Source organism: Viscerimonas tarda (assembly GCF_054601255.1).
Genome location: NZ_BAAHWV010000014.1, coordinates 1 through 57671 on the forward strand (window position 1 = coordinate 1; position 57671 = coordinate 57671).

Here is a 57671-nt window from a genome sequence, read left to right on the forward strand (position 1 = left end):
CATTCCGGTAAATACATAATGCAACCTATTTAGGTAGCACAAAACTACAACAAAAAAGTGGAATATCCAAATGTTTATGCCACTTTTTTGCTAAAACTACCTAAATTTTTGCGGAGTTAGGGTTTAAAAGAAGGTGCAGATGCCGCTCTACGTAAAAATTATACAAACGAGTATTTAAAATATATTGTAGAAAGGCAAATAGAGCAATTTTCCAAATTATGCAATAAATTTATTCTCAAAAAACCGTATAGAGTTGGCGTAACATTTTGTGGCAGAGACACAAGATCTTTTGTTAAAGAAACAGCTGGTATTCTCGCATTGGAATTTTCAAAAGATAAAGTATTTTTTGATGAATTTCATCAGGACAAATTAACAAAATTAAGTGCTAATGAAGTCCTTGATAAAATATACACTCAAGAATGTGAATATGTGATTTTATTTATGTCAAAGAATTATCAGCGAAATCATTGGACAGGGAAAGTGGAATGGAAAGCGATTAAAAATAAATTAATTCCAAATCGTAAAAATGCTATTATTCCTGTATTATATGACGAAGAAGCAAAAGTAGATGGTATTGATTTAAGAAAAGATATAACAATAAAGATACCTCAAACAAGCCCTAAAACACACTTGAAACCACAGGATGTTGCTGATAAAATTATAGCGATTATTAAAACAAATGATCTCCATATTTTTAATGGGTGAACATACGAAAAATTAATAACAGAATATGGCAACCTATATAACCGATACAGTTAAAGATACAATCAAAAAAAATGGAATATTATACAAGTATGAATAATCAAGACGAACAACATAGCGTTTTATCCGAAAATATTCGAGAAATAGCCAAAGAGCTTCAGACAATATACTCACAAGCGGAAATTTATTATGCTTCTGCCGTTGATGACGTTATCCGTCACCAAAGCAAAGACACAAAGGAAATCGAACATCTGTTGAATTACATGTTAGACTTTGCTGATAACGAGAAAATTTTAATGTTGTACAGGACGTTGTGTCGGTATTACTTTGACATCAATCCGCAAGCGACTGCCGAATATATCCAATCCTACAAAGAACTATACGATACAGACGAAAAATTGTTCGAGAATGGATACTTTCGAGATAATCCGATAAAATTATAGCATCGGTGGGGAAAATGTGGGGAAAATTCACCCATTTAAAAAGCCTAACTGATTGATTATCAGTTAGGCCTTTCTTCTCTCCGTACCCAGAGCCGAAATTGTACGCTGCAAAAACACGCAATTCTATAAAATTCATACAACTTTATATCATATTAATTATCAATATATTAAATTGATTTGAAAACTTTTATATTTCATCCGATTTCAACACCTTTCCAAATTTGCGGACAAAATGCGGACAAAATATTTTTGAGAAATCAATTAAAAGACATACCTTTGTAACAGTTAAATTTAAAGAGTATGTCAAAATTCAGTCACAATATCTCGTCATTGACCGACCAAAATGGAGAATCTCAAATAATGATTCGCATTTATGTGTCGCGCGAACAGCGTTTCCGCATTAAATCCGGTATCCGGATAGACAGTAAGCGGTGGGGTAAGAAAAACGAAATCAATATTCCATTAACCGATTCGCCGGAGAGGGAAGAACTCTTGGAAAAACGAGCCAAATTAAAGGCTCTGGCCGAATATCTGGAAGATGCTATTCTGAACATGACTAACCGCGAATTGATTACCAAAGAATGGGTAGAAAAACGTGTCGATTTATTCCACAAGCCTGTCCGTAAAAAGAAAGAGAAAGAAACCGCTCCGCCTGAAACATTTTTTACCCTGTTCAACGAATACTTGAATACGCATAAGCTATCGGAAGTCCGCCGAAAGAACTTCCGAGTGTTATACCGCACACTTCAACGGTATGAATTGTACAAACGGATTACAGGCAGTAGAAAATTTGAACTGACATTCGATTACCTTACGCCTGATACTCTTTCCGATATAGAGGACTTTATATCAAACGAACCTGCCATGTTCGAGAAATACCCCGAAATATATGAAACTATCCCATATGCCACACGGCAAAGCGTTAAGACGCCCAAGCGGAAGCCAAAGGCCGGAACGGAACCGGGTAAGCGGACAACAGGCGAACCGGGCGAACGCGGATTAAATACAATTTGCGATTTAATGACAAAATTCCGCACGATGGTCATTTGGGCTTTCGACAGCGGTCATGCGAAAACGAATCCGTTTAAGCGTTATTCGGTCGGCGAATGTGTTTATGGCACACCGTTTTATATTACCAACGACGAACGCAATAGGCTGTATGAGGCTGATTTATCGCACAATAAACAGTTGGAAACCCAACGCGATATTTTTGTTTTCCAGTGTTTAATCGGTTGCAGGGTCAGCGATTTGTATAAAATGACTTACCGGAGCATCATTGACGGAGCTATTGAATATATTCCGCGTAAAACGAAGGAAGACAGGGCGATAACCGTTCGCGTTCCATTGAGTAAAACGGCAAAGGAAATTATTGACCGTTATTGTGACTATGAGCGGGATGTGTTGTTTCCACTAATTGTGGAACAGAAATATAATCAGTACATTAAGCAGGCGATGAAGGAAGCCGGCATTAACCGAATGGTTACTATTATTGACCAGAAGACGCGGCTTGAGGTTCAGAAACCAATCTGGGAAGTCGCATCTTCGCACATGGCACGCCGGACATTTATCGGAAATATCTATAAAAAAGTAAAAGATCCCAATCTGGTCGGCGCATTGAGCGGACATAAGGAAGGAAGTAAAGCTTTTGCCCGATACCGGACGATTGATGACGACATGAAAAGGGAATTAATCGGTATGTTGGAATAATTGCGTACTTTTGTGCTAAATTTCAGAAAAATATGATTTCAGACGAACAGGTAAGAGAATTGCTCAATGACATCGAGAATGCTCGTGTAGAACGGACTATATCAACAGATGATACGGACAAGTTTGCAAAAGCGGTATGTGCCTTTGCAAACGATTTACCCAACACGAGAGAGCCCGGATATTTGATGATTGGGGCATTCGACGACGGAAGGCTCAACGGCTTAAAAGTTACCGACAGATTATTGCGAAATCTTGCAGGATTACGTGCCGACGGAAACATTCAACCTAAACCGGCCTTAATGGTTTGGAAAGCCTCTTTTCCCGATGGGGATATTGCTGTTGTAGAGGTACAACCAAGTAAAATCACGCCGGTTAAATACAAGGGGGTTACATACGTCCGTATTGGTGCGCGAAAAGCGGAAGCCAACGAGGAAGAAGAACGAATCCTCCGCGAGAAGAGCGAAGTAAAATCTCCGACATTTGATACAACACCCTGTTTGCACAGTACGATTGATGATTTGGACTTGGATTTGTTCAAAAAGGAATATTTGCCTAAATTTGTGAATGTTGAAGTATTAGCAGGTGAAAAACGGGATATTAAACAACAATTGGCATCATTAAAACTTTTTGATACGACACAGGATTGCCCGACTGTTGCCGGTATCTTACTGATAGGCAAAGACCCTGCTCACATTCTTTTTGGAGCATATATCCAATATGTAGAGTTTGCAGGGAAGAAAATAACATCCAAAATATTGAATGAAAGGCAGTTTTCAGGGAATCTTATCACTTTGTTGAAAGAAATAGATTATTTCATCAAATACACTATCCAGAAACAGCGTCCGGTATTCGTCACCGTTTTACGGGAAGAAATGAAAATTAATTATCCGTATGAGGCAATAAGAGAGTTGGCGATGAACCTCATCATGCACCGTAATTATCAGACGAATGCCCCTGCAAAATTCTATGAATATTCCGACCGTATTGAAATGGACAATCCGGGTGGTCTATATGGCAAAGTACAGCCTGAAAATTTTCCAAATGTAAATGATTACCGTAATCCGGTCATTGCGGAAGCAATGAAAGTATTTGGATATGTAAATCGGTTCAATCGGGGAGTAAACATGGTACAGGATATTCTTGAAGAAAACAAGAATGGTCGAGCCATCTTCGATTTTAAAGATATATCTACCTTTAAGGTTACAGTAATGAATGCGGATTTGGAAGCAGTAAAAGTAATGGAGGATGGTGCAGAAGTGGTGCAGAAAAATGGTGCAGAAGTGGTGCAGAAAAATGGTGCAGAAAAAACAATAATACAAGAGCAAAATATATTAGCTCTTATTAGAAATGAAAATACAATTTCAAGAAAGAGTATAGCTAAACAATTAGGGATAGGAACTACCACTGTTTACCGGCATATTGAATCTCTTAAAGAAAAGGGTATTCTTGAACGTATTGGCGGTGATAGAGGTGGTTACTGGAAGATAAATCAATAACTTATGGATTTCAACAAGATTTCGGAATACACTATTCTGCATATAGTTACTGCACTTGCCATACTAATTACAGCATCTGTTGTTCGCTATGCTTGTGTCAGAAGTGGAAGCGATACAGGTACAGCCAATCTTGTTTTTGCAATTGTTTTAGGCATTGAGATTGTTGTATATCTGATTCTTATGAAAGCTATTATTTATCAGGTTGAAAAATTCTCTATTTGGCGAAAAGATAAAAAGACAGAGAGCAATGAAAATACAAAAAATATTACAACACAAGAAGGAAGTGTTCACGACCGAATTGTAAGAGAACGGTTTGAAGAATCAATTACCCTATTTCAGGAATACACTCAAAAAACTTTCGGGAAGTACATTACAGCCGATGAAATAAAAAAACTGAATGACTATGTGGAACTGTTCGCCCAAGAACAGTCTTTTGAAAATATTGTTTCAGTACAAGTTCCGCCACGCCAAATAAGTAATAACGACCTGTATCATTTTGGATGGAATCTGTGGAATCATTTTAAAAATCACCTGCAAGACCAACGGCAGGAATGTCTTGTCGCATGGTTAAAAATTGTGTTCTCAAACCTTAGCGATGTCGAATTATCAATTGTCAAAGGGAAACTAACAATTTACGATACAAAAGGGAAAATTTCCATACAAAAAAGTATTCCCGACTATCTCCGGTTCTTGAAAGAGTAAGCTTATTTTTCCCTTAATATACTACCTCACTTTGGAACAAAGTGAGTTTTTTGTGTTCTTACCCTTGAATTTTGGAGATGACATAGAGATTTTGTCATTCCTACTCTATCCTGCAATTTCATACAATTATTTGAAATAAAATCAATTAACAATTCATCTTTTCAGAGATAAGAAAGAGATAACCTGCCATCTTTTGCATTTTTTCATCTCCGGCAAATCTCTTTTTTCCTTTGCCCATAATCGCACATAGAGAGTGCGGTAAAGATTTTGTCGAATTAAAATTTCAAATTTTATGAATGTAAAAGATTTTATGGTACTTGGCGGAAACCTGTCCGTTTCCATCAAACTGGACGAACTCCGGCAATGGCATGACGAACTGGTCGCATCACCCGGAGCGAAGAATCCAAACGAGAAACCTCCGGTTCAAGAGGAGTTATTGACCCGTAAAGAGGTGTTGAAAATCTTAGGGATTGACGCCTCTACATTATGGCGTTGGGCTAAATCCGGATATTTGGTTCCTTTCAATTTCGGAGGACAGAAAAGGTATAAGGCTTCCGATATTCGTAACCTTGCCGAAGGGAAGCGGAAAGTTTAACGATGAGAAATTATTATGTGGATGGGGTAAGCAATCGCTCATATATTCAGCGGAGCAAGGGTATGTTTTCGTAATACGAAAACCCTTGCTTTCACTGACGTGAAAGGGAAAATTGCTCCCGATGGTCGGCAATTTTATGGAAGAAGCAAGTAAAGATAAGCCTAAAGGCGGTCGCCCGAAAAAGGGTATTTCGCAACGGAAATCGCGAATGGTCAGTGTTCGCTTTTCCGAACCGGAATACTACGCCGTTAAGCGAAGGGCGTCCCTCGCCGGGCTGACCGTTAGCGCTTATTCACATGCCGCGATTCTGGACAGCAAAATCGTCGAACCGGTGAAAAAAGAAGAGATGGACTTACTTCGGAAGCTGTCAGGTGAGGCTAATAACCTGAATCAGTTGGCGCGTCAAGCGAATAGTTTTCAAATGCCGTATCTGGAAAATGATATTAGAAATATACTGAATTTATTCACTGAAATAATTGAAAAATTGTCGAATGATTGGAAAAATCATAAAAGGAAAAAGCCTTAAAGGCTGCATTTCATACGTGTTGAATAAAGAAAATGCAAAACTATTGGATAGCGAAGGCGTACTTTTAACGAATGCCCATTCGATTATCAACAGTTTTTATATGCAAAGTTTGATGAATCCGAATCTTGCCAAAAGTGTCGGGCATATACCGCTCGCCTATTCCAAAGATGACGCTATAAAACTGACAGATGCATTTATGCTCAAACTGGCCAAAGAGTATATGCAGGCTATGGGCATCGAGAATACGCAATATATCATTGTCCGCCATTCCGACCGCGAACACCCCCATTGCCATATCGTTTTCAACAGGGTGAATAATGAAGGTAAAACCATTTCCGACAAAAACGACCATTTTAGAAATGAAAAGGTTACAAAAACATTGAAAGAAAAATACGGTCTGACTTTCGGTGAAGGTAAAGAAAAAGTAAAAAACTCATCGACTGAGAGAACCGGATAAGAGCAAGTATGAGATTCACAAAGCCATTCAAACCGCTTTGAAATCAGCTAAAAATTGGAATCAGTTAAAGGATTTGCTGATGAAAGAGAAAATCCAAGCGAAATTCAAGTACAAAGGTCAATCGGACGAGATTCAAGGAATTTCTTTTGCCAAAGGCGAATATTCGTTCAAAGGTTCGGAGATTGACAGGCAATTCAGTTACTCGAAGATTGATTACCAATTACGGCATAACGGTCATGAACAAGGAATGGCAATCAACCAGCCTAAGCCGGATTACCCGCATAATCAATCGTCTGTTTTAGAAAATGTAGGTTCTGTTTTGGGTGGCTTGTTTGATATTCATCCGTCAGGTTCAGATTATGACCCTGACCAAGCGGAATATCTGCAACAGCAAAAATCGAAAAAGAAGAAAAAACGTAAAGGATTAAAAATGTAAAGATATGGAAAATATTCAATATGAGGGACTTTTAGGCATCATGTCCGAAGTAAATAAAAAAGTTGATGTCATTCAAGCGAACAGTAAAGCGAAAGAAAATCAGTCTGTCAGAAAATTTGTATCCAAAGAGGAGATAGAGGCTATCGCAGTGAAATACGCAAATGCAATATGTAAATACACAGATGCTAAACATAAAGAGCAAGCAGAACATCAGGAGAGATTATTATCAGCTATCCATGAGGTAGAGAGACAAATAAACGCATTGCCTACGCCGGAGAAGGTTTCGTTAGAACCTATTATAAAATTGTTTCCACAACCCAAGAAAGTTACTGTTTGTGGCTTTGAATTTTTACGAAGTTCGGTGATAATCTTTGTGTTAGCATTGGTTTGTTTCTTTTCAATGGTACTGAACATCAAACAGATGGATGATTTCCGGGGATTAAAAACACAGCTATATAAACAGACTGAGTATATTCTGCATTTGGAGAAGACAGAAAAAGAAAAAGGCAAAAAATCAAAATAGATTACTTTAAATAATATTGAAAATGTACTACCTTTGTACCCGAATTAAAACAATAAAAATGTACGGATAAAACATAACATATTGATTAAAAATATTTGAGCTTTTAGCTCTTATTCTCTCTAATACGAAATTCTACCAATAATTTCCTCGAGAATAAGGTTGCGAAGGTTCACGCTCACTGGGCGTGGACTGTTCGTGCTTATTTGAGGAAAGGGTTTTGGTAGAGCCTGTATTAGAAAATAAGCAATCAACGAACAGTTTCACGCTTTTTTTGTATGGTTGCATATTCGAGAGTAAATTTCATAAACAACTTATAATAAAATATTTATGCAACACAACAACGAAATCAAACGGTGCAATGGAGCAAAAACCATTTCAAAAAACCGCGTCAGTTCCCGAAAAACGACAGGAGTAGGGGAAATCTTTTTCAGAAAGGAGGAATTATTATGAATGCGCCAATGATTCCGGGATTTTGTCCCTATTACGTTCTGACACAGGACAGATGTTACCTGTCGGAAACCACGCCCGCGTCAGGTACAAGAGATTACAAATGCAAGTCGAGCAGCAATTTCAAAACTTGTGGAAACTTCGAGGCGAAAATGAGAGGTACAAATTATACTAACAAATAAAAGAAAGGAAAATTATTATGACAAATAAGCAATCTTGGAACGTGATATTAAATAAAATAACAGAAGATCCGGACTACATGTACGACGAGAAAATAATAGACGAAACCATTCAAAACGCTCTCTATCTGGCGAAAAATTTTGCCAAAGGTATTGGTTTGAGCTTGTTGGCTACCATTGTCTTAGGAGCTATAAACGGGTGGCTGGTTTTAATTGGCTTGGCTGCTATAGGGTTCTGCACCTATCAGGTAGTCAATAACCTTAGCAACCTTAAGCACGCTAAGACGGCACGCAAGTTGATTGACAAGAAACGACAGGGAACCAATTATACTAACAAATAAAAGAAAGGAGAAAAAAATGAACGTATTAGTAATCATTATTATCGTAGTAGTAGGAGTAGTTATCTATAAACGTAACACTCCGGAGGTAAAAAAGAAACGAGCAGCAGAAAAGGCTTATTATGGTGCAAAATCTCGCAGATGTATTCAGTTTGCGAGTTTAGATTTAGAGCGAGTTTCCGCAGGTTGTAAAATTGCTTTCAAAGAATATACAACATTTCGTCATAATGGTGAATCCGTATCAAATTACTTTGATAGAGTGAGTTTTAATTCCCTGTCTCAGGAAGTAAAGTTATGGTATTATTGGTAAAAATCAAGATATTATGTTTCAAAAAAAAATATCAGTTCTGCTTCTGAAGTATGTTTCACGGATTAAAAACAATGAAATATCTGCTCAAATAAATGAAATCGTTAGCGAGTTGTCCAAAGGTTCTGTTTCGTACGCAAAGGTTTCAACTCTTGCGGCATCGGTTCTTGATAACCCGGCCAGTGGTATCCTGCCCAATGATGTAAAAAAGATACTCAAACTGCTGACAACGTTTGCTGCGTTGCCAACAGCAGCACAACTTGCAAAATTTGCAGCAATGTTTGTCTTAAAACCCATAATTTGTGGTGTTTTAGGATTTATTGTGGGACTGATAATCGCGATTGTTTCGTATGAATCACTTGGAATTGTATCATTGTTGATACTCATTGCAATAATGTCCGCAGGAATTTACTTTGGTAGAGAATGGCGGTGGAGTATAAGTATAAATCAAAAATAAAAGAAAGGAGACAAAATTATGTCTGAAAGTAAAACAAACGGTAAACTTGTCCTGAACAACGGACATTGTGTTTACGAAGGCGAAATCCTCGATGGCAAAGCCACAGGTAAAGGATTTTTAAGATGGGACGACGGCGAAAATTGGGAAGGAACTTTCATTAACGGCGTACCTAACGGACAGTGCAAACGTTTCTGGGACGATGGGATGTATGTTGAAGGCGTATTTGAAAACGCCCAACCCGTAGGCGATGTCAAACTGTATCAACCCAATGTGGGATTATTTGAAGGACCTCTTAATGGTAGGGGCAAATGCAAAATGACATACCCCGACGGCTCATATTATATCGGGGAATGTGTTGACAAGCAGCCCGACGGATGGGGGAAAAAAGTACAGCCCGGATTGTCCGAAAGAGAGGGCGAGTGGCGAGGCGGAGAGCCGCACGGTTATTCCATTAATAAAGTGAGCGACGCATTTGCCGCTCAGGTTGGCGAACAAACCGGCTGGACAGGCGAGGGCGTTATAACCCAAGGCGTACAGCGACAATGGTGGATTAAACACACTAATGGGAAACCGGAAGTGATACGCGCCCGCGATAATTTTGATATTCCGCAGGAAGATTTGCCGTTAAGCATTAATGCGCGGCTCTTTTTGGGATTTATTGAAATGTATATAGAAAATGATGAAGGTAAACTGGGGGTGGACTTTGCCACCATATTATATCCTGAGTCAAATAAATTTGGTTATCTTCTCACGCAACCCATAGAAAAGAAAGCCGAAGCGTATTACAACTGGTTAGTTGAAAAAAGGAACGTTGCAAAATCTGAAAAAGAATATACCGCATTGGCAAAGAAATTCAGCGATATAAGCGAGTATAAAGATTCCTTCGCACTTACCAACAAATGTAAACTTGCAAGTACTTACGCACGTAACCATCAATATGCGGATAAAAGCATCATACACATTGCTCGCACCTTTCACATGGCAAGCCGTTCCGGTAAGGAGAAAATTATGTCAGACAATAAACTGATGGACAAACTCGTTGCGGGATACAATGAGAGGTGTAAAGAGATGGAATCATTAGATTCTAAAATCAAAGAATCAAAGTCCGAAATTGACGACCTTGCAAAAAAAATAAAGGACTGGCAGAATAGTTATGATAATTATCTTCGGATTTTGAAGGGTGCCCCTTATGGAAGTTTGCAATACGAAATGGCTGATATTGCAATAAAGAAGTTATTGCCTGAAATCACAAATATGCAATACCGCCATGATGACCTTGTAAAAGAACACAATAATCTTGTAAAAGAACACGATTCGTTGAAAGATAAATTTGGTAATATTTCCTCTCTATCAGTGGAAGCAAAAGGCGATACTTACTATCGTTGGTTGGTTGAAGATTTTGATGCTGCAAAATCTGAAGAAGAATATACCGCTTTGGCAAAGAAATTCAGCGACATAAGCGAGTATAAAGATTGCGCGGCGCTTGCCGACAAATGTAAACAACGTGTAATTAAATAAAAAGAAAGGAGAAAAAAATGTCAGAAAATAAACAGGCGCAAAAAGTCGCAGAGGCAAAATTGGATTCTGCGAAAGTCAAAGTGAATGAAGAAACAGCAGAGGCAGACAAAACCTCTAAACAGGCATTTACCAATAACTTTATCACGCAAATTGAAGCATTGGGCGATTTAACAGACAGCGACAGCACAATGAACATAGTCAGTTGGTTTTTAACGCTCCTGTTTTTAACAATCGAACTTGCGCCAATTCTCACAAAGTTGATAACCAAACGCGGCTCTTATGACGAAATTCTTGACAGAACGGAATATGAATTGATGGTTGAGCAAAAAGAAATTATATCCCGCAAAAACTCGGAAATTAACGCATTGTTAATTCAGGCAGAAGAAGCCGCAAAATTGAACGCAGAAGTCAGAATGAAAGCCGATAAAGATAAATTAGATGTGGAATTACAGGGCAACAAAGCAATACTTGATGATATTGCTAAAAAACAACAGGAATTGGCAAAAATGGCGATAGCTAAATGGTATGAAGAAGAAAAGATAAAATTGATATAAAATACAAAAACGAAATGAAAAATAGGAGATAAATTATCAACTACCCCAAGGGCAACTTCCCAATTTTTTCGTTTTCGTTATTTTTCAATAAATTAATCTTAGCAACCCTTTATTTATCTGAACACAAATATATATTCCAAGAATAAAATGTCAAGGCTAAAATGAATTTTACCGGACATCTTCCTTTCTCGTACCTCGAAAGAGTATCTCCGGTAAAAGCCTTGCCTAATTTATTCTTTTCATAAGAGGATGTTTATCAGGTAAAAAAGGGAAAATATACGCATGGAATCCCAAAGATTCCGCAAGGTGATTATCATTAGGCCGCTAATTTTAGCTTATTTAAAATCTGATAATTTTTTAGACAGCATAGGAATTTTTTCAACCCTTTTCAATTTTGCGGACAAAATGCGGACAAAAACGCAAAATTCTTAAAAATCAAAAACGCTTTAATTGTTTATTATCAACAAATTAAAGCGTTTTATCAGGTACCCAGAGCCGGGATCGAACCGGCATGGAAGTGAATCCACTGGTGTTTGAGACCAGCGCGTCTACCAATTCCGCCATCTGGGCATTTTTTACGACTGCAAAAGTACATATTATTTTCTTATATCAAAGGATGCTTTTAATTTTTTTGAAAAAAGACCATTATATTTTTTTTAAATGAAGAAAATATCTTACTTTGCATGGAATAGTTATACGTAAATCGCTATACTTATCTATATGGATAATAAAAACAGCTACTGTGTTATTATGGGTGGCGGTATCGGAAGCCGTTTCTGGCCTTTTAGCCGCGAAGCTAAGCCTAAACAGTTCCTCGATTTTTTCGGGACAGGGCACTCTTTGCTTCGGTTGACTTTCGACCGGTTTAAGAAAATTCTTCCGGCGGAGAATATATTTATTGTTACTAATGAGGCCTACGATGAGCTGATTAGAAAGGATTTGCCGGAGTTAGACCCCAGCCAGATTCTTTTTGAGCCGATACGCCGGAATACGGCTCCGTGCATTGCTTATGCCACATACCACATCAACGCCATAAATCCGAATGCCAATATTGTTGTGGCGCCTTCCGACCATTTGATTCTGAAGGAGGATGAGTTTGTTTCGGTGATACAGAATGCGCTCGAGTTTGTCGAACGCAATCCGATGCTTTTGACTTTGGGGATTAAACCCAGTCGCCCCGAAACCGGATATGGATACATTCAGGTGAGCGAAGAAACCGTGAATGATGTACCTAAAGTGAAGGTCTTTACCGAGAAACCGAATTTTGAGCTGGCAAAAGTTTTTTGCGAAAGCGGCGAATTTTTGTGGAATTCGGGATTGTTTATATGGAATATTAAAACCATTATGCAAGCCTTGCACGATTATCTGCCCGATATTACGAACTTGTTCGACCAGGGAAGCGAGTTGTTTAATACGCCTGCAGAAAAAGAATTTATCAACGAACGATTCCTTTCGTGCCCCAATATTTCGATTGACTACGGAGTGATGGAAAAAGCGCCCAATTCGTGCGTGATGGCTGCCGATTTTGGCTGGTCCGACCTCGGAACATGGGGCTCGCTGCACGAAGTCTCCGAAAAAGACAAGAACGCCAATGCCGGACTGATTTGCGACAGCATATTCATCGACAGTTCGGATAACATTGTGGCCGCTCCAAGTGGCAAGCTGGCCGTCATACAAGGTCTCAACGGATACATTGTGGCCGAATCGGACAACGTGCTGCTCATCTGCAAAAAAGAAGACGAACAGCGGATAAAATCTTTTGTGGCTGATGCCAAACTTAAATACGGACAGGAATATATTTGAATGCTATAAAATTAAGCGGCTATATGAAAAATTTTATTCTTACGGGCTTTTTGTTCTTGCTGCTGGCGCCTCTAACGGTATTTTCCCAATCGTTGAACGAAGCCAAAGAATTGTATAAAACAGGGGAATTTGAGAAAGCTCTACCGGTATTTGAAAAGGAATATGTGGCAAAGCCAACCGATCCGTCCATCAACCAATGGTACGGCGTATGCCTCTACGAAACAAATACCAATCTGAAAAAAGCCGAAGAATGCATTGCTTTTGCCGCCAGCAAGAGCATTCCAGACGCATTTTTGTATTTGGGCAAAATATATACCGAAACTTACCGCTTCGATAAGGCCGAAATTGAGTTTGAAAAATACGCCAAACTCAAAAAACGGGACAAAGCAGCTTCGGCGCAAGTGGAAAAAGAAAAAGGCGTTCTGGCTTTCATGAAAAGGGCTGCTCTCCACACCGAGGATATACAGATTATCGACAGCATTGTTGTTGACAAAAGCGCCTTTCTGTCGGCCTACAAACTTAGTCCGAGCAGCGGTTATCTCGATTATTACGCTACTTTTTTCAACGAAGGCGCCTCCGAATCTACTGTCTATTCCAACGAGAAATCAACTAAAATTTATTATGCAAAACCGGCAGTAGAGGATAAGATTGAATTGTTTTCGATGGAGAAGTTGCTGAACGATTTTGGAAACGAGAAAAAGTTGTCGGATAATAATTTCGGATTGTCGGGAAATTTGAACTATCCCTTTGTTTTAACGGACGGGGTAACAGTCTATTTTTCGGCAGAAGACAAAAACGGGCTGGGAGGCTACGACATGTACGTTACGCGCTACAACATGAACAACGATACCTACCTCACGCCCGAACGCCTGAACATGCCTTTCAATTCGCTTTTCAACGATTATATGATGGCCATGGATGAAGAAAAAGGCGTAGGCTGGTTTGCCTCGGACAGGTTTCAGCCGGAGGACAAGGTCTGCATATACACCTTTATTCCCAACGAACAGGTTGCCATGCTGGAAGGAGACGATGAAAATCAACTGGTTAGCAGAGCAATCATAAGCTCGATAAAAGATTCATGGAAACCGGATGTTGACTATTCAAAAATCGTCGCTCTTGCCCGAAAGGAAATAAAGAAGGAGAAAGAAATACTAAAAGACTTCACGCTCGTCATCAACGATAAATACACCTACTTCAACTGGACCGATTTTAAAAACCCGTCGGCAAAGGATTTATTCTGGCAGGCGACCGAATCGGCGAAAAACCTCGGTGCGGTAGAAGCACGGCTGGATGTGTTAAGAGATGTTTATGCATCGCAGCCATCGCAGGCAACAGCCAACGAAATACTGGAACTGGAAAACAAACAACGTCAACTGTTCCAACAAGCAAAAGAGTTGGAAATTAAAGCTCGCAATCAGGAAATTACATCATTAAACTAATCATCAGGAATATGGCAATCGAAATAGGTATCATTGTTTTTTTAGTAGTATTGGGGGTAGCCCTGCTGCTGGCCGAGATTTTTCTGTTGCCGGGCATCACCGTTGCCGGATTTGCCGGAGCCCTGTCCCTGACCGGAGGGATTGTGTATGCCTTTATTTACATGGGAAACACAGCCGGATTTATCACCATTGTATCTTCAATAGCCCTGTTTGCAGCCTCCTTTGCCTTCCTGATAAAATCGAATGCCATGTCGCACATTGCGCTGAAAACCGACATCGACGCCACAGTCGATCAAACAGAGCTGAACCAAATGACCATTGGCGACGAAGGGCAAACCATCTCCCGCCTCAACCCAATAGGGAAAGCCGAATTTAACGGCATCACCGTAGAAGCAAAATCCATCACCGGCGAATTTATTGATGAAAGCGAAGCCGTTGTAATTGTGAAAATAGAAGGCTCGAATGTGTTGGTGAAGGTGATAGAATGAAAGTGGCGGAAACGATATTGCGTATGGTTTTGTTTATTGTTTGTAATTATTTACTTGACAATCAAAAAACATACAGATTTTATTAACGAAAAATCAAATAATTATATTGTATTTAAACAGTTCCCAGAATAAAAAAATAAAATGGCAAAGATAATAATTCGAAATATTGGACCAATCAAAGAAGCTTCATTTGACCTTAATAAGATAAATGTGTTTATGGGACCGCAAAGTAGTGGAAAAAGCGCCATTGCCAAAATCATTAGTTATTGTACTTGGGTAGAAAAAGATGTGGCTACAAGCCAATCTTTAGAAACTTATCAAAAGAACGACAACTATTTTGTTGAGCGCCTTGAGACATTTCATAAACTAAAAAAATATTTTGAGAAACATGATAGATACATTTCATACAAAAGTGATATGGTAGAAATCGAATATAGTGCAAATAATTTTTCCATTCAATGGAACGATAGATATGCCTACAAAAGAAGTAAAATATCTTATATCCCTTCGGAAAGAAATTTGGTTAGTCTGCCTGATGTAAATGTAAAATTTGCCGACACCAACATGAGAAGTTTTTGGTCTGATTGGGAAGATGCCCAAAAAAAATACACAGAGATAGAGAAACTGTCGATATTAGATTTTGACATTGATTATTGCTATGACTCAAATGCGGAAGAATATCGCATTGTTCATAAACAAAATGACGATTCTTATAGTATTCAATTATCTAACGCTTCAAGTGGATTGCAATCAGTAACCCCTTTAATTGCAATGGTGGATTATTTGACGAACTGGTATTATAAACAAGAAGAAGATGCTCCTCGTGTGATGAGTGAAAAAGAAATATTAGCTGACAAAATACTTGTAGAGGAATTAGTTTTAAAGAAATATTTTGGAGATAATTTTAAGAAAGAGCGCACAAAAGAAAATATAAATGAAATAAATGAAAAAATAAAAGCGGGAGACTCTCAAGTCCGTAATTTGCTTTCACACTATAGAGAGATAGAAAATAACTTATTAAAAACACACAATTCTCAATTTATCATTGAAGAACCTGAACAAAACCTTTTCCCCGAAACCCAACGAAAATTAGTGTATCATTTGTTAGAAAAATCTTTTAATAAAGACGGTAATAGATTGACAATAACCACTCATAGCCCGTATATTCTTTATGCGTTGAATAATTGTATGATGTGTGGTTTGGTTTATGATAAAATGAACGCCTCGGATAAAGCAAAATTAAGCTGTAAAACGTCATTAGTCAATCCTAAGGATGTTTCTATTTACGAAATACACAAGGGTATTCTAAAATCAAAGCAGCAAAATGATGGTTTGATTAGCACAAATTATTTTGATACGATAATGAAAGAATCAATGGACGATTTTTATATTATGTTAAATTATTACAATTAATGATAAAAACTAATATAGCAAGAGAATACCCTGCTCATAGCGCTGTTTGCACTTACTCTGACAAATCTTTATACTTGGCTGATTATACAGAACAAACAAAAGCATCACCAATTAAGAGGGGTGTTGAGATTTTTCAAGCTATTCACCCCACAGGTATTAAATTCTTTACCTTGCAAAATAATGTAAGCTTATTGAATGGCTTTATTAAGTTTGACAACACAAGTTTTACAAGACCTGACGGGCGAGCATTGTCTCAATGCGAATGTGTTGTTTTTCCAAAAACGAGTGATTCTGATTCTTGGATATTTTTTGCCGAATTGAAATACAGCAGTAAGAAATGTAACAACAATTCAAACATACAAAAAGCTGTAAAGCAGTTGTATAAAACTAGAACATATTATTTTCAGAGAAAAATATTTTCTAAAACAAATCCTTGTTACCTATTGGCTTCTTTGCCTATGCAGGCAGAACCATTTGCACAAACAATTATTTCACCGACAGACTTATTGCGGTTAAAAAGAAAACATAATGTGATATTGCGTTTGCAAAATCATGCAGAAATACAAGATGGTAAAATAATTAGTGTATGATCGGACTAAGGCATTCCTCCGAACTATCGAGCAGGTTCAACCTGCCATAAGATATATATTGTTTAAAATCAGTCAATTCATCAAATCAGTTGCGAAAATTCGCGCAATCTGCGCAATTTGCATTCTTCCCGCCATCGACTAGTTAAAAGTTCAACCCTCAACTCATTTCTTGTGTTGTTTGTAGTATTCGGATGGAGTAACTCCTTCACACAACTTGAATGCCTTGTTGAACGAAGAATGATTTTTGAAGCCCGAAGAAAGGTAAATGTATTCCATCGTGTATTTTTGGGAGTCGGACAGCACCAGTTCCTTGGCTTTTTCTATCCGGTAAGAATTGACAAGACGGTTGAAATTCATGCCATTCCGACAGTTGATGGCTTTGGACAGGTAGCTGCTGCTGATATTCAACTCATTCGCCATCTGCGCTAAACTAAAATCGCCATTTGTGTAGGGCTGCTTCGATTTAAAATATTCCTCAATCAAGGCATATATAGCAGTAAATTTGTTTTCTTCTTCGATTTCGATTTCTTTCAACCGGTTTATTTTCCCCTTGTCCGCCGATTGGATAATCTTCAGGAGATAGTCGGTTTCCATTTGACGGAAGCGATGGATAAAATACAAGCAAAAACAAACAAACAGAACAGTATAAGCTATTTCAATTGTATCGAAAATATGGTTTTTGATAAAAGCGTCGCCACGATAAAGTATCGAACTATCATAAAGCATCGAACTATCATATATAAATAATGACACAAAACCAAGAATCAGCAGCCAATAGGCGCTCGAAAACTGAATCACCCATTTAAATGTGTTTTCCTCAAAAAATAAAATATATCCGCAAATACAAATATTGATATAGTCGAAGGTTGCCGCTAATGTATTGGCAGAAAAATAATAGACAGATAGTGGGAATGCGGCGACTATCATAAACCATATATATATTTTTTTCAGCTTTTGGATAAATGATAACGAGGGGGTAACAGTAATGACAATAATGGCCGTTATATCAACAAATATCAATGCGATAACCCATGTATTAACATAATTTACGCCGCTATTCAAAAGCAACAGGATGATAAGTCTCACTGTATGAAAGCACAAAGCGCCCTTCATAAATAGTTTAAACAACCTCTCATACTCGGAAGAACTATTCCATGCCATATTCCTATTTCATTAGATAAATTGTATTTGCCTTCTGATTTTCGCAGTAAAATTAAGTAAATAGTTGCAAACTACCAATTTTAAGCGATGAATTAGTAAGATAATAATATTTACAATATAAACAATAGAAAAATGTATAAATAATTATATATAATTGATTATCTGTATTTTAATATGATGAAATCTTATAATTCATCAATGAATCCCTTACAAATACAATCGTTGAGGGATTTGAAATTTTAGATTTTAAGGTTTGATTATAACTTTGCCGATTATGAGATTGAAAAATAAACAAACTAAAAACAAGACGATGAAAATTATTTTAAAAGCCATTGTGTGTGTTATGGCTATCATGAGTGTTTGTAACAACATTCTTGCACAAAGTATGCCTATGGGCTACTTCGACGAAAACACATTGAGTTGTTACACAAAGTTTCAATCAACCGGATTCGGAGCCTCCATCCTGTTTGAAACAAATCAGACAAATACGAATATGGGTGATGGCGACGACTACCGTCAGGTAGGCGTTTTTGATATTCCACTGGTGGGAGACCTCAATGGTGATGGTAAACCCGAAATAGTAGTATTGTCGCGGAGCCGTCGTGGATTATTGGGCGACTATGAAAGTGATGTATGCAACCGTTTCCTGCTTATTTTTGACGGGCAAACCGGAAAATTGCTGGTAAAGAAAAGGCTGGCAATAGATTCTTATACTTATGCAGAGTCTTACCATGGTACTCCCTGTACGTTGCTGCTGATGAATGTGGACAACAACGATACACGGCAAATTGTAGTCGCCTATGGTACGGCAGGCACAACTGTTAACGGCAAATGGGCCAAACGGCTGGTTTGCTACGAGCTGAATCCGCAAAGTGGAAAAGGCTTGCCGAATGTTCCTTCCGGCAAGTCAGACGCCGGAAGCGCCACCAGCGAACTCAATGGCAATTACCTGAAAATCAAATGGGTATCAGACAAGCGATACGACTGGTCAGCAGCTAGCGAAACCGGCACAGCAGCCAGCGCCTCATGGAGTTTTACTGCGGGCGAAGCCGGTAGCGCCTTTACAGACACAGGCGGATACTATTACAACAACTATCAGTATTTCTCTACGCCTCTGCCTCAGTTAGTGGACTTTGACGGCGACGGCATTCCCGAGATATATGTTTATAATAAGATTTACGACGCTAAAACAGGTAAGCTGAAGCTGGCGCTGGAAGGCTTGGGCCCTGCCGACAGCACAAGCGAAACCGGTAACTATATGACGCCACTTTATTCCAATATTGAAAACAGGGCGTTTGTCGGTCGCGACCGGACAGCAACTTCCAATAGGACAGGCGCTGGTGATACGAACGTGCCTTTCGCCTTTATTTACGACCTCGACAAAGACGGTAAATACGACATCGCGGCAGGCGGAAAAGTGTATTATAATATCACATTCCCATCCGACGGAACAGGAGGCTGGAACTACAACCAGCCGGCAGGCGTGTATTACGCCGTCAGGAAAGGTGTAAAAAACGATATAAACGGCAGCAATGTGGGATGGCCTTACAGTTCGAGTAACTATTTGGGAGACGGCCATACGGCTGTGGCAGACATCAATGCCGACGGCATTCCGGAAGTAGTGGTTTTGACCCGCACACCGGGAACTACCGACTCTAGTAGTCCCCTTATACTTACAGTGTATAATCCGGGTTTCCTCCAGTTAGATGCTAGCGGAAACATCATTCCGGGAACAGGCGTTCCTTCTATTATCGCCCAGCGGACAATTACTCCTACCGGTGGAGCAACCGAGGGTAACCACTCCTATCTCTTTATCGGGGATTTGGACGGGCTGGAGCAAAACGGCAAGCGCTTCCCCGAAATAACATTTATAACAAGAAAATTGTATGAAGGAACTAACTCAAATAATCGAATCCACCATACAAATTCTGCTAACTCGAGGCTGCATCCGAATATAAGAAACAATGCGGCTTTTATTTCAAAATTAACAAAAAGCGGCGATAACTACTATATGAATTATGATAGCAGCGCTAATGGCGTTATGATGTCATTTACATGGGACGATGACGATAGCAGAATAAACGAGCGAATGAAAGTGTCGTTTGTCTCAGAACTAAATGACAGGTCTATCAATACAGGTTTTACGCTGTTTGATTTTGACAATGACGGACGTCAGGGTATATGCTACCGAGACGAAAGTTATTTACGGATTATTTCTGTCGATGCGCCTTATTATGTGAAAAATGACGATAAGCCAACTACTGCGGGTTCGCTGGTTAGATTCCGGGAACCGGTAAAAAGCTACACCGGTTTCGAATATCCGGTTATAGCAGATATAAACGGCGACTTCAGCGCCGATATGGTGGTTACGGCAGCTAGTGATATAGTATTTGTCAATACAGGTTGGTTATATGCTGTAGAAGCCAATACCGGCGCCGGTATCAAGTTTGCACCGGCGCCTATGGTTTGGAACCAGTTTATGTATTCGCCGCTGAAAATCAACGAAGACCTGACTGTACCATCAACCGTGTTTGACCCCTTAAGCCCGAAACTCAAATTCAACAAGAAGTTCGGCAGCGACGCTCCATTCGAGCACTCCATCTATAACAATACCCTAACACAAGTGGAGCAGTATTCTGTATTCGGAGAATTGAGAACGGGTGGAACTCCGGGCAATCCTGCCGATTCGATATACATAGCCTATCCTGTTGCCAAGCTGCCTGATGCGGTTGTTTCGGCCAAGCTAAACGGAACGACTCTTGCCATTAAGATAAAGAACCTGGGTACGGCAACCTTGGGGAGGAACAATGCGTATGCCGTTTATAACGGGAACGCTTCCGCGGCACACACGGTAACCAGCGCCAATCATGTGGCACACGGCGTTATCGGCCGGGATATATTCCCCGGCGATTCGGTTGAAATAAATCTGACCGTAACAGCTTCAATGGATTATATCATTCGCGTATCCGACGCCAACTATGCCACCGGTTCCTATACTGGAGGCCAATGGAGGGGTAGTATTTACAATGAATGTAACTGGGCGGATAACTGGGCGTATGCTTCGGACTTTGTTCTCAATAGCGATGTGTTTGTTGTTAAGCCCTATCAGCAGATAACGTTTGACGTGCTGGCAAACGACGAATTGCCACTCTCGTGTACCAATCCGATTGTTACTGTTACTCCGCCTGCCGCAGGCGCGGGAGTATTATCGGTGAGCGGTGCAAACGGCCAAATAGTAACCTACAAGGCGCCGGCCACTTATCCCGGCGGCGTTGTCGAGATAGACTATTCGGTAAATTGTTCTGCGACCAAACAAGGAAAAATATACATTTACGTGTTTGAAACAACAACCAACAACTTTAGCACATGTGTGGGCACGCAAATGACGGTAGCCGCCAAGGTACAGCCGGCGGGAACCACATTCATCTGGAGGGACGGGAAAGATAAGATCATTTCGACCGTCGGCCCGGGCACATTTATCCTGCGCAACGATACCACCTTCAAGCTAAGGCCACAGGCGCCGGCTCCTTACGATAACGTTACTTTCCCCGACTATACCCTTACCCTGCGTGCGATTAGCGGCAGCAGCGGAACACCGGTACTGCTGCGCTGGAAAAACGGGGCAAGCAACAGGGACTGGCACGACCCGAACAACTGGGTGGCGGTTACAGGTGGAGTCGAAGGCCCGGCAGGCCTCTACATCCCGTCTGCATGTACGGATGTGGACGTGCCGAGCGGCATTACCAGCGGATACCCAAGCCTGAACAAGCCGGGGACAGCCGTGCATGTATCGCTGAAAGACCGCACCATGCTGGGTAACACCCACCATCTTACCTACGATTCGGCTTCGGTGGAAGTAAATTTCAAAGCTTCCGAGCGCGACCGCTGGGTGATGTACTCAGCTCCCTTGCGGAGAACTTACTCGGGCGACTTCATGCTGCTTAACGCAGCAGGCAAGCCCATAATCAACCCCGGTCCGGCAGTGTATATGAATGCGTTCCAGATGAAAAACCCCGACGACCCCAGCAGCGTGGCAACGGCCAAAATGTTCACTCAGCCTTTCGGCTCAGCAGATGTTCCTCTGGGACTGGGACAAACGTTCAATGTATGGATTGACAAAGATATAGACACAAGTACGCCTTTCCGTTTTCCCAGTCGTTATGACCAATACGATTACTGGGTGCATGGCCTTTGGGGAGGAGATGCCGGAGATTCCACGTCTGTCGTACTCAACAGAACGAATGCCGTTGGCGCGATAGTAAGCAACCGCTTCATTGTGGAAGACAACGGGCTCGATCCGGATAAAAATGCTGATCAGTTCGAACTCAGGCCTTTCAGCCACCAGAATCTCCAGTACAACGGTTTCGAATTGATTATGTTGCCCAATCCGTTTGTGGCTTACCTGGATATGGCCGCGTTTTTGACGGCGAATACCGGTTTGCTAACCAGCGAATACAAGGTATGGTCGGGCACAGATGATGCGTTTGTTACTTACAAAGCTATTCCTGCAGCCGGATCAAACGGACAGGGCGCCTGGTGGTGGGTAGCCGACAGTTCGGATCCTCTTGATGCTCCGAGCGGAGCCAACCGGTATGTAGCGCCACTGCAATCGTTTATCGGGCGGATAATACCGGCTAATAACAATGTGGATGCCCGCTTCATGTATCAACAATCGACTATGACCACTACCGAGAATATCGGGGGCGCCAGCTATACGCTCAGGAGCGCCAAAGAAGCGGAGATACCTTCGGGCGTCATGTATATCAAGGCCGGTATCGGCAACGTAAGCAATACGACTGTTCTTGTCAATTATCCGGGTTCGTCCAACGCATATACCGAGGACGATGCGCTCAAGCTCTTCTACGATAATGCCGACAGCAAAGCCCAGGTATCGGTTTATACGCTCTCTTCGGATGCCATGCCGATGGCCATCAACCTGTCGGGCGATTTCAACGACGTTGAGATACCTGTCGGTATCCGTACCAACATAACCGGCGAAATACAGCTTAACTTCTCCGGCATAGCCACTTTCGGGCGCAAAGCTTACTTGCTGGACGGCGATAAGGAAATAGACCTCAGCCTTAATCCGACCTACAAGGCAACGCTCGCCGGAACCGGTTCGTCAGACTTCTATGAGATCAATAACCGTTTTGCATTAAAATTTGCAGCTACCGGCAATAGTATCGACGCTAACCGCGACAACAACAAAGGCTTAAGTATAAGAACCGACAAAGGCAAACTATACATCGACTCCGAAGAGTTGATAAAATCAGTCGATATTATGCTGGCTTCAGGCCTCAGTGTATTCCGAACCGAGCAGGAATCGCATTCTTATACGATAGATTTGGGATACGACCAGATCTATATTCTGAGGATAGTTCGCAATAACGAATTGATAACAAAAAAAATAATTACGAAATAGGATTATTAATATGAGTTTGAGATAATAGAAATTGTATCTCTTTTATCTCAAACTCGTATTAACAAAGAGGATATAACGATGAAAAAATTTAAATATATATTATTAGTATGCCTGTTGATAGGCACACATACAACAGTGGACGCTTCTGCCGGCGTTTTGAACGATGGCTGGGATTTGCCTTCCGCTCCATTGCCTTCCGCCCAATTACCTTCCGCCCAATTGCCTTCCGATGCTGCAATGGATAGGATTCAACAACTGACAGGGCAAAAAGACTTGCGGGACAAACCCGGTGGCGGGCCTGGAATAGGAGAGGTTGTAATTCCTGTTACAAGTTCAGGAGCAATCAACGTATTGATTATGTTATTGCTATACATAAGTGTTGTTCTTTTCAGGACAAGGAAAAACAAAAAACGTTTCATTGAACAAAGAAGAGAAGCGTAAAAATAACAGCAAAAGGCAGTCAAAAACTGCCTTTTGCCGTTATCAAACGGGAGTAATATGATTCCGGTATTTACATCCATACCTTGACGAAAACAAAGTTAATGCATGTGGATGGGATTGCTCAAGGACGAATCAAAAAGCATTATAGCCTTGGGCAAACGCATGAAAATGCTTGTAGAGTATAGCCTTAGCCTATTCGGACTTTTTTCATGGTTTGCCCTGACATATAGCCCACAAAAACCGAAAATTCTCCAAAAAATGTGTATATTTGCTCGTTGAACTAAAGTTTTACATTATAAAACCCGTTATTTATGGATTTCTTATTGGTAGTTATTGTTTTTGTGGTCATAGTATTGTTGATGATTTTCTTCTACTATGTTCCGTTTTTCCTTTGGATTAATGCCATTTCGGCAGGAGTAAGGATTTCTCTTATCCAATTGTTTTTAATGCGTATCCGCCGTGTGCCGCCACGTACTATTGTATATGCAATGATTGAGGCGCATAAAGCCGGTCTCAGGTCGATAACCCGCGACGAACTGGAAGCCCACTACCTGGCGGGCGGTCATGTCGAAAAAGTGGTGCACGCCCTTGTATCGGCCTCGAAAGCGAATATCGACTTGTCGTTCCAGATGGCAACAGCCATCGACCTGGCCGGACGCGACGTGCTCAATGCCGTGCAAATGTCGGTAAACCCGAAAGTGATTGACACTCCTCCGGTGGCTGCGGTGGCTAAAAACGGTATTCAGCTGATTGCCAAAGCCCGTGTAACCGTGCGTGCCAACATCAAGCAATTGGTGGGTGGAGCCGGTGAAGAAACCATTCTGGCCCGCGTTGGCGAAGGGATTGTATCGTCCATCGGTTCGTCCGAAAGCCACGAAAGAGTATTGGAAAATCCCGATTCTATTTCCAAACTGGTGCTTCGTAAAGGCCTTGACGCCGGAACAGCATTTGAAATACTTTCCATCGACATCGCCGACATAGACGTAGGTAAAAACATCGGGGCCGTGCTTCAGATGGATCAGGCACAAGCCGACAAGAACATCGCTCAAGCCCGCGCCGAAGAACGCCGCGCCATGGCCATCGCCCTCGAACAGGAAATGAAAGCCAAAGCACAGGAAGCCCGCGCCAAAGTGATAGAAGCCGAAGCCGAAGTGCCAAAAGCCATGGCCGAAGCTTTCCGCAACGGAAACCTGGGCATAATGGATTACTACAAAATGCAGAATATCAAAGCCGATACCGATATGAGGGATTCCATCGCCCGCCCGGCAGGACAGGGAGAGAAGACCGACTCGAAGAAGTAAAAAACTAGAACTGAAAGATTGGGGCGACCGTGACGGGTAGCCCTGATTTTTTTTGTGCGCCTGTCTGTCATACCTACCGCCCATCAAAATGACACTCAATTAAATCTTATTTTTTTAGTGGACATGTATGTATTCGATACGCCCCTACGGAATCTTGAACCTGAAACTTCAAACTGTTAATCCGCTTATCGTTTTAAAAAATAGGCGCTTAAGTGTTTAAAATACATATTCTGCACATTTTTAGAATTATCTTTCTGGTATTTTACCGAAATAGGTATTATCTTTGTTTACTGAAAGAACGTCAAAATAGTATCTGGTTGTAAAGAATTATTGATGGGTGAAATCATTCTGAAAGGATTATTAATCGGCTTTTTAACCTCCGCTCCAATGGGACCTATTGGGGTGCTGTGCGTGCAACGTACGTTGAACGAAGGACGTATGCATGGCTTGTTTACGGGTTTGGGAGCTTCTTTGTCGGATGTTCTTTTTGCAATCATCGCCGGTTTGGGTATGAGCTTTATCATAGATTTTGTTGAAGCGAATCAAAACCCGCTTTTCGTGCTGGGCAGCATGGTGCTTATGGGTTTGGGCTATGTGGTATCCCGCTCGAATCCCTCAAAAAAACTAAAAAAGCAGAACAGAAGAAGAGAGTCGGTCTGGAAAGATTTTGTATCGTCGTTTTTTCTGAATCTCAGCAATATCGGCATCCTCTTTCTCTATATCGCCTTGTTTGCCCAATTTCAGTTTATCGCTTCCGAGTATTCATTCTATGCTCACTTGGCAGGTATTTTTTGTATTGGTATAGGCGCTGCTATCTGGTGGCTTTTTATATCCTACATTGTAAATAAATTCAGAGAACGCTTCAATCTGCGTGGGCTTGTTTTGTTTAACCGGATACTGGGAATAGCGCTGGTGATTATTGGTATCGTTGGCTTCTGCAAAGGATTCCATCAATGGATGAGCTCGTTTATTTAAGCCACCCCACCCCCCGCAGGGAGGATTTAGAAGCCTCCCCTACGGGGAGGTTGGAGGGGCTATTATTATAAAATATAATTATGACTAACAATCAAGGACTGGACTTTAAATCCACGACTGACAAAAAATTGTTCATCGAGACTTATGGTTGCCAGATGAACGTGGCGGATAGCGAAGTTGTTGCTTCCGTAATGGAAATGGCCGGATATTCCATCATCGACAATCTGGATGGCGCCGATGCCGTGTTTATTAATACCTGTTCGGTGAGGGACAATGCCGAACAACGGGTTATCCAGCGTTTGGAGTACCTCAATGCCTTGAGGCGCAAAAAGAAGAAAAACCTGATAATCGGTATTTTGGGCTGTATGGCCGAAAGGGTGAAGGAAGAGCTTATCGAAAATCACCACGCCGATGTAGTTGTAGGTCCCGATGCCTACATGGATTTGCCCAACCTGGTGGGCGCCGCCGAAAAAGGCGAAAAAGCGATTAATGTACTCCTGTCGAAAACCGAAACATATAAGGATGTGATTCCGCTCAGGATAGGCGAAAATCACATATCGGGTTTTATCTCCATTATGCGCGGATGCGACAAAGTTTGCAGCTATTGCATAGTGCCCTACACCCGTGGACGGGAAAGGAGCCGCGATCACCGTAGCATATTGAACGAACTGAACGACCTCAAAAACAGAGGCTTCAGAGAAGTTACCCTGTTGGGGCAGAATGTGAATTCGTACCGCTTTAACGAGGATAACGGTTCGGTTACCAACTTTTCCGACTTGCTGAAAATGGTGGCCGAAGCCGCTCCCAACATGCGTATCCGCTTCACCACCTCTCATCCTACCGACATGACGGACGAAACCCTGGAAGTTATCGCAAAATACGACAACCTGTGTAAGTTTATTCATTTGCCGGTGCAATCGGGAAGTTCCCGGATGCTGGACATTATGAAGCGCAAATACGACAGGGAATGGTATCTCGACCGCATTGCAGCCATCAAGCGAATTATACCCGGATGCGGACTATCGACCGACATCATGTGCGGTTTCCACTCCGAAACCGAAGAAGATCATCAGGAAACCTTGTCGTTGATGCAAGCCGCCGGTTTCGATTCGGCTTTCATGTTCAAATATTCGGAACGCCCCGGCACCTATGCCTCTAAAAAACTGGTGGATAATGTGCCGGAGGATGTAAAAATCAGGCGGTTGCAGGAAATTATCAATTTGCAGAACGAACTGTCCCTCAAAAACAACCAAAGCGATACAGGCAAAGTATTTGAGGTGCTGGTCGAAGGTTTTTCCAAGCGGTCGAAGGAGCAACTTTTTGGTCGCTCGTCTCAAAATAAAGTAATTATTTTCGATAAGGCGAACCATAGGGTAGGTGAGTTTGTTTTAGTTAAAGTAACAGGCAGTACATCTGCCACTCTTTTGGGCGAAAGCCTTTAAAAACGAACTAAATTATGTTAAAATTGCACACTTCCGGTATTTGTGTGTAATTAAAGTAGTACATTGCAACTGAATTAAAGTAATAATTTAAAAATTCAACAACATGAGCAAGACTGGTTCCAATTTATTATTTTTGGCAATAGGCGCTGCAATAGGCGTAGCCGTAGGGTATGTGGCCGCTTCCGATAAGAAAGAAGAATGGTTGAAAGACATTAGCAATCTTGTAGGTAAAGTGAAATCGAATGTGAAGGATGCTGTAAATAAAGGCAGAGAACAGGCTGAAACCTTGAACAATAACGTAAATACAGATGCAAAAGGATAATCAAATCGACAACGATTTACAATCTTATTTTGAACAAATCAAGGCTGATTTATCAAACTATATACTCAAAAGAATAGAACTGCTTAAATTACAGTCGTACGAAAAAATCGCTGTATCGGGTTCCTATATAGCCTATAGTTTGATAATTCTTGTGTTGATTTTCAATATCTTTTTTCTATTTCTGCTGGCTCTTGGCTTTTTTCTGGGCGAATACCTCCACAGTTACGCTTTGGGATTCGGCGTCCTTGTTTTGGTGTCGCTCGTAGTTCTGCCTATATATGCCTTGAACGCCAAGCGATTCAGACGATTTATAGCCAATAAAGTTATATCTGTAATCAGAAAAATAGAGAAAGATGAAGAATAAATTATCAGCATTGGAAGAATTAAGAGCCGAAAAGACGCGGCTTCGGGAAGAATGCAACAGTATAGAATCGCGGATAGGGAAAAATATATACTATGTAAAAAATAATTTTGCTTCTCTCTTGGTTTCCTCCGTATTCAATACGGCCAGGAAGTCTATTGCCTCTTTATTTGGTATATCCTCGTCTTCCACATCATTGGTCAGCAATTCAATACTCTCTTCTTTCCCCTCGGTTTGGAATATTGCACGGCCATTTGTTATGGGTTGGATAACAAAACGAATCACCTCTTTTTTGTTCAGAAAGAAGAAATAAATTAACGTATAAATAGCCCTTATTTGCTGCAAGAGTTTGTAGTGTTTATTGCACAACCTCAGGACATAACCGTTAGATTAAGGCTGAAAGCCTTTAAGCCTTACCTAACGGCTATCAAAATGACACTCAATTAAACCTTAAATTTTTTTAGTGGACATGTGTGTATCGAATACGCCCGCATTTGTGTAGGTGTGTTATTTTATCGTCGCAACCCATTCGCGGCAACGGGCGTATGCCATACGCCCCTACGATAAATACGGATACCTCCCCCTGATTTCCACCTAGTTCTATTTACAAAACTACCTCAGTAGCAATAGATTATAACGGGGTAATTCAACCTCTTATGTAACAAAAACGTAAACTACAGAAAATCAATGCTATTCTTGTTACTCTATTTAAGGTTACAGTTCGCTGTTCGGGGACTCATTACCTCATTCATTTCACACCAAATTTTAGCAATATGAAAATGTGTGGAGAATGAGGTAATGAGGTCGGGCTATTTATTATAACATACTGCTACTGAGGTAGTTTTTTTAATAGAATTAGGTAAAAATCAGGTTGCAATAAATTCAGACGTGGCGCGCCATGTCTCTACTGAAAGGTTCTGCAATGCTTGGGAGATTGGCTAAGGCCGATTTACGCTCCGCTCCCATTGCGGGTCGTAGCCCGCAAGGATGTAATTTGCTAATTCTCATTCTTCCACAATTGTAAAATCCAATTGCTTCCGCTCCAGATTTGCTTTCACTACTTTAATGTTTATCTTGTCGCCCAACTGGTATATTTTCTTTGTCCGGCGACCTCTCAGGCAATAGTTCTTTTCGTCAAATTCGTAAAAATCATCGTCCAGTTCCCGCATCGGAACCATTCCTTCGCAGTTGGTTTCGGTGATTTCGGCATACAATCCCCATTCGGTAATGCCCGATATAACTGCGGCGAATGTACGCCCTATCTTGTCGGACATAAACTCAACCTGTTTGTATTTGATGGATGCCCTTTCGGCATTGGCAGCCAATTGTTCCATATCCGAACTGTGCTTGCACTCGTTTTCCAGTTCGTCTTTGTTTACGCTGCGTTCTCCCTCCATGTAGCGGGCAAGCAGGCGATGCACCATCATATCGGGGTAGCGCCGGATGGGCGATGTGAAGTGCGTGTAGTACTCAAAAGCCAGACCATAATGCCCAATATTGCTGGTGGTATAAACCGCTTTGGCCATGGCGCGGATGGCAATGGTGGATATTAGAGCCTCTTCGGGCTTGTCGTGTACATTGTTTAATAAGGAGTTGATGGACTGAGATACCGTTGTTTTGCTTCCGGTTGTTTTAATTTTATAGCCAAAGAGGCGTATAAATTGCGAAAGGTTCTCCATCTTATCGGGGTTCGGTAAATCGTGAACACGGTAAACAAAGGCTTTCGCTTTTTTATTCCGGGCAACCTTTCCAACCGATTCGGCTACTGTTTTGTTGGCCAGCAACATAAATTCCTCCACCAGCTTGTTCGAGTCTTTGGATTCCTTCACATAAACGCTGATTGGCTTGCCGTTTTCGTCTATTTCAAACCGCACTTCTTCCCGCTCAAAAGCGATGGATCCGTGTTCAAACCGCTTGGTGCGAAGTTTCTTTGCCAGTTGGTCGAGTTTCAATACTTCGTTCTTGAAATCGCCCTCGCCGGTTTCTATTATTTGTTGAGCCTCTTCGTATGTAAACCGCCTGTCGGATTTAATGACGGTTCTTCCTATGCGGTATTTTTTCACTTCGGCATTGTCGTCCATCACAAAAATGGCCGAGAAACACAGTTTTTCTTCGTTGGGGCGCAACGAGCACAAGCCGTTGCTCAGCCGTTCGGGAAGCATGGGTATAGTTCTGTCAACCAAGTAAATGGATGTGGCGCGATCTTCGGCTTCGACATCAATAATGCCGCCTTTTTTCACATAATGCGTAACGTCGGCTATATGCACACCCACTTCCCAAAGTCCGTCATCCAATTTTTTCAGGGAGAGGGCGTCGTCAAAGTCTTTTGCATCGCGCGGGTCGATGGTGAATGTAACAGTCTGACGAAAATCTTCCCGTTTCGCTATTTCTTCTTTGCCGATAACATCCGATATTTTGTCCGCTTCGGCTTCTACGTTTTCGGGATATTTGTACGGCAATCCAAATTCGGCCAGAATGGCGTGCATCTCGGCATTATTCGATCCGGCTTTTCCCAGAATATCAATGACTTTGCCGATAGGATTTTTGGCTTTTTTAGGCCATTCTACAATTTCTACAAATGCTTTATCGCCCGTAACGCCACCATTCAGGCTTTCGGCGGGGATAAAGATGTCGTTGGCCAGTATTTTACTGTCCATAATCAGGAAAGCGAAGTACTTCTGTACATCCAGCGTCCCGACGAAGCGCGTTTGTCTCCGTTCCAATATTTCGATTACTTCGCCTTCCGGTTCTTTTCCTTTCCGGTTGGCCAGCATCTGAATACGGACTTTATCGCCATTCATGGCATGTGCCGAATTCCGTTCGGCGATAAACACATTCTCGGAGTTATCCTCGGGAATAAAGAAGTTTTTGCCCGAGCTTCTCCGCTCGAACCGTCCGTCTAAAAGTGTTCCCCGTGTATTCGACCTGTATTTGCCGGATGAAATTTCGAGTATAAAGCGCTCTTCTTTCAGGTTTTCGAGTGTGGACTTAACCGATAGCCGTTCGGCCTCGGTCTTTAGCCCCAAATCGGAGGATACCTGTTTGTAATTAAAAACCTTTTGCGTATTCCTGTTAAAGAAGTTCAGAATAGAGGAAACGATATTTGATTTCGTTTTTTTTCGTGATGTTTTTTGTGGAATTTTTTGTTTTCCCATAATTATAATATTTTCAATGCAAAGATAATGTTTTTAGCCACTTTTTCAGTTATTTTGCTGTGTCATTTATATTTCGTTTACCGATGAGGATATTAATAACCGGAGCAAGCGGTTTTATAGGGAGTTTTTTGGTCGAGAAAGCCTTGAATGAAGGCTTTGAAACCTGGGCTGGAATCAGAAAAACCAGTAGTCGCGGATATTTGAAAGATTCCCGCATCCATTTTGTTGACTTTAATTTTGCCGATAAGGAAAAACTAAAGGAACAAATCGACAGTTTTTCGGCAACGACCGGAAAGTTCGATTATATTGTTCACAACGCCGGAATAACAAAAAGCCTGAACATCAAAGATTTTGATACGGTCAACTTCCTCAATACGAAGAATTTTGTGGAGGCTTTGATGGAGACCAATAACATCCCCCAAAAATTTCTCCTGATGAGCAGTCTGAGTGCGTATGGGGTGGGGGATGAGAAAAATTATACGCCTTTTGGCCTGAGCGATACACCGAATCCAAACACGGCCTACGGAAAAAGTAAGCTGAAAGCCGAGCAATTTCTACAGTCGCTACCGGGTTTTCCCTACATGATTCTGCGACCGACCGGCGTGTATGGGCCTCGCGAAAAAGATTATTACCTGATGCTTAAAACCGTTAAGGCCGGACTGGATGTTGGCGCCGGATTCCGTCCGCAGCATCTGACTTTTATATATGTGAAGGATTTGGTTGACGCTGCCTTCCTCGCCTTGAAAAGCCCGTTGACAAACAAGGCCTATTTTGTGGCTGACGGAGATGTATATACCGACAAGGAATATACGCAGCTGATTAAAAAGGTATTAGGTAAAAAACGGGCGCTGAATATTAAAATACCGCTCTGGCTGCTGAAAATCGTTTCAGTAATGTCCGAAAGCTTCTCGAAACTGACCAAAAAGCCCTTGACACTCAATCGCGACAAATACAAAATAATGCGTCAACGCAATTGGGAATGCGATACCACCCCGCTGATAAAAGACCTGGGATTTTCGCCCAAATACACTCTTTTTGATGGATTGACGGAATCGGTGGATTGGTATCGGCGGAATGGGTGGTTGTGAGGATGAGGGAAATAACTACGCAATAGTCTTGTATATCAGATGTATATGTTTTTTACTTTTTCAACCATAAAGTTTTCGATCTCTTTGGCAGTAATAGTATATTTCGGCTCCAATTGATCGAAAGAGGAATCATCTTTGAATCTATCGGAGTTGACTAACATGCCTAACAGGTTTTTGCTCTTCAAATTATGTCCTGAATATTTAAGGGCATTATTTATAATACATTTTATCTCCTCGGGCTGTTTCTCGTTCAATATACAATACAGGTCATAATAATCCCGAAACAGGGTTCTTCGCATCATTGTTTCCATTTTCAGGGATGCAATAGTGTCAACATCAGCCAAAATCAGGTTGTTGAGATACGGGACGGTTTTTATTATTGGGCTTCTTTTTTCGGGAGCATAGAACGACAATTTCACTCCTCCATCAATGAAGATTTCAATATGGTTAAATTCCAATATGTTCAGCGATTCAATCTTATAAAGGCTTTCCAGTTCTTTCTGAATAGAGGATATGTCAATGTCCATTTTCTCCGCTTTACGACTTTGCCAGCGCATAAAGTCGAGGTCCTCGCTCAGGCGATGCTTTATTTGCAAAGATAATGCTGTGCCTCCAACAAGGATATAGGGCTTAATTGAATCCATTTTCGATATAGATTCAATGACTTTTTTTGTTTTTTCAACCAGCGCTTTATACATAATTGGCAGCTATTTTATTAAAATGCCTGGTTTCCATTGATTTCAGGTATTGCAATGGCTTCTTGACATCGAAATACAAAAGGGCAAAGCACAAATTCATGGAAATTAAATAATCTCCTTGCGGCACAAGTTCGTCAAGCCAAACTCTCTTTACTTGTTTTTTCGGGTAAATATCGAACAGTAGTCCGGTATCATCCAAATCCAAATGGATGAGGGTGTATTTAATTAAATCTTTATCGGATAAATGATGACACGATTGCTTATCAAAAGACCAAAAAGCATGGGCTTTGTGGAGCTTTTGTTCTAAATAGCGCTTTATGTCATTTTTCGATTTCATCGTTCAAAGATACAAAACTATTTGATTTGACGGCTATGCCCTTACAACTTTGAACCTATTTCACCGTAAATTTCACCGAGGCCGTATTTCCGTCTTCGTCCACTACAGTTAATTTGTGCTCGCCTTTGGATGGGTGGGCTGTTTTTTTGTGAAAATGCTGTGTCTCTCCGATATAGCTGTTGTCTAAATGCCAGAAAATCCGTTTCTGCGAAAGGCGGTATGCCAGTTCAAAAACAAGTTCGCCTTCCGAGCCGTCGAGTTGCTTGGGTAAAGATATGACAGCTCCCGAAAAGGGGTAGATAAACTCCATTATCTTGTCTTGTCCGTTCCCCATGCATTCGGGCGAATAGGGCGGCAGCGATATGTAATCAGGATGTTGGTCTCTGTAATACAGTTCCCAGGATGCGGGCAAAACAAACCACGGGGTATGGACAATTCCGCGCGCACCGGCACAATCGTCGTAAACCTGATACTTTAAATCCTCCGATAGATTGACGGCAATGTGGTAGGGACAGGCGGTTGCATCCAATCCCTTCCGGCAAACAAGCGTTGTATCCGCCGATGCATCGGGGCAATTATAGCCTTTCAGGAAACCGCTTTCGCGACAGGTTTCCACCTTTACCAAATCGCCGGTCGGAACTCCAAACCAGCGCGAAGAGGGCAGGTAATTGAAAATATCGAACATCACCATCCCGGCTGTGCGGGATCCGGTCAGTCCGGGACGACCCTCCCCATCGGAATTTCCTACCCATACCCCAACGGCGTATCGGGGCGAAATGCCCACTGCCCAGCCATCGCGAAAGCCGAAACTCGTCCCTGTTTTCCAGGCTATTTTTTGTATGGATGGGATGGAACGCCAATCCAGCTCTTCGGGGCGATTTACGTTGGTCAGGGCTTCAAAAGTCTGCCAGATTGCTCCGGCAGAGAACAGAGGTTTGGAATGTGCTTCCTCCGGTTCGTCGTCCTCGTCCCTTTCGACATATAAATAAGATACGGGAGGATGTTGCAGGTAGGAGCCGGTGGACAGGTAATCGTTAAGCGTTTGTCCCATACCGGCATACATGCAGGTGATGTCCCACAATTTACCTTCCGCGCCGCCCAGAATAAGCGAAAGCCCGTAGTTATCGGCAGAACGCGTGATGGTAGTCATCCCTGCATTGATAAGCAAATTGCGGAATTTGGGTATCCCGTATTTTCGGAGGGAAACCACAAAAGGCACATTCAACGAGCGAGCCAATGCCTGTGAAGCAGGTACAGCCCCATCGTATTGCAAGCTGAAATTCTTGGGGCTGAACCCGTTTATATTTACCGGAATATCGGGCAATAGCTGATTGGGGAGCAGTACCCCGTCCTGCAACATGGCGCAATACAAAAAAGGCTTTAATATACTTCCCGTGCTGCGGGGCGATTGCAATATATCCACCTGATTGGCCGAGATGCTTTTCTCGAAATGTACGTTTCCGCAGTAAGCAACCACTTCATTTGTCTCCAGATCTATCACCATGGAGGCAATATTATTCACGCCATTCTGGGCAAATCCGGCATTCCACCGGTTCAAAATGCTCTCCACCTGAAGCTGGCGTTGCTTGTCGATGGTTGAACGCACTTGCTGTCCCGTTTTCTCGAGATAGATTCGGGTAACCAAGTGTGGCGCTATTTGCGGCAGGGGATAGGGTTGATTGGGCAGCGGTTCGTCCAGCGCCAGTTCGTAGCCGGTTTTATCCAGTATGTTTTTCTTATAAAGCCTTTCGAGCAGGCGGTTTCTCTTATCCAGTAACTTATCGCGGTTTCGGCCAAAGTGCATCATGGAGGGCGAGTTGGGAAGAACAGCCAAAGTAGCGGCTTCGGCCCACGAAAGCGTTGATATATCGTGCCCAAAATACCGCCACGATGCGGCGGCCACGCCTACTACATTGGCGCCCATGGGTGCATGGGAAGCATATAAATGAAGGATTTCGTCCTTGGAACAGGAAAACTCGAGGCGGGTCGCCCATATCATTTCGATTAGCTTTTCGGCGAAGGTACGTTTTTCTTTTCGGGCCAGGCGAACGGTTTGCATGGTAATGGTACTGGCTCCGCTGACCACCCGTTTATTCGACAGATTCTGTTGTATCGCGCGGGCGACAGAAACAGGATTCACACCCCAGTGGTATCGGAAATACTGGTCTTCAAACTCAATCAGGCATGTTTTGTAGTTGTCGGGGAGGGAGTCCACCGATGGAAAACGCCACTGCTGGTCGGTTGCCAGGCGGGCGCCAATCAGCTCGCCGCGCCTGTCGGTAACAACCGTGCTGTAAGGTACATCGAAGAGGGTGGAGGGCAGGCAAAAAACATACCACACCAACAACACGAACAGGACAGGAATCCCCATCCGGTACTTCCTCTTGCTGTTTTTGTACTTTTCGAGTAAACGAATCGCCTGTTGTTTTATGCTGTCTCTCATGCTGTTTTGCACCATCGGTAGCCATCCGGCTATTTACCGTAAATATCTTGTATGACCAATCCGGCCAAGGTGAAGCCAAATATGGCCGTGGTATGTGCCAGGGCGCCGTTTATCTGGGCTTTCATGCTGCACCATTCGTGGTTGACTAAGCTGGGGTCTCCGGGACCTGCTTCGGCTCGGGGGCAAAGGCATTTTTCGGTTCCGCAGGACGAACTCCGGCCTTTGTTCTCCAACACTTCTTCGCTGTAAACACACAAGAATTTTTTCGAGGGCATTCCATTCTTCTTCAACCGCCGCCTCAATGCCGCTCCAAGCGGGCAGCCCTTTACTTTCCAAAACTCATCGACACGGATTTTGGAAGAATCCAGCTTGAGAGCTGCGCCCATCGACGAGAAAAAGACCGAATTGGTTTTGGTGGCCTCCTGAATCAGGAACATTTTGTTTTCGAGGCTATCAATGGCATCTATAATATAGTCGTAGCTGTCCAGCTGAAAAAAATCGCTCGTCCCTCTGCTGTATATCATCTGAAGCGCATTTATTTCGGCTGTCGGGTTGATGTCCAATAGCCGTTCTTTCAGCGCGTCCACTTTTACTTTTCCCACCGTTTTGGTCGTAGCCATCAACTGCCGGTTGATATTGGTTACGCATATTCTGTCGGAATCCACAATCGTGAGATACCGGATACCCGAACGCACCAAACTTTCGGCGCACCAGCTCCCCACGCCGCCCACGCCGAATATAATGACCCGTGCACCGGCTATTGTTTCCATCAACTCGTCGCCCAGCAGCAACTCGGTTCGTTTAAATATACCTTTTTCTATTCCCATTACTCTTTTTTGAATACGAATACAAAAGTACAATTTTTGAGAACATCCCCGAAATGTGTGAGGAGTAAATATCCAATGGGAATAATGTAGGGTCGTAGCATGCCACGTCTCTACATTATATTGTCCGTTATTTTTATTGAAAGACGTACGAGGATAAAACGGGGCTCTTTTTGGCGTAGGTTTTATCGTTGGCGTAGATGAAAAGAATAGTGCCGCCTTTTATTGTATCAATCACTTTCTGGCACATCGCCTGGGGAATGGCCGGGCAGCCAAGGCTTCGTCCGAGCCGTCCGGATGAGGCAATGACAGAGGGGTTGGAATAGGACGCGCCATGTATGACTATCGCCCGTTCTTTTGCCTTGTCGTTAACGCCCCTTTCCAGGCCGTCGAGGATGAGGGAATAGCCGTTTTTCCCTTGGTAGGTATTTTCGGTTACGTAAAAGCCAAGCGAGCTTTTGTACGATCCGTTTTGGTTGGAAAATGAGGTGGCATAGTTTTCGCCGCTGTTCTTCCCATGCGAAACAAGCGATGAATAAAGCAGCCGCTTTTGTTTCATATCCAAAATATAGAGGCGTTCTTTGGTCGATGGTTTCGAGAAATCAATCAACGAAAGAATATCCTTGTTTTTGGCATCTATTTTATTGTAGCCCAAGATGGCTTGCTCAAAGGCCGCATAATTTATCACATGCTGCAAATGCATCTCGGTATAGAGGTTATAACACGTTGATACAGCCGGAACCAAAGGCGCTGTCTCCTTATTGGAAGAGTAGCCAAAGGGAACTAAAAGGAGGAAAAGAAATATAAAAAATCGGCGCATAGAAAATTACAAATCGTACAAAGGTATATTTTTTTAGTCAAAAACAAAAATAACCGAACGGTCTGTCGGCGCCCGGTCGTATATAAATTTTGAGTGCGAGGTGGCATTTCTCACACACATGTGCGAGCGTGGAGTGGTGCCGAGCGAGGCGCTAAACTCTATCATTTCGGTGCGGGGAACATTCACCGGAATGCCGTGTATATATGCGCCATTGGTGAAACGGCTGGCCCATGGAGCAAAACCGCCTGTTTCTACCGAACCGTCTTTCAGGAAAACCATTTTGGATTTTTTCTCCTGAACAACAAAAAGTCCGACAGGTGTTTCCTGTGCATACGGTGGCTTGTGCATACCCGTAGTAGCCGGATTCATACTTCGTACAAACCAGATAGAATCGAGCTTTTCGAGGCTTGCAATATTCTGATTGACCCGATCGACAAAAATCGCGTTTTTGAAAATAACCGTATCGCTCAATGTTTTAATGTATTTCTTTGGCACCAGCCATTTTCCACTAAAATTGGTGTTTTCTATCTGAACAAAATCCGAGCTATCGTTGCTGCTTATGATTTTGACCAGGGAGCCATCCCTCCCATAACGTTCGGCAACAAGCGAATCGTTGAGCAGGAACATCGGAATTGATTGATAGCGCTCTACGCCCAATGTGTCGGCAACACGGTCATATACATTTCTGATAAACGTTCTGACAAGCGGAGCCTCTCCGTTCAGGTTTTTATAATTTCGCAAAATACCCCACTTGGCAGGTTTAAGTTGAATAGAATCAAGGAAAAACAAGCGTTCCTGTATTTTAGTCCACTGAAACTCCCGTGTCGTATCTTTGTACGGATACACATCTTCCAGTAGATGCTGTTCGTACGTCAATTCTTTTTCTATCTTAATATCGTCAATAGTCAGGAGTATTTCTGGCGCCAGGCTTTCGACGCCAATGGATAAGGAATCGGGAACATATTGCTCGGGAACCGTTTCTTTTTGTGTGTTTTGAGTGCAAGAGCTGAATATTAAAAGACTAAAAAATAAGCATCGGGTAGCTACTTTCATGGTATAACTATCGGTTTGTTTACTACATGTTGATTTTAGACCTGCAAATATACCACCTTAAAATCAATAATTGAATCATATTAAACGATTTAACAAAAAACGGGCGATTATTTTAGTCTGTTTTGAAACAAAATCTTGTTATATCATTACACCCGCATAATATTGTAACCGATTCGTAACAAATCTGTTTTCGCATCGTAATGTAATAGATAGACCTTTGCGAAAGCAAAATTGATGATGATCGAAACAAGAAATATCAACTTCTATTACAGCGATTTCCATGCTTTGAAAAATATCAATGTGGAAATGCAGGCGAATACGGTTACCGCACTTATCGGACCTTCCGGTTGTGGAAAATCGACCTTCTTGCGCCTCTTCAACCGGATGAACGATTTGATTGACGACACCCGCCTGACCGGTGAATGCCTGATTGACGGACAAAACATATATCATAAATCGGTTCAGGTGGACGAACTGCGAAAAAAAGTGGGAATGGTGTTCCAAAAACCCAATCCATTTCCAAAATCCATTTTTGAGAATGTGGCTTACGGACTGCGGGTGAACGACATAGGCAACAAGTCGTTTATTGCGCAACGGGTAGAAGAATCGTTGCAGGCCGCCGCCCTTTGGGACGAGGTGAAAGACAAGCTGAAAAAATCGGCATTCGAGCTTTCGGGCGGACAGCAGCAGCGTCTTTGCATTGCCCGCGCCTTGGCGATTTCGCCCTCCATTTTGTTAATGGACGAACCGGCTTCGGCGCTCGACCCGATTTCGACATCCAAAATAGAGGAGCTAATCTATTCGCTCAAAACGAAATACACCATCGTCATCGTAACGCATAACATGCAACAGGCAGCCCGTGTGAGCGACAAGACCGGTTTTTTTATGTTGGGAGAATTGGTTGAATTCAATGATACAAAAAAGATGTTCTTAAATCCCGAAAAGGAACAGACACAGAATTATATAACCGGGCGATTTGGATAATATTGAATTTATGAAACATACCGAAACAGAATTACATGCGCTTAAAGAAGAGCTGAGCCAAATGTGGAAATTAGTGCTTTCTCAACTCGAAAAAGCCAAACAGTCGTTCCTGACCGGCGACATTGAAATGGCATGTGAAATTGCCAGCCGCGAAAAAATGGTCGATGCCTTCGAGTTGAGGATTGACAGCGATTGCGAAAACTACATCGCCTTATACAATCCTGTGGCGGTGGACTTGCGACTGGTTTTGTCGTTAATCAAAATAAGCATCACCCTCGAACGTATCGGCGACTTTGCCGAAAGCATTGCCCGCCATGTCATCGACGGAGAATGCAAGCAATTAGACCCACAGTTGGTGGAAGAGTTGCAGATGGAAAAAATGTTCGACACACTTATCAGTATGTTGTCCGACAGTTTCGTCGCCCTTGAATCGGAAAACACCAAAATATCGGGGAAAATCCTGGCCAAAGACAACGAAATTGATGTGCTCTACTTCGATTCGCTGAATATTCTGACGAACTACCTGCAACAGAATCCGGCCTTCATTCGCTGTGGGCTGAGAACCTTTCTGCTTATCCGCAAGCTCGAACGCATTGGCGACCATTGCAGCAACATCGTAGAAGAAATTGTTTTTTACGTGGATGCCAAAGTTTTGAAACACCGTGGAAAAATTTGATTATCTTTGCTTTATGAATATAAGTAAAAATGTTCCACAAAAAATCCTTGTTGTAGATGACGAAGCCGTCATTTGCGAAGTGCTTGAGTTCAATCTGGCCAACGAAGGATTTGATATTACCTGCGCCCATTCGGCAGAGGAGGCCTTGGAAAAACTCAGTCCCGATTATTCTCTTATCCTTTTGGATGTGATGATGGGCGGAATGTCGGGGTACAAGCTGGCTGAAAAACTGCGGCAGAAAAAGAATCAGATTCCCATTATTTTCTTGACGGCTAAGGATACCGAAAACGATATGCTGACCGGCTTTTCGGTTGGCGGAGACGATTATATATCCAAACCCTTTTCGATAAAAGAGGTTATCGTCCGCGTGAAAGCCGTCTTAAAAAGATACGACAATTCGGAAGGTAAATCGAGCCGCAAACTTATTTTTGACGACCTGGTCATCGACCTCGAATCGAAAGAGTTGACCATCGGGGCCGACAAAATTTTGCTGACAAAAACCGAATTTGAATTAATCGTACTCCTGGCCGAGAACCCCGAAAGAATATATTCGCGCGAAGAAATTATCGACCGCGTCTGGCGTGAAACGTCTTATATTACCGAACGAACAGTTGATGTGCATATTACCCGTTTGCGTAAAAAATTGGGGGAACACGCTTCCCTGATTTCCAACCGCGCCGGTTTTGGTTACCGTTTTACTATTCCAAAGACATGAAAACAAGTTACAAACAAAAATTATTCCTGTACTTTGTTGTTATTTTCGCGTTGTTTACCATTGGCATTCTCTTATTTGAACAATCGCGCGAGAGGGAACACAAAACAGAAGCATTGGAAGAGAAATTAGACGCTTTTGCCGATATTGTTCATGTAGCATTGAAGCAACAATCTAATCAGCAACAAGTTATCGACAGCTTAAAATCGCTGCTCCCCGAAAATATCCGCTTGACGGTGATTGACCGGCAAGGCCATGTGTTGTACGATAACGAGATTAAAGAAATTTCCCAAATGGGAAATCACGCGCAACGTCCCGAAATGAAAAACGCCCGTGAAAAAGGAAAAGGATACGATATTCGCGTTTCCTCATCCAATAATAAAGAGTATTTGTATTATGCCAAACGCTTCAACGACAATTATATACGTGTGGCGCTACCTTACGATATTCAGGTACGGCACTTTTTGAAACCGGACAATCTTTTCCTCTATTTTATTATCATCTTCTTTGTGGTTATGCTGGCTCTTATCAACTGGGTAGCCGGCCGGTTCAGTAAGTCCATCAAGCAACTCCGCGATTTTACTTACTTAATTGAAAATGGCGATTGGCGATTGGAGAATGAAAACAATTTTCAGCCCTCAACGCTCAAGGCTCAATTCCCCAAAGACGAATTGGGTGAGATAAGCGAAAAAATTGCGGAAAATTACCTGCAATTAAAGGAAAGTGAAAAAGAAATAGCGCTCGAACGCGAAAAATTACTGCAACATGTTCACAGCTCGGAAGAAGGCTTGTGCTTTTTCTCTGCCGATAAATCCGTTGAATTTTATAATGGATTGTTTATCCAGTACCTGAACACCATAACCGACGAAGCGGACAGCAATCCCCCAAGTGTATTTACGGATATTTCGTTCGAAAAAATCACCGCTTTCATTGCCAACAGGGAAAAAGCGGATACCTACTTCGAGGCTCAAATAAATAAACAGGGGCGGGATTTTGTTGTCAGAGTGAATATTTTTGAGGATAACAGCTTTGAAATCATCATTAACGATATTACCAAACAGGAGAAAACGCGCCGCATGAAGCAGGAAATGACGGGAAATATCACCCACGAACTGCGTACGCCTGTAACCGGCATCCGCGGTTGCCTGGAAACCATTATAGAACATCCATTAACTCCCGAAAAAAAGCAATATTTCATAGAACGCGCCTACAATCAGGTATTGGTACTTTCGGAGTTGATACAGGATATGAGCCTGATTACCAAAATAGAAGAAGCGCCTCAATCCTTCAACCTGGAAGCGGTTGATGTGGAAAAATTGCTCGAAAACTTAAAAAACGACATGGAAATCTTTCTTCGGGATAAAAATATCCAAATGGAATGGAATCTGGACGGGGAGGTTATTGTAAGAGGCAACCGGAATTTACTTTATTCCATTTTCAGGAACCTGACCGACAATGTTATCCGTTATGCCGGGCCGGATGTAAGTATCGCTATCAAAAAATACAATGAAGATAAAGATTTCTACTATTTTTCGTACTCCGATACCGGAACCGGCATCCCCGAAGAACAACATCTGAACCGTTTATTCGAACGTTTTTACCGCATCAACGAGGGCCGGACAAGAGACACAGGCGGCTCAGGCTTAGGATTATCCATCGTAAAAAACGCCATTGCCTTCCACAAGGGGACGATTGTCGCCAAAAACAAAGCCGGTGGCGGATTGGAATTTTTATTCAGCCTGAGAAAGTAATAAACAATCGGGGGGAAACCGCAGGGCAAACGTATGAAAAAAGTCCGAACAAGCTAAGGCTGAAAGCCTTTGATAACCCAGCCCAACGCAGCGCGTTGGGAAAGAGAGCCAATGTGTTGATGTGCTGATATGCTAATGTGTTGATGGCGCAAAGCGACAACAATTTCATTATTCATATCAGCACATCAACACATCATTTTGCGCCCTGCAAAGGGCAATATCTCACTATGCTGGGCTTACAGCTGGGGTGGCATAAATCGGGGTATCTTCATAAAAAAAGTACCATCCTTAAAAATATGTTGACTTTAAATAGCTTACAGTCAATTAAAAAATCAAAGAATCAAAGAATCCCGTCAGGGATTACCGCTCGGTAGAAAACAGTATGATGCCGAATTATCCCGCATTCCGCAGGAATGCATCCAGAAATAGCCAACAGGATACATTCCTACGGAATGAAAGCAGCGGCTTTGTAGCTTTGTGCTTTTGCGTATCTTTGTAAAAGTATAAATAAAATAATGGTTATATGGTGTTTCTTTTTTCATTGCTAAAAGAGTAAGTGGATGGTATTTATTTTTTCAATAAATGCCGATTGGCGCCACCCCACCTGAAAGAGGCAACATATCAAGGCAAACGCATGAAAAATTTTACTGCTTATGCCTTTCGGTAAAGTTGCTGATATGAGCTGAAGATTCCTCCCTTTGGTCGGAATGACGGTCTTCTTTTTTGGAGAGGGGATGAGGAAGCGGTGGCTTTGCCGCCGCTTCCTCATCCCTTAAACCGCCAATAGGCGAGTCATTCCGACTAAAGGGAGGAATCTCATCCGTAACAATGGTTCTAAAATTTAGTAGCTTTGCCCTGAGGGGGAAACTGCCCTTGAGTAGTTGGCAGTTATGAAAATTGGTATGCAACCCAAACAATTATGTTAAAATACCGCAATCCTTTTAAATTTTATTTTATCTTTGCGACAGTTTTCATGCACTTTAGGTTTTAAGGTCACTATTAAGTATAAATATTGATAAACTTCTATGAAGAATAATTTATTCGAAAGATTCCTTCCAAAAGAAAACAGGTTCTTTTTGTTGCTCAAAGAAATGGCTGATGCTATACTGAATGCGTCAGAGTTGATGATTGATTGCGTACAGTCCACTAATCACCAGGAGGTTGTAGCTATCTACAAAAAAATCAAGGATCAGGAACTCCTGTGCGATAGTTTGCAAAACAAAATATTCGAAGAGTTGAATGCCTGTTTCATTACCCCTTTCGACAGGGAAGACATCAATCAACTGTCGGGCAATATAGATAATGTTGCCGATTATATCAACAGCTGCGCCAAGCGCATTATGCTGTATAACCCGAAAGCAATGCCCGAAAGCGCCCTGATACTGGCTCATTTGGTGAAACGTTCGGCCGAGGGCCTCACCAAAGCAATTGGCGAGCTCGACGGATTAAAGAAGAATCCGACAGAAATAACGGAATATTGCCGACAGCTAAAAGACATTGAGCACGAAGCCGATGATGTATATGAACATTTTTTAATAGATTTGTTCGAAAACGAAAAAGACAGTATCGAACTAATCAAGCAAAAAGATATACTTCACGAGTTGGAACGTGCAACAGACGCTGCCGAAACAGTGGGTAAGATTATTAAAACGATTATTGTCAAATACGCGTAAATACATAAAAAATGTTGACACTCTTAATACTAATCATTATCCTGGCTCTTGTGTTCGATTTTATTAATGGGTTTCACGACGCCGCTAATTCCATAGCCACTATTGTTTCCACAAAAGTATTAACGCCGACACAAGCCGTTATCTGGGCTGCATTTTTCAACTTTGTTGCCTATTTTATCGCTGTGCATTTTTTGGGCGGCTTTGGAGAAAGCATTGCCAATACTGTAGCCAAAACAGTTTATCCGGAGTTTATTACCTCTCATGTGGTTGTCGCCGGATTGGTTGCCGCCATTGGCTGGAACCTCCTCACCTGGTGGTTGGGTATTCCGTCATCCTCGTCCCACACGCTTATCGGCGGATTTGCCGGATCGGCCATAATGGCCAGCGGACTAGGGTCGGTACAAAGCGGTGTGATAATAAAAATAGCTTCGTTTATTGTGCTGGCGCCGCTTATCGGTTTGATTATCGCATTCTTACTGACCATACTGACATATCGTATATGTGAAAAGCAAAATCCGCACAAGGCAAACAATTGGTTCAAGCACCTCCAATTACTCTCTTCTGCTTTATTCAGCATCGGGCACGGATTGAACGATTCCCAGAAAGTAATGGGAATTATCGGCGCAGCCCTTATTGCCAATCAGGGTATTCCCGATCTGCCCGAATGGATGCAAATGAGTTCCATGAGCGAAATGCCCCAATGGGTACCCTTAATGTGCTTTTCGGCAATTGCGCTGGGTACAATGTCGGGCGGGTGGAGAATTGTAAGGACAATGGGAACCAGAATCACTAAGGTTACACCATTGGAAGGCGTTGTAGCCGAAACAGCGGGAGCATTGACATTGTATCTGACCGAAATACTGAAAATTCCCGTAAGTACTACACATACCATTACAGGGGCGATCATTGGCGTGGGCGCTACAAAAAGACTATCCGCCGTACGCTGGGGCGTAACAAAAAATCTGTTGTGGGCATGGATATTAACGATCCCTGTCAGCGCGCTGGTGGCGGCAGGCATATATTGGCTATTGGGTTTTGTTCTGTAATAATGAGAGCAATGTACCCGGATATACCAATGAGAGAATAATTAGTAGGGCAAACGCATGAAAAAAAGTCCGTAAGGCTTTCAGCCTTATGGCTATACTCTACAAGCATTTTCATGCGTTTGCCCTGGAATAATTAGCCATTATTTGTAAAATATGAGATAAAAGTAGTACCTTTGTATAAGAAACAAGAATTATGGCAAGAGCTATCGCTGAAACACCTGAATTAACGGGTGAAATGGCAAAAAAGTTTCGTATTGATATGATTGAATCTTTGGGCAAAAAAATGACCCAGGGAGAGGTTGATGCGAAAATGAGAGAGATAGAAGAAATGAGGAAAAGTTACGAATTGATGGTTTCTATTTCAAGTGAATGTTATTGAGCAAATACAAAAATGTTTTTTATTGCAATTCTCTAAAATAGAATGAGGTCGGCTGTTTTATGGCCGGCTTTGTTGTTTTGGAAATTGGCAGCTATATAATCAACTAAGTAAATTATGACAGAAGCTTTAAAGCACGAATGTGGTATAGCAATGATTCGCCTGCGGAAACCACTGGAATATTATCAGGAAAAATATGGAAGCTGGCAGTATGGGCTAAACAAACTTTACCTGTTGATGGAGAAACAACACAACCGCGGACAGGAAGGCGCCGGATTGGCAGTCGTTAAAATAGACAGTAAACCGGGTAGCGAATTTGTTTTCAGGGAAAGGGCAACCGGTTCGGGAGCTATTTCGGAGATATTTGCCAATGTCCACAAAAACTACGAAAAGGTGCCCCAACAACGTTTGCAGGACGTATTTTATGCCAAAGACAACCTGCCTTTTGCCGGCGAACTGTTCTTGGGACATCTGCGTTACAGCACCACCGGAAAAACCGGAATATCTTATGTACACCCATTCTTACGGAGAAATAACTGGACTTCACGCAACATAGCTCTGGCCGGAAACTTCAACCTGACAAACGTCGATGAATTGTTTGCCGACCTGCTCAATCAGGGGCAACACCCCCGGGACTATGCCGATACATTTGTTATGCTCGAAACCCTGGGACACGGCCTCGACCGCGAAGTGCAATACCAGTACGACCGCTTCGGCAAAGATACCGGCCTTAAAGGGGAGGAACTGAATGATGTGATAGAAAAAAACCTCGATATTCCGTTTATGTTGAGGGAGGCAAGCAAAAAATGGGACGGCGGTTTTGTTATCTGCGGACTGATTGGCTGTGGAGACGCTTTCACCTACCGCGACCCTTGGGGAATACGCCCCGCCTATTATTACTACGACGACGAAATTGTGGTCGTTGCATCCGAACGCCCTGTTATCCAGACATCTATGAATCTGGAGGCCGAAAGCGTGAAAGAATTGAAACCCGGGCAGGCAATTGTTGTAAAAAAGGACGGCGCCGTTTCGCTGCCACAAGTAGTGGAACCGAAAAAAGTTACGCCCTGTTCGTTTGAGCGCATCTATTTCTCGCGCGGGTCGGACAAAGATATTTATCAGGAACGTAAAGAATTGGGCAAATTGTTGCTCCCCAACATCCTGAAATTACTGGATAACGATCTTCAGAATTCGGTCTTTTCTTTTATCCCCAACACCGCCGAAGTGGCTTTCTTCGGGATGGTAGAAGGACTCAACGAGCATTTGAATGGGGTGAAACAGCAGAAGATACGCGAAAAGGGAAATGACATTACCGATGAGGAACTGCGACAGATATTGGCCTATCGTGTCCGCACCGAAAAAGTGGCCATAAAAGATATTAAGCTCCGGACATTTATTGCTCAGGACAATGGACGGGACGATTTGGCAGCACATGTTTACGACATTACCTATAACTCGATACGTCCCTGCAAAGACAATCTGGTGGTTATTGACGACAGTATTGTGCGGGGTACCACCCTCAAACAAAGTATCATCAAGATGCTCGACAGGCTGCACCCGAAGAAGATTGTGATTGTTTCTTCTTCGCCTCAGATCCGTTATCCCGACTGTTATGGTATCGACATGTCGCGTTTGTCGGAGTTTGCAGCATTCAGGGCGGCCATTGAGTTGCTTAAGGACAAAGGTATGCAAGGTATTATCGACCGCGTTTACCGGAAATCTTCGGAACAGCGCAACAAGCCCAAAGAAGAAATAGTGAACTATGTAAAAGAGATTTACGAACCTTTTACCGACGAAGAGATTTCGGCAAAGATGTCGGGCATGCTGACGCCTAAGGGTATCAATGCCGAGGTAGAAATCGTATTCCAGTCGATAGCAGATTTGCATAAAGCCTGCCCCAACAACAGTGGCGACTGGTATTTTTCGGGCGATTATCCTACCCCCGGAGGAAACAGGATGGTGAATACCGCCTTCCTGAATTATATAGAGGGGATTGATAAGCGGTCGTATTATTAGAGGCAGCCTTAGCCTGTTCGGACTTTACTCTGCCTTTGCGGTTGATTAGCAGTCCAAGCTAATCCTTTCGGCTGTAATGTGCTTGCTCAAAAATATGGATGCTGCTTCTGCAAATTTTTTGGGAGCTTCTGTCGAATAGTATTTTGTTTGTCCGTTTCGGGTGCAACTATTATCTATTTCGGGGTGCCGGTGCAGGTAATCTTTTAAACTTTGGGCTACATAGACGCCTTGTGTGATTATATTGACGCCGGCGGGTATGTACTTCTTTATTTTGTTTATCAAAAGAGGGTAGTGGGTACATCCTAAGATAATGGTGTCGATTTCGGGGTCTTTATTCAGCAGGTTATTGATGTTCTTTTTAATAAAGTAATCGGCTCCATCGCTTTCATACTCTTTGTTTTCGACCAATGACACCCACATCGGGCAGGCCTCGCCTGTTGCCTGAAAGTCGGGATAAAATTTATTTATTTCGATTGAATACGATTGCGACCGGATAGTGCCGATAGTCCCCAAAATGCCGATATGCCCGTTCTTGGTTACCTCGTCCAGTATTTCGACCGTAGGATGTATAATGCCCAGAACGCGTTTGCTGGAGTTTATGCAGGGCAGGTCTTTTTGCTGAATTGTTCGCAAGGCTTTTGCCGATGCTGTGTTGCAAGCGAGGATTACCAAATTGCATCCCATGTCGAATAGCCTTTCCACAGCCTGTTTCGTAAATTCATAAACAACGTCGAACGACCGCGAACCGTAAGGCGCTCTGGAGTTATCGCCCAAATAAATGAAATCATATTCCGGTAGCAGGGATTGCATTTTGGCGAGAATAGTTAATCCGCCATAGCCGGAATCAAATACGCCAATGGGGCCTGATATAAGTTTATTCATGAGTAATGGGAGATGACGGTTGGGGGACTATAAGAACCTGAAAATTGATTACGCCTGACTCGTAACAATTGGAATTATTCTTCTGTTAGTTTTCTTTTTACCAGCGGATTGGCATCAACTGCCAGTGGAGTTACATACGCAATAGCCGGATTTGCCCGGTCGTAGATGCATACAAAATTTTCTTCCTTACCAACTTCCTCAATGGCTTTCTTCAACTTTTTGCGCAAGGGTTCTATTAATTGTAGTTCCTGGCTTTCAATATCTTCTTGCGCCACTTTCATAAAAGCGTTTATATTCTTCTCCAATTCAGACAATTCCTGCATCCGGCGAAGCTTGATGCTTTCGGACAAGGTGTTCTGATCGGAAATGAAATCGGAGTATTTTTTGTTATAATCGTTCTGCATGACAACCAGCTCGTCTTTGTATTTCTGATTCAGCTCGCTAATGGCTTGTGTAGCAGCTATTTTACCAGGAACCAGTTCCAATAATTCGCTAGAATTAATGGAGGCAACTCTTTCAGAAATCTGTGCGGTTATATTTTGAGAGAAGAGTGTGAAAACGAAAGCGAACAAAGCGTTCAATAAAACTTTTTTTACCATCGGTGTATTGTAATTGCTTGTCTATATCCACTCCGCAACCTGAAACCAATTTCGACAGCTGTGTTTTGTCGGTGGCAGTTCATTACCACCGATCAAGGTAAAGATTGGGGTTACAACTATCGATTGGTTTTTCTAGGTTACGTTTTATCGTGCAAATATAAGTATAATCTTTTAGATTACAATGTTTTTTTGACTTCAATTTCTTCAAAGGCCTCAATTATGTCGCCAACCTTTATGTCGTTATAGTTATGGATGTTCAATCCGCACTCGTATCCGGTGGCAACTTCTTTCACATCGTCCTTGAAACGTTTTAAGGTTCCAAGCTCTCCCGAGTAGATGACGATACCATCGCGGATAAGGCGTATTTTGTTCGAGCGTTTGATTTTTCCGTCTTTCACCATACATCCGGCAACGGTTCCCACTTTGGTTATCTTGAACACTTCGCGTACCTCCACGTTGGCTGTTATTTCCTCCTTAATATCGGGCGACAACATACCTTCCATAGCCGATTTCACTTCTTCTATGGCATCGTAGATGATGGAGTAAAGCCTCAGTTCTACACCTTCTTTTTCGGCTGCTTTTCGTGCGGCGGAAGATGGGCGTACCTGAAATCCGATGATGATTGCATCCGACGCGGCAGCCAACGATATATCCGATTCGGAAATTTGTCCGACGGCTTTATGTATTACATTTACCTGAATTTCATCGGTTGACAAGCGAATCAACGAGTCGGACAAGGCTTCTATCGAACCATCCACGTCCCCTTTCACAATCACATTCAATTGTTGGAAGTTTCCGATGGCAATCCGGCGGCCTATATCGTCGAGTGTCAGTATTTTCTGTGTACGGAGGCCTTGTTCGCGTTGCAGCTGTTCGCGTTTGTTTGCTATTTCGCGGGCTTCCTGTTCTGTTTCCAGTACGTGGAATTTGTCCCCAGCCTGTGGTGCGCCGTTCAAGCCCAATATCAATGCCGGTTCGGCTGGAGCGGCCTGGTCGATACGTTGGTTACGCTCGTTGAACATGGCTTTTACTTTACCGAAATAGGTTCCGGCCAAAATTATATCCCCTTGTTTCAATGTTCCGTTCTGAACAAGCACGGTGGACATGTATCCGCGTCCTTTATCCAGAGACGATTCGATGATTGAACCTACTGCCCGTTTGTTTGAGTTGGCTTTCAGGTCGAGCATTTCGGCCTCGAGCAACACTTTTTCGAGCAATTCGGATATTCCGATGCCTTGTTTGGCCGATATATCCTGCGACTGGTACTTGCCACCCCACGATTCTACCAGGTAGTTCATACCGGCAAGGGTTTCTTTTATTTTTTCGGGATTCGCACCCTGTTTATCTATTTTATTGATTGCGAACACAATAGGTACGCCTGCCGCGGAAGCGTGATTGATGGCTTCTATGGTTTGAGGCATCACACTGTCGTCGGCAGCTACTATGATGATGGCAATATCGGTTACCTGAGCTCCTCGCGCACGCATGGCGGTAAACGCTTCGTGTCCGGGTGTATCGAGGAATGTGATGCGGCGACCCGATTTCAGACTAACGTTATACGCCCCGATGTGCTGGGTAATACCTCCGGCCTCGCCGGCGATTACATTGGTCTGGCGGATATTGTCCAGCAACGATGTTTTACCGTGGTCAACGTGCCCCATCACCGTAACGATAGGTGCGCGCGGGAGCAAGTCTTCTTCCAGATCTTCTTCTTCGGTGATGGCTTCTACTACTTCGGCGCTCACATATTGCGTCTTGAATCCAAATTCCTCGGCCACAATGTTAATTGTTTCGGCATCAAGCCGTTGATTGATGGAAACCATGATGCCGATGCTCATGCAGGTAGATATAATCTTCACCACCGGAACATTCATCATGTTTGCCAAGTCGTTTGCAGTAACAAATTCAGTGATTTTAAGCACCTTGCTTTCCTGCATTTGTTGTTCCAGCTCTTCCTGCTGTTTTTGCTGTACGGCTTCTCTTTTTTCTTTCCGGTATTTTGCTCCTTTGTTCTTGCCTTTGTTGGTGAGGCGCGCCAAAGTTTCCTTTATTTGCTTCTGAACCTCATCGTCGTTCACTTCGGCTTTATTCGGCGATTTCCGAAGATTAAGCCGCTGCTTGCTGTCCTTTGAGCCAGCTTGTCCGCCTGCATTCTGAACGGGAACGCCTTTTTCGATGTCTATTTTCCCTTTTTTTATCCGGTTGCGTTTCTTCTTTTTTAAGTCTTCGCTTTTTTCGTCTTCGGATATTTTCCCTTTTTTCGATTCTTCCTCTTTTTCCTTTTTCAAAAGCTTAACTGTGTTTTCTTTCAGTTTCTTTTGATCGGCCATTTCTTTTTCGAGGCGTTCTTTGCGCTTTTCGGCTTTCGTTTTCTTGGCCGGACGGGTTTTGTCGTTAATAGCGCTCAGATCGATATTCCCTTTTACCACAATGTTCGACTTGAAAGCAGGACTGTTCAGCCTGAATACTTCCGCTTCGGGATTGCTGTTTTCTTCGGGTTTTGTTTCTTCTTCCTCTGCTTTTTGCGGAACCACAACGGGCTTTTCCGGTTCTGCCGGTTCTGCTACGGTTTTGCTTTCAATCACTTCAACCTCCGGTTCAGTCGCTTCGGGTTTTGTTTCAACGGGCTGTTCTTCTTTCACTTCTTCCTTTACGGGCGCCGGCGCCGGTGTTTCTTTCACTACGGGTTTCCCGGGCTCGGGCGATTGTTTCTTTTCGGACGAAGCTCTTCCTTTGTTTAAGTTGTTGAGGTCTATTTTATCTACTATCTGGAAGCGGGGCTTGAAGTCTTCCGGTACTTCGGTCTGAATTTCTTCTATTACCTTTTTGGGCGCTTCTTCCGCTTCGTATCCGTCAATGGAAACGGTTTCCCGTTCTCTTTTCTTTTCTTTCTGAAGTTCTTTATTTTGATCGGATGCAAGTTTTATTTTTTTATCGGAGCCAAATTCAGTTAAAAGCAATTCGTACTGTTCATTGTCAATTTTCGTATTGGGATTTGCTTCTACGGTAAATCCTTTTTTTTGCAAGTATTCAACTAAACTGCTGATACCTACATTCAAATCTTTTGATACTTTTATTAATCTTATAGACATATTTACTTTTTAAATCTAAAAAAATGAACAGTTGAGAACCTCTTAATACTGAGTTTTTCTCGCCTTTGCTATTTCTTGCGATATGCAAAAATATTAAGAAATAGCTTAATAACCAAATACAAAAGGACTATGCTTCGTCTTCGTCCTCAAATTCGGCTCTGAATATTGCTAATACTTCGTCAACGGTGCTTTCTTCGAGGTCGGCATCGGCGATAAGTTTTTCGCGGTCGATGGCTAATACATTTTTCGCGGTTACACATCCTATTTTCTTCAGTTGCTCAATCACCCATTCGTCAATTTCATCGCGGAATTCATCCAGATAGATGTCTTCTTCGTCGAAGTCGTCAATATCGCGATATACATCTATGGTGTAGCCGGTGAGCATACTTGCCAGTTTGATGTTCAACCCGCCTTTACCAATGGCGAGCGATACCTCTTCGGGGCGGAGGAATACCTCGGCGCGGTGTTCTTCCTCGTTCAGCTTGATGGACGATACTTTTGCCGGACTTAGCGCCCGTTGAATGTAGAGGCTCATGTTAGACGTATAGTTGATGATGTCGATGTTTTCGTTCCTCAATTCCCTCACGATGCCGTGTATGCGCGAGCCTTTCATCCCCACGCAGGCGCCTACGGGGTCTATCCGGTCGTCATACGATTCTACCGATACTTTGGCTCTTTCGCCGGGTATGCGGGCTATATTTTTAATGGTAATCAATCCATCGTTTATTTCGGGCACTTCCAACTCGAAAAGCCGTTCGAGAAATACGGGTGAGGTGCGCGACAGAATAATCTTGGGGTTGTTGTTTTTGTTTTCTACACGGGCAACAACGGCGCGCACATGTTCTCCCTTACGGAAAAAGTCGGAGGGTATTTGTTCGGTTTTCGGCAACAGCAGCTCTTCTTTGTCGTCGTCAAGCAACAGCAGTTCTTTTTTCCATATCTGGTAAACTTCGCCCGATACAATTTCGCCTACTTTTTCCTTGTATTTGTTGAACAGGCTGTCTTTTTGCAGTTCCAGTATTTTGGATGCCAGGGTTTGACGCAGGTTCAGTATGGCGCGGCGGCCAAATTCCTGAAAGAATACTTCGTCCGTAACGTCTTCGCCTACTTCAAAGTCCGCATCTATTTTTTTTGCTTCCGAAAGCGAGATTTCGGTATTGGGGTCGGCCAGTTCGTTGTCTTCAACAATTTTCCGGTTTCTCCATATTTCCAGGTCTCCTTTGTCGGGGTTGATGATTACATCGTAGTTTTCGTCCGTACCGAACATCTTAGCGATAACGTTTCTAAACGATTCTTCGAGAACGTTTATCATTGTCATTCTGTCTATACTTTTCAGTTCTTTAAATTCTGAAAAGGTATCAATCAGATTAATTACCTCTTTCTTAGCCATGGTTATTTGAATCTTATTAAATATTTCGTGTATTTTACCTCGCTGTAGCCGAATGATAAATCTTCTTCTACGGCTATTTTTCTTTTGGCCCCTTCGGGTTTCACCAGTTTTGTTATTGTCAGGGTGAATTTTTCGTCATCGTTGTCCTTCAGCACGCCCGACAGTTTTTGCCCGCCTTTGGTCAGCACTTCCACTTCATTTCCTCTGTTTTTGGTGTATTGACGCGGTATTTTGAAGGGCGATGTGATTCCTGCCGAACCCACTTCCAGTTCAAAATCTTCCTCATCGCGGTTCAATCGCGATTCGATGTTTTTGCTCAGTTGGGCGCAGTCGTCGATGCCGATACTGTTATCACTGTCTATTTCGACCAGGATGCTGTTCCCCGGTCTAACCGTTACATCCACCAAAAAATAAGCCGGATCGGTTAAGAACTCATTGACTATGTCTGCTATAAATTGCTTGTCTGCCATATAAAAAATCAACGAAAAAGAGGAAGCTTTCCGCCTCCTCTTTCATTTCTGTGTGCAAAGGTAGTGTATTTTGTACTTATATCCAAATGTTTGGCGGGTTATTTTATCGAAGCCTTCCTCAAAAGTCCCTCCGCGGGGGATTTAGGGGGCTGCTGTTTTCCTCACCGTTGCTTTGCCCGACCGGCGCAACTCTTTCGCAATATAAATACTACCGTGCTGCGGTTGCGATACCACTTGGCCTCGCAGGTTGTAGTATTGGGTGGAGATGATGGGGTCGTTGGAGGTTGCAACGGTTTCTATGCCCGATGCAACATCGTCTTGGATATGGGTAAAATTTTTCCACTCGTTAGCTACTTGGTAGGCTTCTTTACTGCCTGTTGGAACGTGCAAGGTTGCAGTAAGATAATTTATTGTATTGAAGCTACCTGTACAAACTGGTGGAGTGGTATTTTGTACATAAATATCTGTTAAGCTGCCACAGCCCGAAAAAGCCTGCTTTCCAATACTTGCTACGCTGTTACCAATGGTAACAGATGCGAGACCGGTGCAATTGGTAAAAGCATTACTTCCAATGTATGTGATACTGTTGGGGATAGTAAAATCTGTTAAGTTGCTACAAGCTCCAAAAGTACCCTGTTCAATGCGGGTTACTTTTTCGGGAATACTGATGGATGTTAAGCCACTACAACCTGAAAAAGCAGAACGTCCGATACTGGCTACGTCCTCGGGAATACTGATAGAAAGCAGAGCGCTGCATCCTTCAAAAGCCGACTCTCCAATACTTACTACGCTGTCGGGGATATTAACCGAAGCTAGGCTGCTACAACCGGCGAAAACATAAACACCAATAGTTGTTACGACATTGCCAATACTAACGGATGTCAAATCGGTACAACTCATAAAAGTCCGATCTCCAAAGCTTATTACATCGTCAGGGATGGTTATGGAGGCTAAACTAGGGCAACCGGCAAAAGCATAACTTCCAATTTTTGTCACGCTTTCGGGTATCGTAAGATCTGTTAAACTGCTACAAGCTGAAAAAGCATAGTTCCCAATCGTTGTTACACCCTCCTGTATATCTACTGTTGTAATAAGGGAACGATAAGAGTACCAAGGTAAATAACTTGTATTTTGGTAATCCCACATCGCCCCCTCTCTACTAATAGTAAGTGTGCCGTTATCATACGTCCAACTAAGATTTTCGCCGCAATCGCCACTTTGCGCAAAGCCTGTTACTACGACCAGAGAACAGGCAAGGGTTAGGAGTAGTTTTTTGAGTTTCATACGGTATCAGGTTAAGTGATTAAGAATATATCATAACTTTATATTGCAAATATATGTTTTTTTAAGGTATGTAATGGCTGAATCGCTAAGAAATTTTTCGCTTTTTAACTATCTTTTATCTATTGCAACCAAGGGCAAACGCATGAAAAAGGGTTCACTGATAACACCCCGTATTTAGTCCCATGCGGGACTAGACCAGTTTTGCCGATAATTCAATCCCTTCATTACCACGAAAGTATATAATTTTTTCATGCGTTTGTCCTATGGGAGTATCAGAACAAAGAATTATATTTATCTTTGTGTCCGAAAATATAGTTAGTGAAATATTACACATATAATATATAGCTCAAATAATGAAAATTTTGATACTGGGGGCAGGAAAGATGGGTTCTTTCTTTGCCGATGTCTTGAGTTTTGACCACGAGGTCGCTGTTTTTGATACCGACCTTAAACGCCTGCGCTTTGTTTACAACACGGTGCGATTAAGTAATCCGGAGGAGATTCAGGATTTCAAGCCGGAAATAGTAATTAATGCGGCTACCGTAAAATATACGATTGACGCTTTTGAAATGGTATTGCCTTACCTCGGCGAATCGTGCATTTTATCGGATATTGCGTCGGTAAAAACCGGTTTGAAGGAGTATTATGCAAAAGCAGGCAGGCCCTTTGTGTCATCGCATCCCATGTTCGGCCCCACTTTTGCCAACCTGAGCGACTTAAGCACGCAGAGCGCCATTATTATATCCGAATCGAACCATTGGGGCAAGATATTCTTCAAAGATTTGTACAATAGTCTGAAACTGAATGTGTTTGATTACACCTTTGAGGAACACGACGAAACCATAGCCTACTCGCTGTCGATACCTTTTGCCTCCACGCTGGTATTTGCATCGGTAATGAAGCATCAGGAAGCTCCCGGAACAACTTTCAAGAAGCACATGAACATTGCGCGGGGCTTGCTGTCGGAAGACGATTTTTTGTTGACAGAGATACTCTTCAACCCCCACACCCCGGAACAGCTGGGACTAATCCGTCAGGAACTGGCCAAGCTGTTGACCATCATCGAGAAAAAAGATTCAAAAGCGATGGTGGAGTTTTTGACACGGGTGCGGAAAAATATTGAATAAAGAAGTTCAAAGTTTCAGGTTCAAAGTTCAACGTTTAAAACCTGAAACTTTGAACCTTGAACTTTTGAACCTTTAACTTGCTTACGCGTCTATCTTCGCATAAGTAGCGTTCTCTTCTATAAATTCGCGGCGGGGGGCAACTTCTTCGCCCATCAGCATCGAGAAAATATGGTCGGATTCGGCTGCATTTTCTATTGTTACCTGGCGGAGGGTGCGGTACTCGGGATTCATTGTTGTGTCCCAAAGTTGTGTCGCGTTCATTTCGCCAAGACCTTTATAGCGTTGGGTATGAATAGCGTTTTCGTTACCATCGCCGTATTTGTCAATGAAATTCTGGCGTTGCCTTTCGTTCCAGCAATATTCTTCAACCTTGCCTTTTTTGCATAAGTACAAAGGTGGCGTGGCGATGTAAACGTATCCATTTTCTATCAATGGGCGCATGTGGCGGAAGAAGAACGTCAGAATCAACGTAGCAATGTGGCTTCCGTCCACGTCGGCATCGGTCATGATAACGATTTTGTGGTAGCGCAATTTGGCCATATTCAACTCTTTCGAGTCTTCGTCCGTGCCAATGGTAACGCCCAAAGCCGTATAAATATTCCTGATTTCTTCGCTTTCCAATACCTTGTG

Annotated in this window: 52 protein-coding genes, 1 tRNA gene and 1 pseudogene (1 of these 54 running past the window's edge); 37 read left to right on the forward strand and 17 right to left on the reverse strand. The window is 42.5% G+C overall.

The window, feature by feature from the left end:
- The first annotated feature begins 318 nt into the window (after positions 1–318).
- From ACYPWY_RS07790 to ACYPWY_RS07855, 14 genes and pseudogenes are all read left to right on the forward strand, one after another.
- Positions 319–705 (forward strand): TIR domain-containing protein, encoded by a 387-nt coding sequence (locus ACYPWY_RS07790; protein WP_459684894.1) that lies wholly within the window; start codon positions 319–321, stop codon positions 703–705.
- A gap of 71 nt (positions 706–776) precedes the next feature.
- A complete protein-coding gene (locus ACYPWY_RS07795) occupies positions 777–1145 on the forward strand; it encodes a hypothetical protein (protein WP_459684896.1) in 369 nt (122 codons plus the stop codon).
- Positions 1146–1445: 300 nt separating this feature from the next.
- Positions 1446–2852 carry a tyrosine-type recombinase/integrase gene (locus ACYPWY_RS07800; protein WP_459684897.1) on the forward strand — a complete coding sequence of 469 codons (1407 nt, stop codon included), beginning with the start codon at positions 1446–1448 and terminating at the stop codon, positions 2850–2852.
- Positions 2853–2884: 32 nt separating this feature from the next.
- Positions 2885–4348 carry an RNA-binding domain-containing protein gene (locus ACYPWY_RS07805; RefSeq protein WP_459684899.1) on the forward strand — a complete coding sequence of 488 codons (1464 nt, stop codon included), beginning with the start codon at positions 2885–2887 and terminating at the stop codon, positions 4346–4348.
- Between the two features lie 3 nt (positions 4349–4351).
- Entirely contained in the window at positions 4352–5050 is a 699-nt protein-coding gene (locus ACYPWY_RS07810; RefSeq protein WP_459684901.1) for a hypothetical protein, read from the forward strand.
- 292 nt (positions 5051–5342) lie between these two features.
- Positions 5343–5645: a helix-turn-helix domain-containing protein gene (locus tag ACYPWY_RS07815; RefSeq protein ID WP_459684902.1), complete on the forward strand. Its 303-nt coding sequence runs from the start codon at positions 5343–5345 to the stop codon at positions 5643–5645.
- Positions 5646–5766: 121 nt separating this feature from the next.
- Positions 5767–6171, forward strand: a complete 405-nt coding sequence (locus ACYPWY_RS07820; protein WP_459684903.1) for a MobC family plasmid mobilization relaxosome protein — start codon at positions 5767–5769, stop codon at positions 6169–6171.
- Positions 6137–7064, forward strand: a pseudogene (locus ACYPWY_RS07825) (relaxase/mobilization nuclease domain-containing protein). The gene ACYPWY_RS07820 and the pseudogene ACYPWY_RS07825 overlap by 35 nt, the downstream one beginning before the upstream one ends.
- A gap of 4 nt (positions 7065–7068) precedes the next feature.
- Entirely contained in the window at positions 7069–7587 is a 519-nt protein-coding gene (locus tag ACYPWY_RS07830; protein WP_459684904.1) for a hypothetical protein, read from the forward strand.
- 646 nt (positions 7588–8233) lie between these two features.
- The gene (locus tag ACYPWY_RS07835) at positions 8234–8554 is read left to right on the forward strand and encodes a DUF4395 domain-containing protein (RefSeq protein ID WP_459684906.1); all 321 of its coding nucleotides are present in this window, start codon (positions 8234–8236) and stop codon (positions 8552–8554) included.
- A 16-nt stretch (positions 8555–8570) separates the two neighbouring features.
- Positions 8571–8861, forward strand: a complete 291-nt coding sequence (locus ACYPWY_RS07840) for a hypothetical protein (RefSeq protein WP_459684907.1) — start codon at positions 8571–8573, stop codon at positions 8859–8861.
- Positions 8862–8874: 13 nt separating this feature from the next.
- Positions 8875–9315: a hypothetical protein gene (locus ACYPWY_RS07845; RefSeq protein WP_459684908.1), complete on the forward strand. Its 441-nt coding sequence runs from the start codon at positions 8875–8877 to the stop codon at positions 9313–9315.
- An 18-nt stretch (positions 9316–9333) separates the two neighbouring features.
- Entirely contained in the window at positions 9334–10833 is a 1500-nt protein-coding gene (locus tag ACYPWY_RS07850) for an MORN repeat-containing protein (RefSeq protein ID WP_459684909.1), read from the forward strand.
- Positions 10830–11387 (forward strand): DUF4407 domain-containing protein, encoded by a 558-nt coding sequence (locus tag ACYPWY_RS07855; protein WP_459685015.1) that lies wholly within the window; start codon positions 10830–10832, stop codon positions 11385–11387. Before ACYPWY_RS07850 ends, ACYPWY_RS07855 begins: the two co-directional genes overlap by 4 nt.
- A 486-nt stretch (positions 11388–11873) precedes the next feature.
- On the opposite strand, the gene ACYPWY_RS07860 is transcribed toward ACYPWY_RS07855, so the two are convergent.
- Positions 11874–11957: transfer RNA gene (locus ACYPWY_RS07860), tRNA-Leu, on the reverse strand.
- A 150-nt stretch (positions 11958–12107) separates the two neighbouring features.
- On the opposite strand from ACYPWY_RS07860, the gene ACYPWY_RS07865 reads away from it, so the two are divergent.
- From ACYPWY_RS07865 to ACYPWY_RS07885, 5 genes are all read left to right on the forward strand, one after another.
- Complete coding sequence (locus tag ACYPWY_RS07865) at positions 12108–13190, forward strand: mannose-1-phosphate guanylyltransferase (RefSeq protein WP_459684911.1); 1083 nt, start codon at positions 12108–12110, stop codon at positions 13188–13190.
- Positions 13191–13213: 23 nt separating this feature from the next.
- Entirely contained in the window at positions 13214–14629 is a 1416-nt protein-coding gene (locus tag ACYPWY_RS07870; protein ID WP_459684913.1) for a tetratricopeptide repeat protein, read from the forward strand.
- An 11-nt stretch (positions 14630–14640) separates the two neighbouring features.
- Positions 14641–15117, forward strand: a complete 477-nt coding sequence (locus tag ACYPWY_RS07875) for an NfeD family protein (protein WP_459684915.1) — start codon at positions 14641–14643, stop codon at positions 15115–15117.
- 141 nt (positions 15118–15258) lie between these two features.
- A complete protein-coding gene (locus tag ACYPWY_RS07880) occupies positions 15259–16530 on the forward strand; it encodes an AAA family ATPase (RefSeq protein WP_459684917.1) in 1272 nt (423 codons plus the stop codon).
- The gene (locus tag ACYPWY_RS07885) at positions 16530–17120 is read left to right on the forward strand and encodes a hypothetical protein (protein ID WP_459684918.1); all 591 of its coding nucleotides are present in this window, start codon (positions 16530–16532) and stop codon (positions 17118–17120) included. Before ACYPWY_RS07880 ends, ACYPWY_RS07885 begins: the two co-directional genes overlap by 1 nt.
- 162 nt (positions 17121–17282) lie before the next feature.
- On the opposite strand, the gene ACYPWY_RS07890 is transcribed toward ACYPWY_RS07885, so the two are convergent.
- The gene (locus tag ACYPWY_RS07890; RefSeq protein ID WP_459684920.1) at positions 17283–18281 is read right to left on the reverse strand and encodes a helix-turn-helix domain-containing protein; all 999 of its coding nucleotides are present in this window, start codon (positions 18279–18281) and stop codon (positions 17283–17285) included.
- Between the two features lie 310 nt (positions 18282–18591).
- Here ACYPWY_RS07890 and ACYPWY_RS07895 point away from each other — a divergent pair, with 310 nt between their 5' ends.
- The 8 genes from ACYPWY_RS07895 to ACYPWY_RS07930 all read left to right on the forward strand — a co-directional run bounded on the left by ACYPWY_RS07895 (position 18592) and on the right by ACYPWY_RS07930 (position 28858).
- A complete protein-coding gene (locus tag ACYPWY_RS07895; protein ID WP_459684922.1) occupies positions 18592–23703 on the forward strand; it encodes a hypothetical protein in 5112 nt (1703 codons plus the stop codon).
- Positions 23704–23781: 78 nt separating this feature from the next.
- Positions 23782–24144: a hypothetical protein gene (locus tag ACYPWY_RS07900; RefSeq protein ID WP_459684923.1), complete on the forward strand. Its 363-nt coding sequence runs from the start codon at positions 23782–23784 to the stop codon at positions 24142–24144.
- A 311-nt stretch (positions 24145–24455) separates the two neighbouring features.
- Entirely contained in the window at positions 24456–25445 is a 990-nt protein-coding gene (floA, locus tag ACYPWY_RS07905; RefSeq protein ID WP_459684924.1) for a flotillin-like protein FloA, read from the forward strand.
- A 333-nt stretch (positions 25446–25778) separates the two neighbouring features.
- Complete coding sequence (locus ACYPWY_RS07910) at positions 25779–26420, forward strand: LysE family translocator (protein WP_459684925.1); 642 nt, start codon at positions 25779–25781, stop codon at positions 26418–26420.
- An 80-nt stretch (positions 26421–26500) separates the two neighbouring features.
- Positions 26501–27862, forward strand: a complete 1362-nt coding sequence (gene miaB / locus ACYPWY_RS07915) for a tRNA (N6-isopentenyl adenosine(37)-C2)-methylthiotransferase MiaB (RefSeq protein ID WP_459684926.1) — start codon at positions 26501–26503, stop codon at positions 27860–27862.
- Positions 27863–27965: 103 nt separating this feature from the next.
- Positions 27966–28184, forward strand: a complete 219-nt coding sequence (locus ACYPWY_RS07920; RefSeq protein WP_459684927.1) for a YtxH domain-containing protein — start codon at positions 27966–27968, stop codon at positions 28182–28184.
- The gene (locus ACYPWY_RS07925; protein ID WP_459684928.1) at positions 28171–28548 is read left to right on the forward strand and encodes a hypothetical protein; all 378 of its coding nucleotides are present in this window, start codon (positions 28171–28173) and stop codon (positions 28546–28548) included. Before ACYPWY_RS07920 ends, ACYPWY_RS07925 begins: the two co-directional genes overlap by 14 nt.
- A complete protein-coding gene (locus tag ACYPWY_RS07930) occupies positions 28538–28858 on the forward strand; it encodes a hypothetical protein (RefSeq protein ID WP_459684929.1) in 321 nt (106 codons plus the stop codon). Before ACYPWY_RS07925 ends, ACYPWY_RS07930 begins: the two co-directional genes overlap by 11 nt.
- A gap of 691 nt (positions 28859–29549) precedes the next feature.
- Here the strand turns inward: ACYPWY_RS07930 and rnr are convergent.
- Positions 29550–31706 (reverse strand): ribonuclease R, encoded by a 2157-nt coding sequence (rnr, locus tag ACYPWY_RS07935; RefSeq protein ID WP_459685017.1) that lies wholly within the window; start codon positions 31704–31706, stop codon positions 29550–29552.
- Positions 31707–31783: 77 nt separating this feature from the next.
- Between rnr and ACYPWY_RS07940 the strand changes: the two genes are divergently transcribed.
- The gene (locus ACYPWY_RS07940; protein ID WP_459684930.1) at positions 31784–32788 is read left to right on the forward strand and encodes an NAD-dependent epimerase/dehydratase family protein; all 1005 of its coding nucleotides are present in this window, start codon (positions 31784–31786) and stop codon (positions 32786–32788) included.
- Positions 32789–32823: 35 nt separating this feature from the next.
- On the opposite strand, the gene ACYPWY_RS07945 is transcribed toward ACYPWY_RS07940, so the two are convergent.
- The 6 genes from ACYPWY_RS07945 to ACYPWY_RS07970 form a co-directional block, all read right to left on the reverse strand.
- Positions 32824–33432, reverse strand: coding sequence for a nucleotidyl transferase AbiEii/AbiGii toxin family protein (locus ACYPWY_RS07945; RefSeq protein WP_459684931.1), 609 nt, complete (start codon positions 33430–33432; stop codon positions 32824–32826).
- Between the two features lie 46 nt (positions 33433–33478).
- The gene (locus ACYPWY_RS07950; protein WP_459684932.1) at positions 33479–33823 is read right to left on the reverse strand and encodes a hypothetical protein; all 345 of its coding nucleotides are present in this window, start codon (positions 33821–33823) and stop codon (positions 33479–33481) included.
- A gap of 55 nt (positions 33824–33878) precedes the next feature.
- Positions 33879–36266: a penicillin-binding protein 1C gene (pbpC, locus tag ACYPWY_RS07955; RefSeq protein ID WP_459684933.1), complete on the reverse strand. Its 2388-nt coding sequence runs from the start codon at positions 36264–36266 to the stop codon at positions 33879–33881.
- A 29-nt stretch (positions 36267–36295) separates the two neighbouring features.
- A complete protein-coding gene (locus ACYPWY_RS07960; RefSeq protein WP_459684935.1) occupies positions 36296–37093 on the reverse strand; it encodes a tRNA threonylcarbamoyladenosine dehydratase in 798 nt (265 codons plus the stop codon).
- A gap of 133 nt (positions 37094–37226) precedes the next feature.
- Entirely contained in the window at positions 37227–37910 is a 684-nt protein-coding gene (locus tag ACYPWY_RS07965) for a murein L,D-transpeptidase catalytic domain family protein (RefSeq protein WP_459684936.1), read from the reverse strand.
- A 33-nt stretch (positions 37911–37943) separates the two neighbouring features.
- On the reverse strand, positions 37944–38963 hold the full coding sequence (locus ACYPWY_RS07970) for a L,D-transpeptidase (protein WP_459684938.1): 1020 nt from the start codon (positions 38961–38963) through the stop codon (positions 37944–37946).
- 237 nt (positions 38964–39200) lie between these two features.
- Here ACYPWY_RS07970 and pstB point away from each other — a divergent pair, with 237 nt between their 5' ends.
- The 4 genes from pstB to ACYPWY_RS07990 are packed head-to-tail and all read left to right on the forward strand — an operon-like array spanning position 39201 to position 43086.
- A complete protein-coding gene (gene pstB / locus ACYPWY_RS07975; RefSeq protein WP_459685018.1) occupies positions 39201–39947 on the forward strand; it encodes a phosphate ABC transporter ATP-binding protein PstB in 747 nt (248 codons plus the stop codon).
- 10 nt (positions 39948–39957) lie between these two features.
- Positions 39958–40623, forward strand: coding sequence for a phosphate signaling complex protein PhoU (gene phoU / locus ACYPWY_RS07980; RefSeq protein ID WP_459684940.1), 666 nt, complete (start codon positions 39958–39960; stop codon positions 40621–40623).
- A gap of 13 nt (positions 40624–40636) precedes the next feature.
- Complete coding sequence (locus ACYPWY_RS07985) at positions 40637–41338, forward strand: response regulator transcription factor (protein ID WP_459684941.1); 702 nt, start codon at positions 40637–40639, stop codon at positions 41336–41338.
- Positions 41335–43086: a sensor histidine kinase gene (locus ACYPWY_RS07990; protein WP_459684942.1), complete on the forward strand. Its 1752-nt coding sequence runs from the start codon at positions 41335–41337 to the stop codon at positions 43084–43086. The genes ACYPWY_RS07985 and ACYPWY_RS07990 overlap by 4 nt, the downstream gene beginning before the upstream one ends.
- 644 nt (positions 43087–43730) lie before the next feature.
- On the opposite strand, the gene ACYPWY_RS07995 is transcribed toward ACYPWY_RS07990, so the two are convergent.
- Positions 43731–43994, reverse strand: coding sequence for a hypothetical protein (locus tag ACYPWY_RS07995; RefSeq protein WP_459684943.1), 264 nt, complete (start codon positions 43992–43994; stop codon positions 43731–43733).
- A 117-nt stretch (positions 43995–44111) separates the two neighbouring features.
- Here ACYPWY_RS07995 and ACYPWY_RS08000 point away from each other — a divergent pair, with 117 nt between their 5' ends.
- From ACYPWY_RS08000 to ACYPWY_RS08015, 4 genes are all read left to right on the forward strand, one after another.
- Positions 44112–44759 (forward strand): DUF47 domain-containing protein, encoded by a 648-nt coding sequence (locus ACYPWY_RS08000; protein ID WP_459684944.1) that lies wholly within the window; start codon positions 44112–44114, stop codon positions 44757–44759.
- Between the two features lie 14 nt (positions 44760–44773).
- Complete coding sequence (locus ACYPWY_RS08005; protein ID WP_459685020.1) at positions 44774–45805, forward strand: inorganic phosphate transporter; 1032 nt, start codon at positions 44774–44776, stop codon at positions 45803–45805.
- A 193-nt stretch (positions 45806–45998) separates the two neighbouring features.
- On the forward strand, positions 45999–46184 hold the full coding sequence (locus tag ACYPWY_RS08010; protein WP_459684946.1) for a hypothetical protein: 186 nt from the start codon (positions 45999–46001) through the stop codon (positions 46182–46184).
- Between the two features lie 114 nt (positions 46185–46298).
- The gene (locus ACYPWY_RS08015; RefSeq protein WP_459684947.1) at positions 46299–48197 is read left to right on the forward strand and encodes an amidophosphoribosyltransferase; all 1899 of its coding nucleotides are present in this window, start codon (positions 46299–46301) and stop codon (positions 48195–48197) included.
- 45 nt (positions 48198–48242) lie between these two features.
- Here the strand turns inward: ACYPWY_RS08015 and murI are convergent, their stop codons facing one another.
- The 6 genes from murI to ACYPWY_RS08045 form a co-directional block, all read right to left on the reverse strand.
- The gene (gene murI / locus ACYPWY_RS08020) at positions 48243–49079 is read right to left on the reverse strand and encodes a glutamate racemase (RefSeq protein ID WP_459684948.1); all 837 of its coding nucleotides are present in this window, start codon (positions 49077–49079) and stop codon (positions 48243–48245) included.
- A gap of 74 nt (positions 49080–49153) precedes the next feature.
- Complete coding sequence (locus tag ACYPWY_RS08025; protein WP_459684950.1) at positions 49154–49678, reverse strand: OmpH/Skp family outer membrane protein; 525 nt, start codon at positions 49676–49678, stop codon at positions 49154–49156.
- Positions 49679–49854: 176 nt separating this feature from the next.
- Positions 49855–52770 (reverse strand): translation initiation factor IF-2, encoded by a 2916-nt coding sequence (gene infB, locus ACYPWY_RS08030; RefSeq protein ID WP_459684951.1) that lies wholly within the window; start codon positions 52768–52770, stop codon positions 49855–49857.
- Between the two features lie 127 nt (positions 52771–52897).
- Entirely contained in the window at positions 52898–54160 is a 1263-nt protein-coding gene (gene nusA, locus ACYPWY_RS08035) for a transcription termination factor NusA (RefSeq protein WP_459684952.1), read from the reverse strand.
- 2 nt (positions 54161–54162) lie between these two features.
- Positions 54163–54630, reverse strand: a complete 468-nt coding sequence (gene rimP, locus ACYPWY_RS08040) for a ribosome assembly cofactor RimP (protein WP_459684954.1) — start codon at positions 54628–54630, stop codon at positions 54163–54165.
- Between the two features lie 141 nt (positions 54631–54771).
- Entirely contained in the window at positions 54772–55914 is a 1143-nt protein-coding gene (locus tag ACYPWY_RS08045; RefSeq protein WP_459684956.1) for a leucine-rich repeat domain-containing protein, read from the reverse strand.
- A gap of 353 nt (positions 55915–56267) precedes the next feature.
- Between ACYPWY_RS08045 and ACYPWY_RS08050 the strand changes: the two genes are divergently transcribed.
- Positions 56268–57041: a prephenate dehydrogenase/arogenate dehydrogenase family protein gene (locus ACYPWY_RS08050; protein ID WP_459684958.1), complete on the forward strand. Its 774-nt coding sequence runs from the start codon at positions 56268–56270 to the stop codon at positions 57039–57041.
- Between the two features lie 81 nt (positions 57042–57122).
- Here the strand turns inward: ACYPWY_RS08050 and gyrB are convergent, their stop codons facing one another.
- On the reverse strand, positions 57123–57671 hold the final stretch of the coding sequence (gene gyrB / locus ACYPWY_RS08055) for a DNA topoisomerase (ATP-hydrolyzing) subunit B (protein WP_459684960.1). It continues 1413 nt past the right edge of the window; only the last 549 of its 1962 coding nucleotides appear in the window; the start codon falls outside the window, past its right edge — the gene reads right to left on this strand; it ends in the stop codon at positions 57123–57125.

Excerpts from the sequence above, each read along its gene's own strand:
- ACYPWY_RS07795 (WP_459684896.1), top strand. The coding sequence starts at position 777 with ATGGAATATTATACAAGTATGAATAATCAAGACGAACAACATAGCGTT.
- ACYPWY_RS07800 (WP_459684897.1), top strand. The coding sequence starts at position 1,446 with ATGTCAAAATTCAGTCACAATATCTCGTCATTGACCGACCAAAATGGA.
- ACYPWY_RS07805 (WP_459684899.1), top strand. The coding sequence starts at position 2,885 with ATGATTTCAGACGAACAGGTAAGAGAATTGCTCAATGACATCGAGAAT.
- ACYPWY_RS07810 (WP_459684901.1), top strand. The coding sequence starts at position 4,352 with ATGGATTTCAACAAGATTTCGGAATACACTATTCTGCATATAGTTACT.
- ACYPWY_RS07815 (WP_459684902.1), top strand. The coding sequence starts at position 5,343 with ATGAATGTAAAAGATTTTATGGTACTTGGCGGAAACCTGTCCGTTTCC.
- ACYPWY_RS07820 (WP_459684903.1), top strand. The coding sequence starts at position 5,767 with ATGGTCGGCAATTTTATGGAAGAAGCAAGTAAAGATAAGCCTAAAGGC.
- ACYPWY_RS07830 (WP_459684904.1), top strand. The coding sequence starts at position 7,069 with ATGGAAAATATTCAATATGAGGGACTTTTAGGCATCATGTCCGAAGTA.
- ACYPWY_RS07835 (WP_459684906.1), top strand. The coding sequence starts at position 8,234 with ATGACAAATAAGCAATCTTGGAACGTGATATTAAATAAAATAACAGAA.
- ACYPWY_RS07840 (WP_459684907.1), top strand. The coding sequence starts at position 8,571 with ATGAACGTATTAGTAATCATTATTATCGTAGTAGTAGGAGTAGTTATC.
- ACYPWY_RS07845 (WP_459684908.1), top strand. The coding sequence starts at position 8,875 with ATGTTTCAAAAAAAAATATCAGTTCTGCTTCTGAAGTATGTTTCACGG.
- ACYPWY_RS07850 (WP_459684909.1), top strand. The coding sequence starts at position 9,334 with ATGTCTGAAAGTAAAACAAACGGTAAACTTGTCCTGAACAACGGACAT.
- ACYPWY_RS07865 (WP_459684911.1), top strand. The coding sequence starts at position 12,108 with ATGGATAATAAAAACAGCTACTGTGTTATTATGGGTGGCGGTATCGGA.
- ACYPWY_RS07870 (WP_459684913.1), top strand. The coding sequence starts at position 13,214 with ATGAAAAATTTTATTCTTACGGGCTTTTTGTTCTTGCTGCTGGCGCCT.
- ACYPWY_RS07875 (WP_459684915.1), top strand. The coding sequence starts at position 14,641 with ATGGCAATCGAAATAGGTATCATTGTTTTTTTAGTAGTATTGGGGGTA.
- ACYPWY_RS07880 (WP_459684917.1), top strand. The coding sequence starts at position 15,259 with ATGGCAAAGATAATAATTCGAAATATTGGACCAATCAAAGAAGCTTCA.
- ACYPWY_RS07885 (WP_459684918.1), top strand. The coding sequence starts at position 16,530 with ATGATAAAAACTAATATAGCAAGAGAATACCCTGCTCATAGCGCTGTT.
- ACYPWY_RS07890 (WP_459684920.1), bottom strand. The coding sequence starts at position 18,281 with ATGGCATGGAATAGTTCTTCCGAGTATGAGAGGTTGTTTAAACTATTT.
- ACYPWY_RS07895 (WP_459684922.1), top strand. The coding sequence starts at position 18,592 with ATGAAAATTATTTTAAAAGCCATTGTGTGTGTTATGGCTATCATGAGT.
- ACYPWY_RS07900 (WP_459684923.1), top strand. The coding sequence starts at position 23,782 with ATGAAAAAATTTAAATATATATTATTAGTATGCCTGTTGATAGGCACA.
- floA (WP_459684924.1), top strand. The coding sequence starts at position 24,456 with ATGGATTTCTTATTGGTAGTTATTGTTTTTGTGGTCATAGTATTGTTG.
- ACYPWY_RS07910 (WP_459684925.1), top strand. The coding sequence starts at position 25,779 with ATGGGTGAAATCATTCTGAAAGGATTATTAATCGGCTTTTTAACCTCC.
- miaB (WP_459684926.1), top strand. The coding sequence starts at position 26,501 with ATGACTAACAATCAAGGACTGGACTTTAAATCCACGACTGACAAAAAA.
- ACYPWY_RS07920 (WP_459684927.1), top strand. The coding sequence starts at position 27,966 with ATGAGCAAGACTGGTTCCAATTTATTATTTTTGGCAATAGGCGCTGCA.
- ACYPWY_RS07925 (WP_459684928.1), top strand. The coding sequence starts at position 28,171 with ATGCAAAAGGATAATCAAATCGACAACGATTTACAATCTTATTTTGAA.
- ACYPWY_RS07930 (WP_459684929.1), top strand. The coding sequence starts at position 28,538 with ATGAAGAATAAATTATCAGCATTGGAAGAATTAAGAGCCGAAAAGACG.
- ACYPWY_RS07940 (WP_459684930.1), top strand. The coding sequence starts at position 31,784 with ATGAGGATATTAATAACCGGAGCAAGCGGTTTTATAGGGAGTTTTTTG.
- ACYPWY_RS07945 (WP_459684931.1), bottom strand. The coding sequence starts at position 33,432 with ATGGATTCAATTAAGCCCTATATCCTTGTTGGAGGCACAGCATTATCT.
- ACYPWY_RS07950 (WP_459684932.1), bottom strand. The coding sequence starts at position 33,823 with ATGAAATCGAAAAATGACATAAAGCGCTATTTAGAACAAAAGCTCCAC.
- pbpC (WP_459684933.1), bottom strand. The coding sequence starts at position 36,266 with ATGAGAGACAGCATAAAACAACAGGCGATTCGTTTACTCGAAAAGTAC.
- ACYPWY_RS07960 (WP_459684935.1), bottom strand. The coding sequence starts at position 37,093 with ATGGGAATAGAAAAAGGTATATTTAAACGAACCGAGTTGCTGCTGGGC.
- ACYPWY_RS07965 (WP_459684936.1), bottom strand. The coding sequence starts at position 37,910 with ATGCGCCGATTTTTTATATTTCTTTTCCTCCTTTTAGTTCCCTTTGGC.
- ACYPWY_RS07970 (WP_459684938.1), bottom strand. The coding sequence starts at position 38,963 with ATGAAAGTAGCTACCCGATGCTTATTTTTTAGTCTTTTAATATTCAGC.
- pstB (WP_459685018.1), top strand. The coding sequence starts at position 39,201 with ATGATCGAAACAAGAAATATCAACTTCTATTACAGCGATTTCCATGCT.
- phoU (WP_459684940.1), top strand. The coding sequence starts at position 39,958 with ATGAAACATACCGAAACAGAATTACATGCGCTTAAAGAAGAGCTGAGC.
- ACYPWY_RS07985 (WP_459684941.1), top strand. The coding sequence starts at position 40,637 with ATGAATATAAGTAAAAATGTTCCACAAAAAATCCTTGTTGTAGATGAC.
- ACYPWY_RS07990 (WP_459684942.1), top strand. The coding sequence starts at position 41,335 with ATGAAAACAAGTTACAAACAAAAATTATTCCTGTACTTTGTTGTTATT.
- ACYPWY_RS08000 (WP_459684944.1), top strand. The coding sequence starts at position 44,112 with ATGAAGAATAATTTATTCGAAAGATTCCTTCCAAAAGAAAACAGGTTC.
- ACYPWY_RS08010 (WP_459684946.1), top strand. The coding sequence starts at position 45,999 with ATGGCAAGAGCTATCGCTGAAACACCTGAATTAACGGGTGAAATGGCA.
- ACYPWY_RS08015 (WP_459684947.1), top strand. The coding sequence starts at position 46,299 with ATGACAGAAGCTTTAAAGCACGAATGTGGTATAGCAATGATTCGCCTG.
- murI (WP_459684948.1), bottom strand. The coding sequence starts at position 49,079 with ATGAATAAACTTATATCAGGCCCCATTGGCGTATTTGATTCCGGCTAT.
- ACYPWY_RS08025 (WP_459684950.1), bottom strand. The coding sequence starts at position 49,678 with ATGGTAAAAAAAGTTTTATTGAACGCTTTGTTCGCTTTCGTTTTCACA.
- infB (WP_459684951.1), bottom strand. The coding sequence starts at position 52,770 with ATGTCTATAAGATTAATAAAAGTATCAAAAGATTTGAATGTAGGTATC.
- nusA (WP_459684952.1), bottom strand. The coding sequence starts at position 54,160 with ATGGCTAAGAAAGAGGTAATTAATCTGATTGATACCTTTTCAGAATTT.
- rimP (WP_459684954.1), bottom strand. The coding sequence starts at position 54,630 with ATGGCAGACAAGCAATTTATAGCAGACATAGTCAATGAGTTCTTAACC.
- ACYPWY_RS08045 (WP_459684956.1), bottom strand. The coding sequence starts at position 55,914 with ATGAAACTCAAAAAACTACTCCTAACCCTTGCCTGTTCTCTGGTCGTA.
- ACYPWY_RS08050 (WP_459684958.1), top strand. The coding sequence starts at position 56,268 with ATGAAAATTTTGATACTGGGGGCAGGAAAGATGGGTTCTTTCTTTGCC.